This window comes from Ureibacillus manganicus DSM 26584 (assembly GCF_000772945.1).
Classification (GTDB): domain Bacteria; phylum Bacillota; class Bacilli; order Bacillales_A; family Planococcaceae; genus Ureibacillus; species Ureibacillus manganicus.
Window position 1 is genome coordinate 57672 of sequence record NZ_JPVN01000006.1, and the last position, 57671, is coordinate 115342.

Consider the following 57671-nt stretch of genomic DNA (forward strand, 5'->3'; position numbering starts at 1 on the left):
TCTTAAGCTCATAAATGGATTGTGATTATAATAATTTATGAAAAAGGTAGAAAAAATTGGGGTGGATAATTTGTTATTTGAAACGTTGTTTTCAAAGGTGTTCTTCATTTTGTCAATCCAGTTAATGGTGACGACCATTGCTTGTGTTGGATTAATCCAGTACATTCGCTATTTGTATAATGTGAAAAAAGTTGATTGGATTGGTGCTACGTACATCGGCAAGGGAAAAGTAGATTTACATATTGACTTTAGATACATTTCAAAGTACTTTTGGGCACTGCTTATAGTAAATTTTTTAGTGTTTATAATTCTATTATTCAATCAGCACAATTTTGGCTTGGCAATGATCTTATTTACAATTTGGTCAATATTAACAGGGGTTGAAGTGGCACTTGCATTAATTGCTGTGGATGAAAATTTAGGAACAAAAGTCCTTGCCATCACAGCTTCTATCACATTTTTGACTGCACTCATTGGATTGTATTCAGGCATTGATTTTTCATTTATGGGTAAATTTCTACTCATTGGTTTAATCATTTTAGTAGTTATTAACATTCTACGAATCTTTATAAAAATAAGTGGAACAAAACGAAAAATTATTGCATTTTTCGGGGTAGCTTTATTTACTTTATATTTAATATTTGATTTTAACCGAATTACAAGATCCGAGAATAACTGGTATGAGGCGATGAATATTGCCATAAACATATACTTGGATATTATTAATCTTTTCTTATATTTACTAGATTTGCTTTCGGCTTTTAGTAAATAACTTGTGATACTAGTGGGGCTATTCTTCCAAAGAAGAATAGTTCTTTTTATTAGCTAAAAATTAATTCTTTTTATTGTACACTTTTATGTGGAAAGAGACTCTTTATTTATGAAGACTTTGAAAGGGGGAGCGATGAATTCAAAAATTTTAATGGAAATATACAATAAACAAGTACTTTTTAGATATAAGAGCTTTTTAGAGTTATTGCAAATGAGTATTTCCTCTGATCATCAAAATACTTTCAACAAGATAAGGATATAAAGATAGGAAGAATTCTGTGTTATGGAACCTTTTACGAAAGAAATCAAGCCACAAGTGGTCATCATGGGTGTTAAAGACCTTTTTCAAAGGAAATCAAGCCACAATTGGTCATCATGGGTGTTAAAGACCTTTTTCAAAGGAAATCCAGCCTCAAAAGGTCATCATGGGTGTTATGAAGACCTTTTTCAAAGGAAATCCAGCCTCAAAAGGTCATCATGAGTGTTATGAAGACCTTTTACGAAAGAAATCCAGCCTCAAAAGGTCATCATGGGTGTTATGAAGACCTTTTTCAAAGGAAATCAAGCCTCAAAAGGTCATCATGGATGTTATGAAGACCTTTTTCAAAGGAAATCCAGCCTCAAAAGGTCATCATGGGTGTTATGAAGACCTTTTACGAAAGAAATCAGCCTCAAAAGGTCATCGTGGGTGTTATATTACGGTCAACTGACCAAGCTATAAGGGAATAACAAACAAAAAACACCCTCACTTCAAAAAGTGAGGGTGCTTTAAAGCCTTGCTATACAATATGTATGGCAAAGCCGCCTTGCCGTAGTTATTAATAAAAAGTTTTAAACCACCACTCCTCAAAGTGGGTGTTCGCAGAAGCTATCCTGTATATCGTCATTCACCGCAGTGTGACGCTCGCCATTCCAACTTCGATTAAAACTCCCTATTACAGCTCAAAGGTTAAAACTTAATATTTGTACGAACAACGCAGCTTTAATGTTATATTAAACGATTCTTTTTATATGTGCAAGTAAGTACCTCCAAAGAAAAAAGTCAAATATTTAATATTGGTAAGTAATATAAAACGAAAAAATTTTTAAATAAAAAAGCCTTCCTGAATCGGAAAACTTTCTCGGTTTAAGTGGTTTTATTCAACACTTCATTTGTTAAATCAACAATATTTATTTGTGTATCTTCTTGCATAACATCATTTAGAATTTCGGTGCGGAAGTACTGTACACTCACTGGTAAAGGCATAGCTAAAAGCTTTGTTAAGGCTTGTTGATACATAATGACAAATTCCTTATCAGTATTCCCTCGTTTTAGTTCTGCAAAAGACTCATAAAACTGATCAAGTTTGTCAGAGAATTCTAGAAGACGTCCTTCGATTGTGGAATCCTTTCCTTCCTTCATCCGCTCTAGGAAAATTTCCTGGAAGTCTGTTGGTATTTCTTCCATAATGAACTTCTCCATCATTTTTTCCTCTACATGGGCAATCATTTGCTTTAGCTCAACACTTGCATGCTTTACTGGCGTTTTAATATCGCCTATAAAGACTTCTGCAAAATCATGATTGATTGTTTTTTCATATAGTGACTTCCAATTAATCGTAGCACCATTCATTTCTTCAATTGTACCAAAAAACATTGCATACTGAGATACCTTCCATGAATGGGCGGCAACGTTATGTTCTTCGAATTTAAAGCGTCCTGGTGCTCGAAAAATTCGTTCCAAATCATTTAAACTTGTAAAAAACTTATGGATTCCGATGGTGATCACTCCTTTTATACAAATCGAAGCAAAATGCCTCTAACTGCATAATAATCTTTTTCGTTTTCTTATTGTATGCATTATACCGCTTTTAACAATTACTTAATACCTATTTAATAAAAATTTAAAAGACACTTATAGATACTGGACTAATTTCAACAAATTAGAAAAAATGTCATTGTATTATCAAAATTAAGCGCTTTCGTAATGATATAATTAATTAACATGAGTTATGAGGGATGTGTACGTATTGCTGTTAACGATTTTTATATATATTCATGTCGTAAGTGCAGTAGTATCGGTTGGTCCGCTTGTAGCATTATTACCAATCCTTAATAAAATGGAAAAACAGATGAAAGTCAACTTAGTGGTTTTGTACAAGCTTTTCAAATATCGATTACTGTTGTCAAACATGCAGGGCATGTATTAGTACTTTCTGGGGTAATTTTGATTGGGATAAGTGCATGGACTTGGACTACTTCTTGGATTGTCATGACGATTGCTCTAATGGTGGGCTCAATCGTCTTTTTAGCAAGAGCATTTAAGCCAACTTTAAAAACTTTTGGGACAACAGAATTTAATAAAGGTACGTTTATTGCCAAACTACGTAAATCTACAATTATTTATATTTTCTTGTTATTAATTATGCTTTGGTTAATGGTAGCAAAACCAATACTATGGTAAAGAAAAAGGGCTTTGACAAATTGGTCAAAGCTCTTTTCTCATCACACAGATACGTCAATTACCGTACCCTTATGTGGATGTGTGGCAGCTGGTTGCGTTGGCATGCTTTTAAGCAATTCAACAGTTCCTTGTGTGCCTAGATTTAGGGTTTTGTCAAGAATGCTCATTTGCAAAGTTTGTTGAAGTGATGCAACTTGAGCTGACATAAATGAACTTAATTCCATAGGAAACCCTCCTTTATATGTATATCGACATTTGAAGTGAAATGATTAATTTACCTAATATTAGGTAATGCTACAATTTTCGACAAATTATTGAATACTCTTTAGTTGGATAGGAGATACTTTCCTTGAAAAGGAGGGGTAATAATGAAAAGGAATATATTGTTATTAGGTCTTAGTATCGTTTTCTTAAGTGGATGCAATTTGTTTGGAGTTGGACAACAAGAAGCTACTATACCTGTAGTTGCACAAGAGGCTTTACACGCTGAAGCAAAAATGATGGACACTGAAGGAAATGAAGTGGGTGAAGTTAAATTTGCTGAGAGTGAGGATGGCGTACTCATTTCACTTAATCTAAAAAATGTGCCAGAAGGTCAGCATGGTATTCATATTCACACAGTAGGTAAATGTGAACAACCGACATTTGAATCTGCAGGTGCACATTTTAATCCTACGAACAAGAAACACGGAATTGATAACCCAGCAGGTCCACATGCAGGAGATTTACCAAATGTAAGTTCAGAAAATGGAGAAGTTGTTTCTGAATTTGTTGCAAAAAACATTACGTTGGAAAAAGGAATGGCAAATTCCTTATTTGACGAGGATGGAAGTTCAATCGTTTTACATGAAAAAGCAGATGACTATGTAACAGATCCTGCAGGTAATTCAGGTGCACGTATTGCGTGTGGTGTTATTACTATAGCTGAATAAGAATAAAAAAGTAATTCACATTGGCCAATAACAATGGGCGTATTGAATTACTTTTTTATTTTTATAATATAATGTTATATAACAATACCATCCATCCGATGGATTATTCTAATATAGTTTTTGGACATAATGGTATTTTTATACTCAAAGTGTTGAAAACAAAAGGTTGACGTGGAAACGGTAGTGATATTGAAAAGGTTTATTAATATATTGAAAATTTTAAATATTTCAGTATAACATAACAATACTTTTTTGAGTTGTATTTATGCTTAAAAATACACTTTTAATCTATTGACTGAAATATAAAAAGATTGACACAGTTCTATTTTAATAGTTAAATATATACTGTACTGTAACAAATTTCGCTAGGAGGGGTTTATGTGAAAAACAAGAAATATTGGTTACTTACAGTATTGAGCGTAATGCTAATCATGGTATTGGCTGCGTGTGGTGGGGAATCTGCTACTAAAGAAAATACTGAAAAAGAAAACACAAATGGTGAATCGACTTCAACAGATAATGGTTCAAAGTCATCTGATATTGAATTCCTAAGTTTAGCTACAGGTGGAACACAAGGAACTTATTATGCACTTGGTGGTACATTTGCTGATTTAATTACAGATGAAACTGGAATTAAAACAACTGCAGAAGTTTCTCAAGCATCTGCTGCCAATGTAAACGCTTTAAAAGCTGGGGATGCTGAAATTGTATTTATCCAAACGGATATTGCTTACTATGCAAAAAACGGTGAGTTAATGTTCGAAGGCGATGCAATGGAAAACCTTGTTGCAATCGGTGGTTTATATCCAGAAACAGTTCAATTAGTAACAACTGCAAACTCTGGAATCAAATCTTTTGAAGACCTTAAAGGTAAAAAAGTATCTGTAGGTGCTCCTGGTTCTGGTACTTACGCTAACGCTGAGCAATTACTAGAAATTCACGGATTATCAATTAAAGACGATATCCAAGCACAAAATTTAGACTTCGGTGAGTCTACTGATGGTTTACAAACTGGTCAAATCGATGCTGCATTCATCACGGCTGGATATCCAACAGCTGCTGTTGAGGCTTTAGGCGCTACTGCAGATGTGGTAATTGTTCCTGTAGCTGCTGATAAAGCAGAAGCATTAATTGCTAAATATCCATATTATGCTAAGGATACAATTCCAGCAGGTACGTATGGTTTAGAGTCTGATGTACCAGCAGTTTCAGTATTAGCTATGATTGCAACTACATCTGATCTTCCAGAAGATGTTGCTTATGGTATTACAAAAGCGATTTATGCTAATGCAGAAAAGATTAGCCATGCTAAAGGTGCGTTTATTAAAACAGAAACTGCTTTAGATGGTATTGGAATTCCTGTTCACCCAGGTGCACAAAAATTCTTTGATGAACAATAATTAATGAGATGAAGGGCTTGAAGACACAACTGCTTCTTCAAGCCCCTTTTTAATAATAACTTAATCCATCATAGGTACGTATTTACAACTTAGACTGTTCATCCAAGAACCTTGACAGTCGCTTAATATTAAAATTGAGGCGATGAAATGAAACGTGTATCCCTCCTTATTTCTACTATATTAGTTATTGGAATCGTTATCATTTTTTTATTTATTCCAATCTTTAAAGTTTTTTCATTTACTGAAACAAGAACGAATAATCCACAGTTATATTACATAAATGTTTCAAATGAGACCTCGTTTCAATTCCGTTTTACACACTCTATTCATAGAACAGATGTGTTAGAGAATTACAAAATTACCAATTCAAATAAACTGAAACTTGTCTCAATGGAATATGAGGATGTATCGATAGGGATGCCTGCTTATGCAGAAGAAGGCCAATCCATAACCTATGAAAATGGTAAATATAAACTATATTTTGAAGAAAAAATCATAGATAACTTCACACTTTATGTGGGAGATGTTGACTATGATTTATTTATTCTTTATGACGGTAAAGAATACAATCTTAAACAGTCTTTAAAACGAGGTAATTCTTACCTATTTGAAGTAACGACAGTTTCTTTATATGACAAGCTGAAAGGAGTGCTATTAGGATATGAAAGATAAGGAAAACCAGCTTGGAACGGATAATATTGAGACGTTAACAGAAGAACAACAACAGGCACTATTAGAAAAGTTTGATGCTGAATCAAACGTACGCCGAATAACTGGGGTAATGAAATGGGTAATATTCTTTGGATTATTATCATTTTCATTGTTCCAATTATACACTGCCATCTTTGGTCAATTTACAGCTGTAATCCAACGTTCAATTCACTTAGGATTTGGTTTAACGTTCATCTTTTTACTATTTCCAGCACGAAAAAAGGGTTCTAAAACTAAAATAGCATTTTATGATTATATTTTAGCAATATTAGCTGCAATTACTTCTATCTATTGGACGTTTAACTATGAGCGACTAATGACAAGTTTAGGGACTATTAATCAGACAGACTTTATCATAGGTTTAGTTGTAATTGTCTTAGTAATTGAAGCGGCGAGGCGTGCAGTTGGATTACCAATTGCAATAATTGCAGTACTATTCCTTTTGTATGCATTCTTTGGTAGACAAATGCCAGATTTTCTATCTCATAGAGGGCAATCGTTAGAAAGTATTGTTAATTTAATGTACTACTCAACTGACGGTATTTTAGGTACACCAATTAGCGTTTCGGCAACATATATCTTTGCATTTTTACTATTTGGAGCTTTCTTAGTTAAGACTGGTGTTGGTCAATATTTTAATGATTTGGCAGTTTCTGTAGCTGGTAAGCTAACTGGTGGACCTGCAAAAGTTGCTATTTTTTCTTCGGCATTGCAAGGAACAATATCGGGAAGTTCTGTTGCGAACGTAGTAACTTCGGGTTCTTACACAATTCCAATGATGAAAAAATTAGGATATAAAAAAGAATTTGCTGGTGGTGTTGAGGCCGCTGCTTCGACAGGCGGTCAATTAATGCCCCCAATTATGGGTGCAGCTGCCTTCTTAATGGTTGAATTTATCGGACGTGGAATTACTTATTGGGATATTGCAAAAGCTGCAATAATTCCAGCAATATTATACTTTACTGGTATTTGGATCATGACTCACTTTGAGGCGAAGCGTTTAGGACTTGAAGGTTTAAAAGATGAGGATATGCCAAACCGTAAAGAAGTATTTAAAAAGATTTATCTATTAACTCCAATTATTTTAATCATTGTTCTTATGGTTTCTGGAGTACCAGTTATTCATGCAGCGTTATATGGGATTTTATCATGTATAGTGGTAGGGATTATTAATAAAGATGTAAAATTTGGTCCAAAAGAATTTATTAATGCTTTAGTTGACGGTGCACGTACTGCATTAGGAGTTGTTGCAGCTACTGCATGTGCGGGTATTATTGTTGGGGTTGTTGTAAAAACAGGATTAGGCTTAAGTCTAGCGAATACATTAGTAGACTTAGCTGGTGGAAGTATCTTATTAACGTTAGTATTTGTAATGATTGCATCCCTTGTTTTAGGAATGGGTTCACCAACAACAGCTAACTACGTTATTACATCTACAATTGCAGCTCCTGCAATTATTACGTTATTAGCACCTGATGTATCTCAGGCGATGATTCCTATAACAGTTTTATTATCAGCACACTTCTTTGTATTCTACTTTGGTATTATTGCTGATATTACACCTCCAGTTGCCTTGGCAGCATTTGCTGCATCCGGTATTTCAGGAGGAGATCCAATTAAAACAGGTGTAAACTCTGCGAAACTTGCAATTGCAGCATTCATTATTCCATATATGGTTGTATTTTCTCCGGAATTGTTAATGATTGATGTCACATTATTGCAAGTTATTTGGGTACTGTTCACTGCGGTTATGGGTATGATGGCAATAGGTGCAGGGGTTATCGGTTTCTGGTATCGTAAAATTAACTGGATTGAACGTCTAATATTAATTGCATCTGGGCTTGCAATGATCTATCCAGAAAGAATTTCAGATGTTTCCGGATTAGTTGTATTTGGCTTACTGTTTGTTTTCCAATTAACGACTAAAGATAAAGGGAACAAACCGAATGGACAAAATGTAACTCCAGCAAACTAAATTGAATGAGATGAAGTATAAAGGCTGTCTAGAAAGTAAACTTTCTAGACAGCTTATTTAATTTTATTAGTTACTTGTTCTACTGACGTAAAGATTCTGTAAAATTGTCCGAAATTATTTGTTTTTATTGGGTTCATTTCTTAGACTAGTAGTAAATACAGTAATTTGGGAGGTCATGTTCATATGAAGAGTATTGCAGTAGATATGGATCAAGTAATCGCGGACTTTATAGGAAAGGCATATAAGTCAGCAAATGAGAGATTCAATTTAAATATGACAAGAGAAAAGTTTGAAGTGACTAAGTTGGACGTCGAGTACCCACATTTGGCTAAGGATTTCTTTTTAATGATTAACGAGCCAGATTTCTTCCGTGACTTTGAATTATTAGACCCAGATGCTGTTCCAGTGCTAAAAGAATTAAATGAGCATTATGAAATTTACATTGCAACAGCAGCAATGGATGTCCCTGGTTGCTTTAACGCAAAATATGAATGGCTATTAGAACACTTCCCATTTTTAGATCCTAATCATTTCATATTCTGTGGGGATAAAAAGGTTGTTAAAGCCGATTTTCTAATTGATGACAATGTCAGACAACTTCATTCTTTTACAGGTGAAGGAATTTTATATTCTCAAAAGTACAATGAACATTGTAATGATTTTAAGAGAGTGCGTAATTGGAAGGAAATTAAAGAACTATTTTTACCAGTGCAATCAAAATAATTATGTTTTCCATGCTTAATAGAAGGTGAAAGAATGGAACAAATTGAAGTGCGAGATTATTTAATTGAAAGTATTCGTAAAAATAAAGATAAAGAGAATGCTAAACTGCCAAGTGAAAATGCATTAGCAAAAGAATTTTCTATTCCTAGAAAAAGAGTGCGAGATGCCTACATTTACCTAGAACAAATGGGCCTAGTCAAATCAAAACAAGGGGTAGGTCATTTCATCAAGCCTAAGCGAAAGCTGCTTGATATTGTGTTAACTGGAGATGTTAGTTTTAGCGAAAAAATGAAAAAACAAACAGATGATTATCGTTCAGTTATAACACGTTTAGAACAAATCGATCGAAATGATTCCTTATATCAGAATATAGAATTTGAAGGTAGCGACATATTATATATTGTTGAAAGATTAAGATTTATAGAAGGTGAGCCAGCTGCTTTACATCGTTCCTATGTGAACGCAACAATTTTCCCAGATATAAAAAAAGAGCAAAATAAATTATCGTCTATTTATCAATTTTATAAGCTCAATGGTATTCGTGATTTTGAAAGTAAATTTACAAGATTATCAACTACTTTTCCAGGTAAATATGAAAGACTGATGCTAGAATGTGAAAATCTAGTTCCTCTCATACAAGTGGAATCCGATAATTGGGACAAAGATCGACGAATTCAATTAGAGTATACTGAAATTTTATATAGGAGCGACCGTTTTTCGTTCCAGCTAAATGGCTAAAAAGACTGTCCAGAAAACTAAACTTTTCTGGACAGTCTTTTTTTGCGTTAGGTAGTACAAATAAAAAACTAACTCGACCTATTTGGGTCGAGTTAGTTTTTCTAATTTATTTTTACATAATCTTCACATTCCCTTAATGGTGTTGAACTTGGCGACAAGATACATTTACGAAGAAGGGAGTGTTAATAATGAACCGTGCATTACGAACAAAACTATTAATTGAAATAGGGCATAAAGAAGCATTGGTTATGGCAAACGAAATTGTTGAGCGCTATGAAGTTCAAGAAATCCAACCACCTAGACAAGGCCTTACAATGATCAAATTAAGAGAATCTGCAAAAAATTCTTTGTTTTATATAGGAGAAGTACTAATAACTGAAACGAAAGTGAAAGTCGGAAACAGCTTTGGTACTGGGATTGTTATGGAAGAAAACGAAAATTTATCTAGAGCTCTGGCCATTATTGATGCGGCTTATAAGGAGAATCTACCAGAGACAGTGGCCTGGTTACAGTTGCTTAAAGACCTTGAACAAAAACTTCAATATGAAATGGAAAAAGTAAAATGCTCAATTGAGCGAACTAAAGTACATTTCGACACGATGAAAATTTAGGAGGGTTATATATGATTTTTCATAGCACTCAGCTAGCTTTTAGAGAAGTATTAGAAGCTTTATCTTTTCCAGGAAAGATCAATCTTGTAGATGAATGTCCATATGATATGTCTCCACTTATTTCACAAACAGGACTTGTCTGTATGACTTTATTAGATAGTGAAGTCACATTTCATGTTTCAGACGACAATAACGAAATTACAAAAACGTTACATGCTTATACTGGAAGTCATACGATAGAGGCAAGTAAAGCAGACTTTATCATACTTCCATTATCAAGCTCGATGGGTGTGATATTAAATAAGCTTGAGCAAGCAAATATTGGGGACTTAGTAAGACCTCATAAATCCGCAACGATTATTTTTGAGGTGGAAAGTTTACAATCTGGATTTAAATATGATCTCAAAGGACCGGGTATAAAGGGGACGAATTTTTTAAAGTGCACAGTTCAGCCGGAAATATTAAAGAAAAGAAATGAAATCAATAAAGAATATCCACTTGGAATCGACATGATTTTTATCGACCTGCAAGGGAATGTTGTGGGACTACCAAGAACAACGCAATTAACAGAGGTGATATAGATGGGTTACGTAGCAGTAACTGGTGGGAAGGAAGCAATCGAAGCATCCCTTCAGCATTTATCTTATGAACGAGTGAAACATGGCAAATGGATTGACGTAGAGACGATTAAAGCGACAATGCGCGGTTTTTTAGATCAAGTCATGTCCGAAAGTAGTTTATATAGTGAAAATTTAGCCGCATTAGCAATGAAGCAGAGCGAAGGAAATGTAGAAGAAGCTGTTTTTCTATTGCGTGCACACCGATCGACACTGCCAAGACTCTATTATTCTACTGTAACAGATCCTAGAGATATGTTTGTGCACCGTCGGATTTCTGCAAGTTTTAAAGATATTCCAGGTGGTCAAATACTAGGTACTTCCCATGATTATTTGCACCGGCTACTTGATTTTTCATTAGTTGATGAAACAGAGGAAGAAGTATTGCAAAAAAAGGCGGATTTTGAAGAAGTCGAAGTTCCAGAAGAAAGTTCCATCCCTTTAGAAAAGTTGCCAAAAGTCATGGATTATTTACGAGCAGAAGGGCTAATTAATGAATTCCCTGTAAACGATGAAGAACCAGACGATGTTACGAAACTGAGTTTAACATTCCCGAGTAGCCGAAGTGAGCGACTTCAAATTTTAACTCGTGGACAAACGGGTGGCGTAGTTTCACTTGGGTATGCCGGTTTGCGAGGATATGGTTCTTCACACCCGAATGTAGGGGAAGTTCGAGTTGGCCTGCAACCGATTCATGTTCAACTAGATGGAGACGATGAGGAATACTATATTGGCTCCATAAAGTTAACGGAGGTTGAGTCATTCATTCCTGCAAATGTCAGTGAAAATGGAAAAGAAGTGCTAGAGTTTGATATTGGTTATGGAGCATGTTTTGGACAAAACGAAACAAAAGCTATTGCGATGTCGATTTTAGATCATGCTCTTGAAAATCCAGAAAATACACCAATTCATGATGAAGAATTTGTATTACTTCATGTCGATACAATCGAATCAACAGGATTTATATCACATTTAAAACTTCCACACTATGTTACCTTCCAGTCTAAGTTAGAGCAAATGAGAAAAATAAAAAAAGAGAGTGAGGCACGCAAATGAGTAAATTCCCATTCGCATTTTTAGATGAACAATCCAAAAAGGAAATCAGACGTGCGGTGTTAAAGGGTGTCGCAATCCCTGGTTACCAGGTGCCATTTGCCTCTCGCGAAATACCAATTGGACGTGGTTGGGGTACAGGTGGTCTTCAGATTACTCTTGCATTAGTAGGGCAAAACGACGTATTAAAAGTAATTGACCAAGGATCAGATGAGTCTGTTAACGCTGAAAATATTAAGAAACTAGTTCAAAAGACAACAGGGATTGAAACAACCATTCATACAAGTGAAGCGACATTGATTCAATCGCGCCACAGAATCCCAGAAGTCCCATTAAGAAGTGATCAAATTATGATTCTTCAAGTTCCAGAGCCAGAGCCACTAAGACATGTTGAACGTAGTGAGTTCAAAACTAAACAAATGCATGCAGAAAAAGAATATAGCGGTGCTTATTTGCTATTGTTTGAGCAAATTATGCGTTATGGACAAACGTCAGAGGGGGCCGACTATCCTGTTTATGTTCATAATCGATATGTTATGAATCCAAGTCCAATTCCTCGTTTTGATAATCCTAAAATCCATCAAAGTGATGCTTTGGTGCTATTTGGAGCTGGTCGTGAGAAGAAGATTTATGCAGTACCTCCTTATACAAATGTCGAATCACTTGCCTTTGATGATTATCCGTTTGAGGTAGAAGCATTCGAAGGAAAAGCATGTAAAGCAACAGGACTAACAAATGTATTCTTGGATGAGTTTACAGATGAAGAAACTGGTGAAACGTACTATTTATGTAACGACACAAGCTATATGCAAGAGTACTTGGAACAGAAAAGAGGGATATAAATGCATGTAGAACAACCGATTTTACAAATAAGAAACTTATCTAAGCAATACGGGGAAGGCTGTACGAATTGTTTGCAACCAAATGCAAAATTAGAAAAGAATTTCTGCCCAGTTTGTAAAACAGTATTTGCCTGTAAAGATGTGTCGATTGATCTTTATCGTGGAGAAATCTTAGGAATTGTAGGTGAAAGTGGCAGCGGTAAATCGACATTAATGAAAAGCCTATATTTTGATGAAGAAGTAACTACCGGTGAAGGCTACTTAGAAGATTTCAATAATGGGTCACTTAATATATTTACGCAATCAGGACAACAAAAAAGATATATTCGTAACTCGCTACTCGGAATGGTTTACCAAAATCCAATGCTCGGGTTAAAGATGAGCTTTTCATCTATTAGTAATATTGCAGAAAAACAAATCGCAGCTGGGAACAGACACGTTGGGCATATGGTAAGTCGAAGTAATGAGCTACTAGACCAAGTGAATATCCCTTTGAAAAGAAGTAAAGAGCCACCGAAAAACTTCTCTGGTGGGATGCAGCAACGTGTACAAATAGCCAAGGCCTTATCTAGTAACCCACCAATATTATTACTAGATGAAGTGACAACAGGTTTAGATTTATCTGTTCAAGCCTCAGTCCTGGATCTAATTAAAACTATACAAAGAGAACTTCAAATTTCAATGATTGTTGTATCGCATGATTTAGCGGTTATCCGAATGTTAGCAGACCGCACGATTGTTATGTTAAATGGTCAAATTATCGAGCAAGGCTTAACCGACCAAATTTTAGAAGACCCGCAACATGCATATACTCAACAGCTTGTGTATTCGCTACTTTAACCGAAAGAGGGAAGCTTATATGTACATTTTGACAAATGGAATTATTGTAACTGAGCATGAAATGTTAATAAATCATGCTGTAGTAGTTGAGAATGATATTATTACAAAAATTATTCATGAAAATAGAGTGGAAGAATTTAAAGAGGGGAAAATAATCGACGCAAAAGGTGGATTTATTACTCCTGGATTTGTTGATATTCATTCTGACTATATAGAAACGATTTTGTCGCCTCGTCCAAGTTCAATCATGGATGTGAATCTTGGATTAAGAGAAAGTGAGCGTATTTTAGCAACTCATGGAATTACAACAATGTTTCATTCTCTTTCTTACTATGGAGATGACAAATTTTCACATAAAGCGATTCGTAATCCTGAGAATGTGCAAAAAATTGTAAATGCCATTCATGAATCACATGATTCAAAACATTTAATTCGCCATCGACTACACGCTCGATTTGAAATTGATTGTATCGATCAAATGCCTATAATCATTGAAAATATCAACGACAATAAAGTGCACCTACTTTCCTTTATGGACCATACTCCTGGCCAAGGTCAATATCGAAATCTAGAAACCTATAAGGGGATAATGCTAGGTTACCGTGATATGACGGAAGAAGAACTGGATGGAATTATTGAAGAACAAATGGATAAAGACAAAATCACTTTTAAAGATATCGAAAGAATAAGTAAGCTAGCCATTGAGCGAAACATTGCAGTTGCCTCTCATGATGACGATGAAATTGAAAAGTTAAAGCTTGTTCAATCATACGGAACAACAATTAGTGAATTTCCAATTACTCTTGCAGTTGCAAAAGCAGCAAAAGAGCTTAACCTTCATACTATCGCAGGGGCACCAAATATTCTATTAGGTGGTTCTCATACGGGTAATTTAAGCGCGGCAGAAGCAATTCGAGAAAGAGTAATAGACATTATTTGTAGCGATTACTATCCACCAGCTATGCTCCACGGCATCTTTGAGATGTATAAAAATTATAATGAGGATCTACATTATTTATTCCAATTAGTGACGATTAACCCTGCCCGTGCAGTTAATTTGGGAGATGAATTAGGGTCTATCGAAGAAGGTAAAAAGGCGGATCTCTTAGTCATTGAACAGATGGATGATGGATTCCCAATTATTACATCTACTATGGTAGATGGAAAACTAATTATGCAAACAAATTACCGTTAAAAGAGGGGGATTTCCTATGATTCAAGTTGAGAATTTGCAAAAGGAATTTAAGATCCACCATATAAATAAAACTTTACACGCCATAAATGATATTTCCTTTACAGTTGAGAAGGGGAACTTTTTGGGGATTGTCGGAAAAAGTGGTAGTGGAAAATCTACCATTCTTAAAAGTATTTATGGTACTTATAAACCGCAAAGTGGCGCAATCTACTATAATTCAGAATCCTTTGGGAAAATTAATTTAGTGTGTGCATCACCGCGTGAAATCCTATATTTACGTAAATATGAAATTGGCTATGTATCTCAGTTTTTATCTGTGATGCCCCGAACAACAGCACTTGAACTAGTCGAGCAATCCTTGCTTGAGACGGGTGTGAGTTTTGAGGAAGCACACGAGGAAGCTGTGAGCACTTTGAAACATTTTGATTTAGATGAGTCACTTTGGAATAACTATCCGAATTACTTTTCTGGTGGGGAAAAACTTCGTCTAAACATAGCGAGAGCTGTCGTAAAAAAGCCAAGATTATTACTTTTAGATGAACCAACAGCTAGTTTAGATAATACTTCAAAGGTGAAAGTACGCGAATCCATTGAAAAGTTAAAAAATCAAGGGACTACATTAATCGGTATTTTTCACGATTTAGAGTTTATGGAAGGATTATGTGATGAAGTTTTTACAATGCAAAAAGTGGTGGTGAATTCAATTGAAACTTGACCTCCATTTGCATAGCACTTTCTCTGATGGCGCGGATACATTAGAAGTTCTATTTGAAATGGCAAAGAAAAAGGGATTAACCCATATTAGTATCGTGGACCATGATACAACACGACATGTTCAACCGGCAAAACTACTGGCTGAAGAATACGACATAAGGTTCATCCCAGGAATTGAAATTTCTGCTTATGATTTTAAACGTAATCGTAAAGTGCATATCCTTGGCTATGATTTCCGAGACGAAACGCCCCACATTGATGCAATATGTACACAACTTTTAGACAGAAGACATCAGCATTCATTATGGCAATTAGAAAAAATCCAACAAGCAGGATTAAATCTTCAGCTAGAATCGGCTATGAGTTACGTTACTGATGGTGGAATTTTATATAAGCAACATATTATGAATGCTTTGACCGATGCACCATTCAATTCAGTTGTATACCAAACACTCTATCGCAATTTGTTTAAAGGTGATGGTGTTGCGAAAGGGGATATTACATATGTTGATGCCTTTAAAGCTGTAGAAGCAATTCGTGCTGATGGTGGATATGCTGTTCTTGCACATCCAGGGCAACTAGACTCCTTTGATATAGCTGAAGAATTAGTTCCAGTTGGTTTAGGCGGTATCGAAAAAATTCATCCAGATCACACGTTGGGACAAGTGAACCGAATTGTAAATATTGCAAATACTTATGAGCTATTTACAACCGGGGGCTCTGATTATCACGGTAGGTATGGCGCGGTTTCGGTAACAGATGAATATTCTTTACAAAATGTTAAGAATATCCCATTTATTAAATGAGTGTTAAACATTGTTAAGCTTATTCCAAACTACTTTTCTCCTATTTTTTTTGTGATTAAATAGTCTCGTAGGAGCTTTAAAAAAAATCTAAGTACTAAGAGGGAGAATTATTAACATGAACAAAAAGTTATTAACACTGCTTTTCATAAGTGTTTTAGCAGTACTTGCTCTAGTAGGTTGTGGTGCACAGGAAAATGGCAACACATCTAACAACACAGATTCGAAATCTGGATCTGCTAACGAAGGAAAAAAAGCTGATACATCAAAAATTACGGTAGTTTGGTATCCAAACGAATCAGGTAATGAATTAAAAGGATCACGTGATGCTCTAGGTGCATTAATTAAAGATGCAACTGGTCGTGAAGTAGAACATAAATTAACAACTGACTATGCAATCGCAATTGAAACAATTGCAAACGGAAATGCACATGTTGCTTTCATGGGTGCTCAAGGATATATCGAAGCAAATAACAAAAGTAAAGACGTACAAGCATTAGTAGTACCTTCTGGTAAATCTGGTACATTAGATGACGCAGTTTACTATAGCTGGTTAGCAGTTCCTAAAGACAAAGCAGAAGAATATAAAACAAACGGTGAGTTTGACGTAGATAAAATTGCTGGAAAAAGATTTTCATTCGTTTCAGCTTCATCAACTTCAGGTTTTAAAGTACCTTCAACATCAATCATTAGTCACTTTGGTGCACAAGAAGAGTACAAAGATTTAACTGCAGAAGATCTAGCAGAACCAAATGCATTATTCCCAGAAGTATTATTTGGTGACTCTCACCAAGGTTCAGCTGTAAACATGTTAATGGAGCGTTCTGATGTATCTGCTTTCTGTGATACTTGTGTAAACAATTATGTTGAAGTAGTTGAAGGTAAGGCAAATACAGTTGGTGCTGTTTACCGTGTGAAAGATGATGCAGAAGCTCCATTCAATAACTTAGTAGGAAAAGAGTTTGTTTTAATTTCAGTAACACCAGTATTAAATGCGCCATTCGTAGTAAATGAATCAGTACTAACAGCAGATGAAATCGCTGCTATTGAAAAGGCATTTACTTCAGATGAAACAGCTAATAATGAAGAAGTCTTCGTTCCAAAAGGTTCTGACACAAAAGGTTTATTTAGTAAATCAGATGGTGGAAATGAGAGATTTGTAAGTGTTGAAGACGAATGGTTCGATCCAATTCGTGACCTTTCAAAATAATAAGTAAAAAAAGAGAGCTTATATTTAGATAAGTTCTCTTTTTTTAAAATATAGATCGTGTGGCCATTTAAAGTTTTCAAGTAGTGATTATTAGGGTTGCAATTAATGAGAGCCTAAATAAAGGAGTTTTGACAATGCCGACAATTCTAGCTGAAAAAACTGAGGTTTATGAAAAAAAGGGTAAGAATAAAAAAGAGTTTCAAAATAGCAAAACAATACTAAAAATTAAAGACTTATATAAAAGCTATAACATTAAAACACCTGTCCTTTCAATGATCGAAATGGAGTTAAAGCAAGGTGAGTTTGTTTCTATTATCGGCCCATCTGGTGCTGGAAAATCTACTTTGCTTCGCTGTATTAACCGAATGATTGAACCATCCGAAGGTAGTATTGTGTTCGATGAAACTGAAATAACATCATTAAGTAAAAAAGCATTGCGTGGCGAACGAGCTAAAATCGGTATGGTATTCCAACACTATAATTTAGTCTCTCGCTTAACTGTATTTGAGAATGTTTTACACGGTCGTTTTGGTTATAAATCAACGCTAAAAGGAATATTAAGCATTTTTACGGAAGAAGAAAAACAGTTAGCCCTTGAAATTCTAGATAAGTTAGGTATGAAGGAATTTGCTTACAAGCGTTGTGATCAGCTTAGTGGCGGTCAAAAACAACGTGTCGGGATTGCTCGTGCATTAGTTCAACAGCCAAAACTACTACTTTGTGATGAGCCAATTGCTTCACTCGATCCGAACTCATCAAAGGTTATCATGGATCATTTAAAAGAAATTTGCGAAACAATGGGAATTACAGTTCTTGTTAACTTGCACCAAGTTGATGTTGCAGTGAAATATTCAGATCGTATTATTGGGCTAAATAAGGGTCGTGTTGTTTTTGAAGGACTTCCAAAGGAATTATCAAACTATGCAATTCAGGATATTTATGGCTCTGAATTGGAAGACTTGATTGTCGAATAGGAGGGGCAAGAATTGAATGCACAATTTGATGTAATTAAGAAAAAGAGAATTCAAATGACTATCATTTTACTAGTCATGCTCCTAATCGTATTTGGTGCTAAAGTTTTAACTGATTTTAGCTTCATGGAAGGATTAGCATCTATTCCTGGTACGGTTTTTTGGATGTTTACAAATTTAATACCAACAGCAGAAGCGATGGAGAATTTCCCGAAAGTGATGGAGCGTTTGTGGGAAACAATCATACTTTCCATTTTAGCAACGACCACTGCGGGAATTTTTGCTTTATTCTTTGCTTTATTTGGATCAAAAACAACGAAAATTAATGGATTACTTGCATTACTATCTAGGGTGATTGCATCAGTCTTCCGTAATATTCCTGTCGTAGCATGGGCATTGGTGCTTGTTATTTCTTTTGGGCATAATGTTGTAACTGGTTATTTCGCTCTTTTCTTTACAACTTTTGGATTTTTAGTACGTGCATTTATGGAAACGATTGATGAAGCAAGTACGGATTCCGTTGAAGCATTAAATGCAACTGGGGCAACTTATTTCCAAATGGTATTTAGAGGGGTAATTCCTGATACATTGCCGCAAATGTTAAGTTGGGTATTTTTCATGATTGATACAAATATTCGTAGTGCTACTTTAGTAGGGTTATTAACTGGAACGGGTATTGGTTATATTTTTGATTTGTATTATAAGCGTCTAGATTACCCAACGGTTGGACTAATTACACTTAGTATTATTGTTGTGGTCATTGTGATTGAACTTATTTCAAATAAGGTAAGGAGGATGATTTTATAATGCAAATTTCAGAAATAGCTTCTTCCACGACTAGTAGCATAAAAGTGCGAAATGGGAAGATACAGATTAAAACCTTTAATCGTTCGAATTTTGTACTTCAGCTAACACTAGCCTTTTTAATCATTTTTACAGTAGTGGCACCATTCTTTTTAGATTATAAGTCCATTGATTTACAAACAGCGATTTTCTATACAGTAGATAATTTAAAAATGATGTTTTTACAACCTGCTCTAAATCAAATTACAATTGGTACGGCGTTAATCCAAATATTAATCACATTAGCATTAGCGTTTTTATCAACAGTTATTGGTGCTGTAATTTCCTTTTTCTTAGCAATCGCTTGTGCGAAAAACTTAGCTCCAACTTGGCTTTCAAATACTATCATTACATTTAATTCTTTCATTCGCGCAGTCCCTACAGTGCTTTGGGTGTTGATCTTTGCAATTGTTGCTGGACTTGGGAGTGTAGCTGCAATTCTTGGTATGACCCTTCATACTATTGCTTATTTATCAAAAGCTTACTCAGAGTCATTTGAAGAAATTGATGGAGGCATGATTGAAGCATTGCGTGCTACTGGGGCGAAATGGTGGCACATTATTGTTCATGTTGTCCTACCGCAAACTTCTTCTTACATGATTTCATGGACATTCTTACGATTTGAAACAAATTATGGAGTTGCCATAGCAATGGGTGCAGCAGCTGCAGCTGGTGGTATTGGTTTCGAATTATTTATGTCTTCTAGTTTCTACTACGATTTACATGAAGTAGGTGCAATAACTTACTTCGCATTAATCATTGCATTAATTTTAGAGGTAATTTCAGTCCAAATAAAAAATCGCTTAATTGGTTCAAGATAAGTAACTAAATATTAAGTATTAAGGGTTCTTTTATTGTTATTGACAATAAAAGAACCCTTTTTTTAGGCAAATTTCAATATGGGAATTTGCCGTTATCTATACACCCAACTTTATAGGCATAAGCAGTTAATAAGTTTATAATTAATATGTATAATAGAATAAGCAAAAATAATATTCGAGGTGCTAAATATGGGTCAAGTGCAAACTCACGAGGATGTCATCTTTGGTTGGTTCGATCATTTTCATGCAAATCCAGAAGTAAGCTGGAAAGAAGTAGAAACAACTAAAAAAATTGCTTCAATTTTAAGTGAAATGAATATACCTTATAAAACGTTTTCCAATATCACTGGATTGGTTGCTGAAATCGGCCAAGGTGAAGAAGTCATTGCTGTTCGTGCAGATATTGACGCATTATGGCAAGAAGTTGATGGAGTAATGAAGGCAAATCACTCATGCGGACATGATGCTAATATTTCGATGGTGTTAGGTGCATTATTAAAGTTAAAAGACGAAAAATTGAAAAAGAGAATCCGTTTTATTTTCCAACCGGCCGAAGAAACTGGTGGTGGGGCGATTGAAATGGTGAAAAATGGCGTAATCGACGATGTAACTCATCTGTTTGGCGTACATTTAAGACCTTTAGAAGAACTTCCGTATGGAAAAGTTACACCTGCTATACACCATGGTGCAGCGTTGTTTTTATCGGGATTTATTCATGGTGCAGATGCACACGGAGCAAGACCCCACCAAGGGAGAAATGCGATTGATATCGCTTTTGCAATTCAACAAATGCTAAAAAATATTTATATTGATCCATTTGAAATTTATAGTGCAAAATTAACGAAAATTGTTGCAGACGGTGGAAGTATGAATATTATTCCGGGGAATGCAACATTTTCGATAGATGTTAGGGCGCAAAAAAATGCTGTATTAGATGTTCTTCATGAACGAATTGAAGAGGGATTAAAGCAAATTCGCGAAATGTATAAGACAGATGTTCAATGGACTTGGTATGATAAAACACCAGGCGCTGAAGTATCTGAAAATGCTAAAGATATTGCATTGGAAGCTATAAAAGCGGAAATGGGCGAACAGTATCTTGAAAAGCCGATTATGACTCCTGGTAGCGACGATTTCCATTACTACACTGTTCTCAGACCAAATTTAAAAGCAGCAATGCTCGGTATTGGTGCCGATTTAACTCCAGGTCTTCACCATCCGAAAATGACTTTTAAAAGAGAGGCATTAATCGTAGGGGTAAACGCTTTAACTGCTACACTTCGAAAAGCAGCAAATCAATAAAACGAAACTTTTAATCAGTGGGGTATCCAATGAACAGGAAATGGGCAGCATTTTTTGAATTTCCCCACTGATTAATACTAGTACCCGAGATAAATAAGTCACCTTAGACAATGAGAAGGAAGTAATTAATAATGAAGATTAAGCAAATTGAAGTTTTTTCAGTTCATCTACCTTTAATTAAACCATTTATAATTAGCTATGCTAATTACCCACATATTTCATCGATTATAGTAAAACTTACGACAGAATGTGGTCTAGTTGGATGGGGAGAAAGTGTCCCAGACGAACATATTACTGGGGAAACGCCTGAGTCAACTTACGCTATGATAAAAAATACTTTTGCGCCGGTAATGATTGGGCAAAACCCAATGGAATTTGAAAAAATTCACGACTTATTGGATAAGGTTGTTAAACGTGCGCCAGCAGCAAAAGCTGCGATTGATATTGCGTGCTTTGATGTGACTGGAAAGAAATTGGGTGTTCCAGTATATCGATTACTTGGTGGACGCTACCATGAAAAATTCCCTGTAACTCATGTATTAAGTATTGGAAAACCAGAAGACATGGCAGATGAAGCTGAAGAAAAATTAAAAGAAGGCTACACTTCCTTTAAAATGAAGGTTGGTGTAAATGTTATGGACGACGTGAAGCGGATTAAAGCTGTACGAGCTCGTGTAGGTGAAGAAATAGCGATTCGCGTAGACGTCAACCAAGGTTGGGAAAATAGCGCGAATACGTTAAAGGCTTTGCGTCAATTAGAAGATTTAGGACTAGACTGGTTAGAACAACCTGTAGACCAAAACGACATCGATGGTATGGTGGAGATTAAATCAAAAACATCCATTCCTCAAATGATCGACGAAGGTCTAAAAGATATGAACGACATGCGTGAAATTATTGCCAAACGCGCAGCAGATAAAGTCAACATTAAGCTAATGAAATGTGGCGGTATTTACCCTGCGATGAAGTTAGCAAATATGGCTGAAATGGCAGGAATTGAATGCCAGGTAGGTTCAATGGTTGAATCATCGATTGGCTCAGCTGCTGGTTTCCATGTCGCATTCTCGAAAAAAATTATAAAAAGTGTCGAATTAACGGGCCCAGTTAAGTTCTCGAAAGATATTGGAGATTTAAAGCAAGACTACATCATTCCGTTTATTCAATTAAACGAACGTCCTGGACTAGGTGTTTCTATTGATGAATCAATACTTGCTGAACTAACACAAAAATCAGACGTCATTGAGTAGGTGAGTATTTTGCAAAATATTATTTATAAAGGCTTTCTAGCTAATAATCCATTTGAAGTAAAACAGTTGGGGACAAGCGATTTACATGAAATACTTTCATTACAGGAAGTTGTAATGGAAGCTTTGCCAGACAAAGATATTTTACAGCCGTTATCAGAAGAAGAATTCTTGTATATTTTAAATGGGAATGGTTTGCTTATCGGCGCATATGTTGACAAGCAGCTAATAGCATTTCGTGCTGTCGTTGTTCCAAAAATTGACGAACATCATTTAGGATATGATCTTGGCTTTGTCGAAGAACATGATCTAAAGCGTATTATGTATCAGGAAATTTCAAATGTGCATCCTTTGTATCGTGGACATGGCTTACAAAAAACTTTAGCAAAGGTTATTATGAGCCAAATTGATACATCGAAGTATGACTATATTTGTTCAACAGTTATGCCATACAATATTGCAAGTTTGAAGGATAAATTTGTACAAGGTTTCTATATAGTCGCTATAAAGCATATCTATGGTGGAAAACTACGATATGTATTTGCATTAGGCTTAAAAAATGAAACTCAGTATGAGAACGAAACGATTGCAATTTCGATGGGTGATATAGAAGGTCAAGAAGATTTGATCAAGCAAGGCTACGTAGGAGTTTCCATGAAACAAGTCGATGAAGATTGGTTTGTTCACTTTAAAAAACTAAAAACAATGTAAGTAAGGCGATACCTTCCAAAAGAGGGTATCGTTTTTTTCTTTGAAGTGAGTATGTGTACGCATGTTTTTTCATAAACCACAAATCCTAAGTCTACTTAAAATTACATATAAGGGCGGTGATACAATGATGGAATTTAAAGAATTTGGAAATATAAGAAATCCTAAAATTTTATTAATTCACGGAATGGCTACAACTTGGGATACTTGTTATAAGGCTACAATCAATGAATTGAAAGAAGACTTCTATGTTATTGTACCTGTTTTAGATGGACACAATCCGGAGGAACAATCAGAATTTTGCTCTATTCATGAAGCAGCAAGTAAAATTGAACAATATGTTTTAGAACGACATAATGGAAAATTGCATGCCGCAAGTGGTTTTTCAATGGGCGGGACGATTCTTATCCAAATTTTAGCGAATCAAATCTTGCATATTCATCGTGTTGTATTAGATGCTGCCTATTGTGCTCCACTCGGTATTTTTTCAAAGCTATGTACAAAGTTTTTATCTACCCAAATTGCAAAGGTGAAAGAAAATAAACCATTCCATTTTGCGTTAAGAAAAGTAATGGAGATCGGGAGATTTGACGAAGATGCTTTAAGAAAAGCATTTTATTCGAGCATTTCTTATAATACAATTTTGAACTGTTTTAGTCAGTTATTTGAATATAGAATTCCTAAAAATTTATGCTCGATAAAAGCAGATGTCACCTATTGGTATGGAAGCAATGAGACATATGCTGCAAAATCAGCTAGAAACTTAAAAAAGGCTTTACCAAATTTAGAAATTCGATCTTTTGAACGATATGGTCATGGTGAACTAATCACAAAATATCCAAAACAATGCGTGGCGGAGTTGAAACGAATTATTTTATAAATGGAAAAAATCGCTATTTACACAATGTGAATAGCGATTTTTTTTATAGCGCGAGAAGACCCTTTACTTCACCGGACAAAACTCACATGCTATTAGACCGGGGATATCTTTTGAAAAACAGCAACTTTTACGAACAGGTTTTCCAACAAGATCTACAGGGCTTTTGCCACCAGTATATTGGTAGAACCATGATTTGTTTGAAAAACTTGCCCACACTTTTGTATCCTCTAAAATTTCTAAATCCTCAAACGCCCGGTCTGCAAGTAGTGGATTTTGAAGTAATTCAGAATAATTCCAAAGCATATAGCCAAAAATATTTTCCCACAAAGTAAGGGGAGAGATGGTAGTCGTTTTTCGAAGTTGATTAATAATTTGATGAATTTGAAAAAGTAAGCTTGATATTACTCGTTCTCTTTCATTGTCTTCTACGTATCGAAAGTCTGTTGCAGTGATAAATGTACCGAGTGTATTAACGCCATATTCATGCACAAGACTGTACCGAACATCACGTTTATTTCCATCCCATATTTCATCGTAAGCTGCGAGCATATAAAACTGCATGGCCATAAACATTCCATAACGTCTTCCAAAATGAGAAACAGCCGCCGCCTCGGTTCCAGCTTGTGTGATTCCCATCATTAAGTTTCTAAAATCTTTTATAAAAAAATCTTTATGTAAATTTTCGAGTGTAAAAAGTGGTTTATCGGGATTTTCTGTAAAAATACTGTATGAATTTAGCATTCGTAATTGATCGTATGTTAATGCTGGCATACTCACCAATCCTTTCAGTAATACTATATCATTTTTAACTTCATTCAGCAGAAGTTTTCGACTTCCGTAAGAGGTGATCTAAATACGAAAAAATTACCGTTCTGTATATTGAAAGTTAAGCTGAATGAAGTAGCCTCCGGCGGATGCCACAGATTTTTAAAGGTATTTATCGAGTGTGCTCGATAAAATCTGGGCGCACGTGTTTTCAGCTGTGACGAAAGCTTGCGGCAGTCACAAATTCGCCAAGGCGAATTTGATAATATAAGTAAATTTAGTATACAAACTTAAAGGAGTGTAATAAACTATATAAAACAGATGAGAAAGGTGGGTATTATCGTGGCGCAAGTACAATCAATACCACGTCCTTTAGTAAGAGTGAATCAGTGGACTATTTTACTTTCCGTACTATTAACATGGATTACAGGGCAAGTATGGATTTTATTGATTCCTTTAATTGCAAATTTATCAGGCGTACTATTTAATTTTAATCCAATTATAAAGATGGCAAGAGTATTTATTATAAAAGAGGGAAAAAGTTATATCCCTGAAGATGTAGTACAACAAAAATTTAATGCATGTATCGCGTTATTTTGCTTATCAGGCGGTTTTATTAGCCTTAGTATAGGTTGGGCACTTGTTGGTTTCGTATTTACAATATTGGTTGCTGTAGCATCTTTTATTGCAATTTTAGGATTTTGTATTGGTTGCTTTATCTTTTTTCAATTTAAACAATATCAATATAGAAGAACGTTAAAACAAACATAAAAAGGACTTCACATTGAAGTCCTTTTTTGATGGCCAAAAGAATTAATCTACGACTGAACATCTACATAAATATGCTCTACCGGGATGTTTGTGTTTTTGGAAACAATTTGTTTAATCGCTAAATGGATATCATTTACGAAATTTTGTGTAGATTTAATACGTATCATTGTGTAAATTTCTTCCTCATTCACACACCACAACTTAATATCTTCAACTTCAACTTCGTTGTTATTCTGAATGACCTTTTTTATATTTTCAACAGAATATCCTTTTGGTGTACCTTCCATCAGAATATTAAATGCTTCTTTTGTTATTTTAATTCCGCCACGAATAATGATAATGGAAGTAATTATACTTCCGACGGGATCTAACCAGTTCAAACCATAAAACATAATAGCCAGCGAGACAATAACAGCGCTTAAACTTGTAATTAAGTCAGCAAAAACATGTAAAATTGCACTTCTCATATTTAAGTTGGACTGACCTTTCGAAAGAACAAACCCAACAATCGCATTGATGATTAACCCGATTAGTCCAACTACTAACATTTGAGTTGGGTTAATTTCAATGGGTGTAATCATTCGATTAATGGCTTCAAAAATAATGTAAAGAGGAACCAACACGAGAGTCAATCCATTAATAAATGCAGCAATTGGTTCAAAGCGTTTATATCCAAACGTTCTTTTATTTGTTGAAGCTCGAGTTGCAACGACAGCAGCAATTAAAGAAAGGATTAATGAAATTGCATCTGAGCTCATATGAATTCCATCTCCGATAATCATTAATGATCCAGAAATGAAACCGTAAATAATTTCTAATAGAGCGAAGAAAAGTGTTAAAGAAGCAGCTATAATTAATAGTTTTTTATTATTATTGGGTGTACTCGAAGTATTCGTACTCATGGAATCAGCTCCAATTTAGAATTGTTATAAACATATCATACACCTTATTTATAATAATTACAATGAATAATTGAGAATATTTATTTCTAATTGAGAATGATAATTGTAATCATTAGGCTTAATTAAAGGTTTATTGTCTAATTGAGAATGATTTCTATTTAGAATAATTTTAAATATAAAAAGGACGTAATTGATGTTGGGGAAATTTTTTTTATAAGTAGATTAATAGTTACTATTTTAGGAGATACTAATTTTAAATTAGTAACATAGTTAAGGAGCTAAGATGAATGAGAACAAAATTGATAGAGAGATTTTCGGTTTTCAGTAAGTATCAAGAGGGATCTGTTCAGTTATTTCTAGTTTATAACGAAGGTAATATTTTGGTGAGTAAGCTTAAAAAATCTGCGCAAGATGAACAAGAAGCAAAATTACTACACCAAGCTTATTATTCCATAATGATTGAAAGGGAAATGGCAATCTATGCTTTGACTTATCATTTAGCGAAAGTATTTAGTATCGAGCATAAAGGGAAAGACGTAAATGAGGTTGTTAAAATGATTATTCAAAAGGTAAAAGAATATGAAAAAGTAAAGAGTGTAGGAAGCTAAATTCAGCTTGAAATAATATGTGAGGTTATTAATCTTGGCAAGGGACTTATGAAGAATCTATGAAAAGATATACTCTATCGAAAAATAAAAAGCACTAATGGATTCAAGTAAACTAGCGAATTTATTAGTGCTCTTTTAGGTTTATTTTAAATTGGTAACTTCTTGTTGGTGTAAGCTACATGATAACTGTGCAAAAGCATCCCTATGACAATAATTGCAATACCTATTAACGAAATTGTCTCAGGAAGCGGGATGCTAAGTAATATCATTTCACCGATAATTGCAAATAAAACTTCAGTGGATTGTGTTGCTTCTACAGCAGCTAGCTTTCCTTGATTTCCTCGAACACGGTCAGTTGCTATGAAAAATAGTACTGTAGCGATCACTCCAGAACTAAGTGCCACAATTAATGATTGGATTGTTTGACTCATTGAAGGAAGACCAACAGTAAATAGGGCGATAATGGCAAGTACAATCCATGCAGGAAGAGATGCAATAGTCATCCCTAATACCCGTTGATATGAATCGAGCCTTCCGTCAACAACCTCCATCATCTTTCTGTTTCCAAGAGGGTAAGCAAAAGCGGCAATAAACACAGGCACTATTCCTAAAATTAATACTTCAAAGGATACAGATTGAGCTTGAGGCACTTGAATTAGTACAATTCCGAACAAGATAATGCAAGATATTAAAAGGGATACGATAGGAATCTTATGACGAATCGTCTGATCGCCTAGCTTTAAAACAAATAATGGAGCAAGTAAAACACCTGCAACAATCGTCAGCTGCCACGTCCCAGAAATGAGCCAGCCTGGACCAAAAGATGCCGCGAAGGTTAGTGGTGCATAGAACAATACGAAACCTACGAAACTCCAAAGCAACCATTTGGAAGGTTGAGTTTTCATTTCATGGGCAAGTGGCTTCCAACCCTTTCGGAAATGAACTAATAGGATTAAGAAGGGGAGCATAAAGAAGTATCGCAGTGATGCACTCCATAACCAGCTACCGCCTTCAAGATCCATCGAACGATTCAGGATAAATGTAACTGCAAAAAATAGTGCAGCAAAAATACCAAGAGCAATTTCTCTCAATCTCGTAACCTACTTTCTAAAAACAGTTATGATAGAGTAATGCTTTTAATTGTAGTCTAAATATTCTGAATTTAAAACTAAAAAGTGAAGCGAAGTAGGCTCAGAGGCTTACTCCGCTAAAAAATGTTAGTTTTGCGCTTCAAATAATTGAACGATTTCTAGTATTACTTTTGTAGCTTGTTCCATTGTTTCTGCAGATACATATTCATACTTACCATGCATGTTCTCTCCACCTGCGAAAATATTTGGTGTAGGTAATCCCATGTATGATAACTGAGAGCCATCTGTCCCACCACGTACCGGTTCAATTACTGGAGTAATGTTTAGGTTTTCCAATGCTTTTTTCGCAATATCAACGATTTCTTTTACTTCTAAGATTTTTTCACCCATATTGTAATATTGATCTTCGATTTCAACTGTAATAGCATCTTCGCCATACGCTTCTTTAATTTTTTTCTCAACAGCTAACATATGAGCTTTTTTAGCTTCGAATTTTTCGCGATCATGGTCACGAATAATATAGGATAGTTTTGCTTCTTCAATATGACCATTGAAATTCATCAGATGAATAAAGCCTTCATAACCCTCCGTTTTTTCTGGCACTTCGTTTTCAGGCATTTCATTTTGGAATTTGATAGCTAATGTAATTGCATTTACCATTTTGTCTTTTGCTGAACCTGGGTGAACGCTTGTCCCACGTGTTGTAACTTTAGCGCCTGCAGCGTTAAAGCTTTCGTATTGTAATTCACCAAGTGGGCCGCCATCCAAAGTGTAAGCAAAGTCCGCTCCAAATTTCTCAACGTCGAATTTATGAGGTCCACGTCCGATTTCTTCGTCTGGTGTGAAAGCCACACGAATCTTCCCGTGTTTAACTTCTGGGTGTTCTATTAAATATTCCATCGCAGTTACGATCTCAGCGATACCAGCTTTATCGTCAGCGCCTAAAAGTGTGTTGCCGTCAGTTGTAATTAATGTTTGGCCGACGTAATTGTTTAAATTAGGGAAGTAGCTTGGAGACATAACTAGCCCGTTTGGTAATTGAATGTCACCACCGTCGTAATTATCAATTCTTTGAGGATTTACGTTTGTGCCAGAAAAGTCTGGTGATGTATCTACATGAGCTAAAAATCCAAGTGTGGGTATTTCTTTATCTGTATTTGCTGGTAGTGTTGCAAAAAGGTAGCCATTCTCATCTAATGTAATTTCAGTTAATCCAATTGTTTCAAGTTCATCCTTCAAAAGGTTTAATAAGTCAAACTGTTTTTCAGTTGATGGAGTTGTTGTGCTTTCAGGGTTCGATGTTGTATCAACTTTTGCATAACGTATTAAACGTTCGATTACTTTTTCTTTCATTAGTAATTCCTCCTTGATATGGAAATTAGAATATATCTATTGTACACCTTTACTTTTAAATGCAGAATAATTAACTATACTTAATGCAATAAAAATTTGCGCACCATAATACGTAGACATAATTAGTTGGTGTGAGAATTCAACAGGAATGACAAATTTGTTTATGGCAAGAACTGAATCTGAAATGATAAATAAAAAAGCTCCTATTATTGCAAACTTTGAATTTGTTCGAAAAGAAGTCCAACCCATAGTTAAAATAACAGCAATATAACAGAAAACGGCTATGGCTAACACGTAATTGCCTGTTTGAATGATTGCACTAAGTATGAAAAATGCCATTACTAATCCGAAAATAATAAGTAGGATTTTGGCGGCAGATGGAGTTTTTTGTTCATTTGTTGATAGGAATGCCCTAATATAAAATAAGTGTCCTATTAAAAAGCTAGTTAAACCTATAATGAACCATTGTAAAGTGTAGTCTCCAATCGCACAGAAGATTAATCCGATCAAAACAATGAGTTTATAAAATTTTGTATTTGACGCATTGGACAATAATGCAATTAATAAAACAAGTATCATTGGAATTAACTTAAATACCATTTTTAAAGGTTCATCAATATAAGCGATGAAGAAAACATAATATAAACTACTAATGATAAATAATACAATCATACTATTTCGCACTGTCAATACCTCCGATTTTTGAAAAGGTAAATAATAGTATCTATGAAATTGAAGATTATTCTATTCAGTGTTTTCGATATAAAAAGAACTAGACACCAAATTTATGGTTAATCTAGTTCTTATGTGAAGTAATATAGTGAAGCATTTTTTGCTTTCGCTGTTTAATATGTTCTATTTTAAAAGCATTTAATTGAAGAAACTTCTCTTTAAGTTGTTCCAAAGAGGCAATTTCGCACCTGAATAGTTCATTTTGTTCATGACCAAAGATATATTCTAAGTGGAAAATTTGAAGCATTGCCACTTCTGGACTTTCTAAGTTGTATACAAACTTTACATTCCACACGGAAGTATAAGAAATGAATTGATTGATATATTCCGTTACTAGTCGATAGCGCTGTTTATCAATTTTACTTTCTATGCTCTTATGAATTTTAGCCAATTCTCCATTAATCTCAGCAATAGAACGATAAAAATGACGGACATGTTTAAGTTGAAGCTGCTCTATAGACTTCATAACAAATTTTTGTGTATTCATAATTATGCTTCCCTTCAATTGCAAGATCCTTCCCTTTATTGTAATCAAAAATCCATTATTCTTTCGGACCATTTTACAAAATAGTACATTTGAAGGACTCGCTTCAAACTTAGTAAACAAGTTTGAAAAGGTGAAGCAAATTTGTTTATTTCCAGTTAAATCCTTTAGTTGCTAAGAATTCTTTAATGTGGGGTCTACGTTGCTCAACTAAGAAATCTGCCATTTGTTTTGTCCAGTTAGCCATCTTTTGATTTGAGCTACGGCTTGCATAATAATCTTCCATAATAGAATCGTATTGATCTAGAATAACATCGTATTTTTCAACATTATAAGAGTTTTCATGGAGAACAGCATCTAATGGAAGTCTTGGTTTCGTTTCGTTACGTTTTGTAGGAGTTCCAATAGTCATTGCAAATAGTGGGAATACGTATTCTGGCAAGTTAAATAATTCGCTGATTTCTGCTGGGTTATTACGTGCACCACCAATATAACAAATTCCATATCCAAGAGACTCGGCTGCTATTACAAAGTTCTGAGCAAAAATAGCAACGTCTGCTGTCCCAACAAGTACGTTTTCTGCTGAATCTACAACAATATCTACGCCTTGTTTTTTTCCAGCTACTTGAAGACGTTTATAATCTACACAAAATAGAAACGAAGCTCCAGCTGTTGAGAATTGGAATTCATTTTTTGATAGTTCACCAAGCTTCTTTTTCTTTTCTTCATCTGTTACCCAAATAACACTATATGCTTGTACGAAATGTGAGCTAGCAGCCATTTGAGCAGTTTTAATAATTTCTGATACAGTTTCTTTTGAAATTTGTTCACCTGTATATTTACGAACAGATGAATGGCTTTGTAAAAGCTTTGTTACCTCGTTCATATTTTTCTCCCCTTAATTGCTACTTTTAAATGAAAAACCTTAAGGAAACATTGCTCCTTAAGGTAATAGTAGTATATTTTACTTTAAATGACAAAATAATGTATTAACATTTTGGCCTTCCCATGCATGGATTATTTGATTAAAATTTAAAATTATCAAACTATTTTAAAAATATAGTTGACATAGTAACTTACTATGATTTATAGTTAATTCAACGATGGAACATGAATCAAAATACTCTTATCTAGAGAGGCGGAGGGACTAGGCCCTGCGATGCCCAGCAACCGGCGTGATTTTACGCAAAGGTGCTAATTCCTACAGATTCATCGGGATCTGAAAGATAAGGGGAGGAAAAATTGCTCATTTGCAACCCTCTTCTTAACGAAGAGGGTTTTTTGTGGTTAATAACTGCACATTTAGTGAAAGACCGCATAATTTTTTCCATAAGCCTCCTCGAAACTACCGATTATCCATCGAAAACAAATTAGGAGGAAGAAACATGTCAGAATTACGTCCGGAAACATTATTATTACACGGTGGTCAAAAACCAGACCCAGTAACAGGAGCAATTGCAGTACCAGTATACCGTACAACTGCATATGCTTTTGAAAACACTGAACATGCTCGTTCATTATTCGCATTACAAACACCAGGAAATATTTATTCTCGTATTATGAATCCAACTGTTGATGTTTTTGAAAAACGTGTTGCATTACTTGAAGGTGGTACAGCTGCAGTTGCAGTATCATCAGGAATGGCAGCTATCGCATTCTCAATTTTAAATATTGCAGGAGCTGGCGATGAAATCGTAGCGGCTGGTTCATTATATGGAGGAACATACAATTTATTTGCTAACACATTACCTCGATATGGTATTAAAACAGTATTCGTTGATGAAAGAGATCCTGAAAACTTCCGTGCTGCAATTACAGATAATACAAAAGCAATCTTTGCTGAAACAATCGGAAATCCAAGCTTAAATGTACTAGATATTGAAGCAGTTGCAGCCGTAGCTCATGAAAATGGACTACCTCTTATTCTCGATAACACGTTCCCGTCACCATACGGTTCAAACCCTATTGAATTTGGCGCTGATGTAGTTATTCATTCAGCAACTAAATGGATTGGTGGACATGGAACAACAATTGGTGGAATTGTAGTAGATGCAGGTAAATTTGACTGGACACAAGGTCGTTTCCCTGGATTCACTGAGCCAGACGAAACTTACCACGGCTTACGTTATGGAATTGACACTGCTGCTGCAGCATTTGCAACGAAATTCCGAGTTCAACTATTACGTGACTTCGGTCCAACATTAAGTGCTGATGCAGCATTTAACTTCTTACAAGGTTTAGAAACGCTTCATTTGCGTTATACAAAACACGGAGAAAATACATTAAAAGTAGCTGAATACCTGGAGAACCACCCATCTGTGGAGTATGTAAACTATCCAGGAAAAGAAGATTTCCCTACACATGATCTTGCTAAGAAATATTTGAAAAACGGTTTTGGTTCAATTCTAACATTTGGCATTAAAGGCGGTCGCGAAACGGGCAGTAAAGTAATTGATAATGTTCAATTATTCTCCCATGTTGCAAACGTAGGAGATGCAAAATCATTAATTATTCACCCAGCATCAACAACTCACCAACAACTATCTGCTGAAGAATTAAAAGTTGCGGGTGTGAGTGAAGAACTTATTCGTTTATCTGTTGGTTTAGAATCAGTGGAAGATATTATTGCAGATTTAGACCAAGCGCTGACAAAAGCGGTTGCTTTAGAGAGTGTAACAAATGCATAAAAACTTTGGTTGTTAATAAAATGTTCTCAATAAGTAAATAATAAGCATGTTTCAATCATCATTTCGTTTGGGTAATAGCTTATTACAAATTTATTGAAAGCCATTCATTGGGCTACAACTTTTTATCCCAAAAGCTTCTAAATTATAGTTTTCAATAGTGTTCCCCACTTTGAATATAGCTTTAACGCTTACAGTAGCGGCCAATTCCCCTTGGCTGCTACATTTTTTATTTATACTAGGAGATAGTAAATTGTTCGATGTATGATTAGTGAAGGTTTAGTGACCTTCTTAGAAAAACAAATGTCCATCTTGGGAAGATTGTTCTTGAGTTCCACAACGTTATAAGATAAAATTTTTATATTGAACTTTTCAAATATTTCGGAAATAAGATTCTACATAAAAGATGGAGGCGGAATAATAATGGCGACTATAAAGGCGGCCATCTTAGGGTTTGGCACAGTAGGTCAAGGAATTTACCATATTTTAAATGAAAAACGTGAAGAACTAAAAAGTAAATTAGGTTTAGAATTAGAAGTAGCAAAAATACTAGTACGTGATACTTCAAAAGAACGAGTGCCAGGAACAGCGCATTTATTAACAGATAACATTGACGATGTTCTATCAGTTAAAGGGCTACAGGTGGTGTTTGAAGCAATCGTTAACGAAGAACCAGCATTTACATATTTAAAACGCGCAGTGGAGCATAGATGCCATGTTGTGACAGCTAATAAGGTGATGTTCGCAAAGCGTGGGCTTGAGTTGCAGGAGCTTGCAAAAAAGAATGGCGTATTTGTAGGATATGAAGCAACGACAGCTGGGGCAGTACCAGTTATAAAAACAATGAAAAATATATTACTAGTAAATGATGTAAGCCGTATCCAAGGTATTTTAAATGGTACATCAAACTATATTTTAACAAAAATGCGTGCAGAAGGATGGTCATTTGATGAGGCATTAGCTGAAGCCCAAAGACTAGGTTATGCTGAAGCGGATCCTTACAATGATATTTCAGGTCAGGACGCATTTAAGAAACTAATGATTCTTTCAGCATTAGCATTTGGAGAACAACCAAACTGGTCAGATGTAGAAGTAATAGGGATTGATGGGATTTCCTTAGAACAAGTGAAGGAAGCGATTGATCAAGGCCTTCGTTATCGTCATGTTGCAGAAGTGGAAAAATACCCAGATGGTACAATTACAGCAAAAGTTGGCCCGATGTTAGTCGATAAAGAACATCCACTGTATCCAATTGATGATGTGTTCAACGCAGTAACAATGGAAACGAATTATATTGGTACGCTAACTCTTGTTGGTCCTGGGGCAGGTATGTACCCAACTGCAAGTGTAATGGTAGAAGATTACGCAGAAATAATTGGTAAACGCGCTGGGTTCGTTGTGTCGATTTAAAAACTTCTTGAAGCGATTTTTTCGTTTCAAGAAGTTTTTGGTTGGTAAGGAATATTGTTCTGTAGGCGGGATTACTTGCAGATCTTAATGATGTGGCTCCTGATCTGATCACCCTTATTAATTTCCTAAATTCTAATCTTCATCTTTGACATCCGGATCTTCAGGAAGCGGAGTGTTACGCCAAATTTCGATTTCTTCCTTTATTCGTTCTAATTGTTCGTGATACATGTCAAATTGAGTGCTATTTATGAGAAATTGCTCACCGTCATGAACAGCTTTAATGCGGCCTTCATAAATGTAACGTTGTACTTGATCTTCAGGCATGGATAGATCCCTCGCTGTTTCAGCAATAGTTTTATACATCAATGAGGACCTCCTTTTTCGATTATTATAATGGTTTATTTCTTCTATCACTAGCATATATTTAAGAGATTGCTTACTTTATATATTCTTGTTCATGTAGTAGCGCGGAAATAGAAAAATTCACTATTTTTAGGGGATGAGTTTGTTGACTTTATTACCATACATTTTAGTACTATTTGCAGCAATGTTATGGGGAACTGTCGGAACAACGCAAACGTTTTTAGAAGAAGGGGTATCCTCTATTGCGGTAGCAGCTACTCGTTCTCTCGTAGGTGGAGGAATATTATTAATTGCCGCAATCGCAATGCGTAAGGTGAATTTTAAAAAGTGGTCGTGGAAATGGACCATTCTTGCAGCATTAACGATTGCACTTTTCCAATGTTTCTTTTTTACATCTGTTCGTTTTACAGGAGTTGCAGTGGGAACGGTTGTTACAATCGGAAGCTCTCCCGTTTTTTCAGGTATCATTGAATGGATTTTTTGGAAAAGAAAGCCGAGTAAAGTTTGGGGAATTGCAACCTTATTAGCTATTGTAGGTTGTATTCTATTATTTGTCTTTAAAGGTGAAGCGACGGTAGATCCAATGGGCATTGGGCTTGCTTTAAGCGCTGGGGTTATGTTCGCTCTTTATACAAATTGTAGTAAGCAGTTAACTGAAAAAGAAGAAACCCTTCCAGCAGTGGCAATGACTTTTACACTATGCGCGTTGATGTTACTGCCGTTTTCACAACAAGGTGTAACGTGGGTGCTAGAAGGCGGGAACTTGTTGCCGATGTTATTTATGGCGCTCGCTGCGACGAGCTTAGCATACATCTTCTATTTGGCAGGGCTAGAGAAAATCAGCTCATCATCAGCAGTTACTCTATCATTGGCCGAGCCCTTGACCGCTTCCTTACTAGGCGTCTTTTTAGTTGGCGAAATCTTGAGCCCAACATCGTGGATCGGTGTAGCCATGCTATTAGGGGGGATTATCGTTTTAACACTAGGAGGAAGGAAAAAGGTTGAGAAAAGTGAAGATCTTGCAGGTGATTTGAAGGATGTAGGGTGAGGTGGGGGGGAGACATGCTCTGGTTGGGGCGTGTTTTTTTTTGTTGTTGTTTAAGGACTTTGATGGATTAAGACCGTTTGAGCTGAGAGTTGGTTCGGAAAAGGTCATCATAGTGTTGATGAAGACCTTTTGAATCCGAAAATCAATCGGAAAAGGTCATGATAGAGGTGATGAAGACCTTTTGAATCCGAAAATCAATTAAAAAAGGTCATCATAGTGTTGATGAAGACCTTTTGAATCCGAAAATCAATCAGAAAAGGTCATCATAGAAGTGATGACGACCTTTTGAGCCTAAAATTCATTCAGAAAAGGTCATCATAGTGCTGGTGAAGACCTTTTGAATCTAAAAATCAATGAGAAAAGGTCATCATAGTGTTAATGAAGACCTTTTGAATCCGAAAATCAATCGGAAAGAGTCATCATAGTGTTAATGACGACCTTTTGAATCGGAAAATCAATGAGAAAAGGTCATCATAGTGTTGATGAAGACCTTTTGAATCGGAAAATTAATGAGAAAAGGTCATCATAGAGGTAATGAAGACCTTTTGAATCGGAAAATCAATGAGAAAAGGTCATCATAGTGTTGATGAAGACCTTTTGAATCGGAAAATCAATGAGAAAAAGTCATCAAAGTGCTGATGAAGACCTTTTGAATCCGAAAATCGATCGGAACAGGTCCTCATAGAGATTATGAAGCCTTTTTAAGCTAGATGATCGCCAAAAAAGCCTTCATAAGTAATGAAGGCCAATTTAGTGAGTTCAATATCAACCCGTAGCTAAATTAAATTCTAAAATTAAAGATAATATGTCCATTGATTGCAACCAACAATCTTAAAGTTGTCAATTAACACCTTACGTATTCTCCTCTTTGATGGAATTACCTGACACCAGTCATAGATAACATTTGTAGTAAGTTTCTCATTTCTAAATAATGTCATAAACTCATTAATATTACGCAAAATGGCAGATGAAGCAAGCTCTACATAACCACACTTAGTACATTTAATATTATGACCGGTAACAGAGACCGAAAACGATTTACAAATCTCACAAGAAATCCCTTTCCTAACTTGATCAAACTCATAACTTGGTAAATTAGAATATTTATTTTCCTTAATATTTAAGAGATGTAATGAAACCAACTTTTCCGCAAGCGCTTGATGTTTATTAGTTAATTTTGATGTTGTGCTAGATTCAAGTTTTTGTAAATAACTCTTAAGTTGAGTAGGTAATAGAAAAGGGCAATTCAGAGGTGCTTGATACAAGGTGAATTCGGGGTTAATGAAAACGATTATTCCCTCTACAGGGAGATTAATACCAAGGCTAAAAATTAATTGTTTTAATAGCGTTTCAGATCTACGGAGCTGGTTTAACGGATTTGTAATTTCAGTTTTAGGGAATTTATATAGTTTGTCTGCCTCGTAAATATGATCGCCTTCATAATTCTTAATTTCATAGAAGAAAATTTTGTTCGAGGAAATAATGAGAGTATCAATTTGGAAAGTTGTCTTATTGTGCCTCAATAGTAGATCATTCAAAACGAGTAAATCCGTTTCGAGTTTTCCTGTTAGTGAATCAAACATTATCCCTCCTTCAAATCCCTTTTTAAGATTAAGATAATAACTCTTCTCAGTTTCAGGCAATGCCATTCGTTTATCTAAGTACTCCAACACTAGTAATTCTTCAGGTTTCGACCGTGATTTGTAAAGCATAAATTCCTCCTAATTGACTTTAATTTATATATCCATTCTATCAATTCCCCTCTAGAAATTTAATATGACGAGCCAAACTTGTTATTTGGCACGAGCCCTTAGTGTGAAAACTTATTAATGAACATAGTAGCAAAGAAAAAAGGGAACAGACTCTCTGCTCCCCTGAGTATGTATGCCAAAATTTTGACGTCGTCTACTTATGTTTACTTTATTAATTCTTCTAATTTTTTATAAAGGACATCCAAGCCTTTTTCGCTTAGAACTAGTTTCCCATCTAGTAAACTGTGATTCTGGTTGGATACTTCGCCAGTAACAATACAAGTCATGGTAGGTTGGTATTTTTGAAGCACAATCAAGTTATCCTGTACAAATAGTTCTACAGGATCTTTTTCATCTATACCAAGATTACGTCTTAGCTCCATTGGAATGACAACACGCCCCAATTCATCCACTTTTCTAACAACTCCAGTTGATTTCATGAGATTACCTCCATCCAAAATTAATAATGTTATAACTTAAACTTAAGTCATTTTTTCTTATTGTTCAATACTTCTGTTTGACAAATTATTGAAAATTGGAAGGCCTCTGGAAACTGATCTCGATATCTAAGTACATGTAAATCTCTTTATATCACCCAATAAATAATGTAACATTTAATGGAAATCGCAATATAAACAGCACCAAAGCAAAATGTATATTTAACTAATAACATCTAAATCTTAAGAAATTCTTCAGAATTACCCTAAGTGAGTTTTAAGATTCTATGGTTAATATAAGATTATAAGAAAAAGTAGTGAGGTGAGACGGATGGAGAAGTTAACTGTGCTTGTTACTGATGATGATAAGGATATTCGTGATGGAATTGAAATTTATTTAAAAAATGAAGGGTATCATGTCCTAAAAGCAAGTGATGGTGTCGAAGCGCTGAATCTTTTAAAGGAAAATGAAGTCCATTTAATCATCCTTGACATTATGATGCCTAACATGGATGGGATCACGGCAACATTCAAAATACGAGCTGAACGCAATATCCCAATTATTATGCTTAGTGCAAAAGTAGAGGATACAGATAAAATTCATGGTTTATCTGTTGGGGCAGACGACTATATTACAAAACCATTCCATCCACTTGAATTAATCGCACGAGTCAAATCACAATTAAGACGATATGTTCAGCTTGGTACTTACAATGGACAAACTTCATCTACAGTCGATGTCAATGGATTATCACTTGATGCGGAAGCAAAAGAAGTTAAGCTCAACGGCGAACGAGTCAAACTAACACCGATTGAGTATAAAATTACGGAATTACTCTTAAAAAATGCAGGTCGAGTATATTCAATTAATGAAATCTATGAACTTGTTTGGAATGAAGAAGCTTATAATGCGGAAAATGTAGTGGCTGTCCATATTCGAAAAATTCGAGAGAAAATTGAAGCAGATCCTAAAAACCCAAGATACTTAAAGGTTGTGTGGGGAATTGGTTACAAAATTGAAAAGTAAGGTAGAGGATTTCGCTACTGGAACGTTTGTAATTGCCGCTATTATAGGTTTAATTTTTATCATTATTTATACATTTCACTTCGTATCTGAGCGTTTTATAGACACGATGAAAATGTTAGCTAGATTATTTTGAGGAGGAACATTATGAAAACTAAAGGGAAATTACTCCTCACACTTTTTCTTATAACGTGGGTGGCATTTGCCTTCACATCTTTTACAAATAAAGGCCAACAGTATATAGGTAAATCTTATTTTGATTCAAACGAATTTAAAAACACCGTTGAACAATATAAAGAACAACTAGGTCGACTAATTCTACTTCCGATTGATGCTGAAAAAGAAATTGAGAACATAACAGTTACAAAATCTGAAATTGACTCTTATCGAAATTATTATGGTACATTATCGGAACAAATTGAGAGTATACAAAACCAGTACAATGACCGAATAGCTGAAGCTGAAGCAGGTGGAAATGTTCAATTCAAAGAAGGATTAATAAAAGAACGGGATAATAAAATTGCTGATATTGAACAAAACTTTGCTAGTGATGAATATGTAGAAGAAAAAATTGTTAACCAAAAAGCGCAAGCAATTCGTTCATTTGTAAATGAGCAACAACGTCAGGCAAAAGATTTTCTAAATGGGTATCAATACTTTACCTATAGTTTTAAAAATGTTGATACTGGAGAAGTAATTGAAGCAAAAAAATACAATCAAAAGGATGCAACTGTTTATTCTGAAAAGTTCGGGAAACCAACACCATATTTCAACGTTGATAATACTATAAACATTAGTTCATATGATGGCTCAGTGCTCGAGGAGTTTTCTAATTATACTGTTCAAGGTGAGGGTGCTCAATTTGAAGGTTCAATAAGTATCCCAAAATCTTTAATGGCAGCATCCCATATGCAAGGTGAATATTCTAATTTTACTTTTGCTAAAATGACGTTTTATTTAATTTGGGTTACTGGGATTATAGCGCTTATTGCTCTATTTACCTTTGCAAAACCTACTTCGAGTCAATTTAGAAGCGTAGAGACTTTAGAGACAAGCTTTTCAAAGTGGCCAATTGACCTTAGAGCCATCTTTGTTCTCATATTGGCAAATATTTCGTTAAGTTTTATGGGTGCCATTGAAAACATGCTACAACATAATATGTATTACTATGTGAATTACTGGATGTCGTTTAATGTAAAGCTGATTACTTACGGAATCTTTGTGTTTATAACTTCATCAGTCACAATACTTGGGGTAGTTTGGTTATGGAAAACGGTCAGGGATGTAGAAGGCCTAAAAATTCAATTAAAGAATGCATATTTCTATCGAATGGCAGAAGGGGCTAAGGATTTATTATTAGATCGCTCCATAGCATTCCAAAGTATATTTGTATTAGGAGTTGCGTTTTTTGCAGGTATTGGTATCACAGGTGTAGCTTTATTTGGTGGGGAGTTAGTACTTATTTACTTAGTATTGTTTTTCTTTATTGCACTACCAGCTGTTCTCTCATTCCTAAATCGAATGGGCTATTTAAATCGGATTGTAAAGCAAACGGAAGATATGGCAGAAGGTCGCTTAACAACAGATATTAAAGTGAAGGGTAAGTCACCTCTTGCACAACATGCAAAAAACTTAAATCGTTTACGTGAAGGTGTTAAAAAATCAATGATCGAACAAGCAAAGAGTGAACGTCTAAAAACAGAACTCATTACGAATGTAAGTCATGACCTTAGAACGCCATTAACATCCATTATCACGTATACAGATTTATTGAAAAATCCTGATATAACTGAGGATGAAAGAAAGCGATATATCGATGTACTCGATAAAAAATCGGCTCGTCTAAAAACATTGATTGAAGACTTATTTGAAGTATCAAAAATGGCAAGTGGCAACATTGAACTTTCAAAACAACGAGTTGATTTAACGCAATTGTTTAAACAAGCAATTGGAGAACATGATGAGTCATTTAAAGAAATTGGTTTGGATTTGAAGGTAAGCACACCCGAACAACAATTATATGCCTATGTCGATGGCCAAAAAATATGGCGAGTGTTGGATAATTTAGTCGTAAATGCACTGAAATATTCATTAAAAGGCTCAAGAGTCTATTTAACATTAAAACAAAATGGAAGAGACGCTGAATTTACTGTTAAAAACATATCGAGCTATGAATTAGGTGATCATGTCGAGGAATTAACAGAGAGATTTAAACGTGCGGATGCATCACGCCATACAGATGGCTCAGGATTAGGCCTGGCAATTGCACAGTCCATCGTTGATTTGCATAATGGTCGTATGAGTATAGAAGTTGATGGGGATTTATTTAAGGTTACTGTAACAATACCTGCTGATTATTAGAATGGAGACACCGACTGTAAATGTTGGTGTCATTCTTTTGTTTATGTATATTTTATGAAAATGAAAATGAATATTTGCCATGTCCATGGTATACTTGAAAACGTATATTTGTCGTTGTAATTCGTTTGTACAAGTGATGTTTACAGCAAGAAATACATATTGTAATAGTGAAATGAAAGTTAAACCAAAGCATAACAAATAATATTAATATAGGAGAAATTCATTTATATGGAACTATTTGATTTAATAAAAGCCGTCATTCTTGGATTTGTTGAAGGGATGACTGAATTTGCACCTGTTTCATCTACAGGGCATCTGATTATTGTTGATGACATGTGGTTAAAAACCATGGAGTTTTTAGGAAGTGGGTCGGCAAATACATTTAAAATTGTCATTCAGCTTGGCTCGATTTTAGCAGTTGTCGTTGTGATGTGGAAGCGAATGCTGAGTTTAGTTGGTTTATATAAGATTCCTGGACAAACTAGTTCAAGAAAATTTAATCTTGGGCATGTATTGATTGGGATTATTCCTGCTGGTATTTTTGGTGTATTATTTGAAGATTTTATTGATGAAAACTTATTTACAACTGAGACTGTTATCATTGGTCTAATTATCGGAGCATTTTGGATGATCGTTGCAGATAAGTTTGGACCAAGAAGACCGAAAATCAAATCTTTAGACGATTTATCCTATGGAACAGCATTTAAGGTTGGGATCATTCAATGTTTATCATTATGGCCAGGGTTCTCTCGCTCAGGTGCGACGATTTCTGGAGGGGTAATGCTTGGGCTAGACCATAGAACGGCTTCTGACTTCACTTTTATTATGGCAGTGCCAATTATGGCAGGGGCTAGTGGATTATCGTTATTTAAAAACTGGGATCAAATTAACGTAGAACATTTCTGGTTCTATGTAGTAGGTTTTGTTAGTGCGTTTATCTTCGCATTAGTTGCGATTAAGTTCTTCTTAAAGTTAATTTCAAAAGTAAAATTAGTTCCATTTGCGATTTATCGTCTTGTTTTAGCGGCAGTATTAATTGTCGTATTATACTTATAATCTTATAAAACAGCTGTCTTGAAGCATGAAATTTCAAGACAGCTGTTTTTTATTTTAGAGGGTAATTGCACGCACTGCTTATTATAGGATAATAGACATTGATTTTTTCCATAATATATTATTTTTATTGACTTCTAAATAAAAAGTAACAGAATATACAAAAATTGAAAGTTCAGTAATACTTGAATATTGTAAAATAGAACTAAAGGAATATTATAACAATCTGAAATTTGGAAGGGGGCTTGACTATGTTATTCAGAACGAAAAGCAATAGAAATCAAAATTCACGTTCTATTTTCAATGAGAAATTTCAGGATATTGGAATTGAATTAACAAATCCTGAAATGTTACTACAATTAAAAATTATTGAATTAACAGAAGAAGATTTACAAGTAGCTCGAGCGCTAAAACCTCATATTGAAAATCGCGTCGTAGAAATCGTAGATGCTTTTTATGAAAGAGTTGAAAGTGTACCAGAGTTTAAAAACATGATTAAACAATACAGTTCATCGGAACGTCTCCATCAAACATTAAAAAAACATGTCATTGAAATGTTTGAAGGAAGAATTGATGATAAGTATTTAGAGAATCGTAGTCGAATTTCCATGATGCATGTAAAAATTGGTCTAACAACAAAATGGTATTTAGCTAGTTTCGAGAAGCTTGCTGTTGAAATTTATAATGTAATACTTGACCTAAACTTGAGCCGTGATGACATAAGAAAGGCAATCCATGCAGTTAATAAAATTATTAACTTTGAACAACAAATTGTTTTAGAGAAATACGAAAGCGTTGCAGATGAAATCGCCTTCAATAAACAAGAAAAGATTAGATTAGATGTAAAGGAAACTGTTGGTGGAATATCAAAGGATTTAGATAGACAGTCTCAACAAACAAATGAAGCAGTTATGGAACTCATTGCAAGTACGAAAAATGTTAATGAGTTATTACAACGTAGTATTGAAGATGCTCAAAAAACAAAGGATGCTTCCAGTGAAGGTTTTAAACAAATCTCTCTTTTAAGCGAACAAACGAAAGAAATACATAATAAAACCATCGATATGACTCACAATGTAGAGGCGTTAAATCAATCTTCTTCTGAGATTCAAGCAGTTGTTGAAATTGTAAAAAATATTGCAGGACAAACGAATTTATTGGCTTTAAACTCTGCAATTGAGGCTGCTAGAGCTGGCGAACATGGCAAGGGATTTGCTGTAGTTGCTAACGAGGTAAGAAAACTGGCTGATCAAACGAAACAGTCTGTTGAACAAATTGCGAATTTAATATTCTTATCAAGTGGAGTTACAGGTAAAGTAATTGATTCTATTGACCAAATTCAACAACTAATTGGAACTGGTTTAGATCAAAATGAAAAATCTCTAGAATCATTTGAAAAAATTTCACAAACAGTTGATTCGACGATTACAGACTTTGAAAATGTAGGAATTCAGATAGAAGAGTTATCAAGCATTGTTGAAAAAATCGGTGAATCTTCAGAAAACCTTGAAGTTGCAGCATCAAGACTAGAAAACACAATAGAAAAATTTTAAGTATGTTAAGATTTGATTTAAAGCGGTCTCAGGGGGGAGGCGGCTTTTTTATTTTTATAGTATTATTCAGAAGAATACTAGTTTTGCTTTTGAATGCATTTTCAATAGCATACATATACTTAATATAAAATAAGATAAAGAACGAACTAAAAAATGTATTATCGCAATCATCTTCCTATAAAACTCTATTTAAAATGTTAAACTTACTAGTTAAGATACTAAACTTCAAAACCCAAAATCTACTCCATTACATACCACAATTAAAACCAATAGTTCCCATTCGAGTTCTTCCCAGAAGAATTATTACTTTTCAAGAAATAATAATTCTGTAATATTTATTTTAGAAAAAAGAGGATTTAAGTAGAAAATGTCGAATATTAAAAGAATATTATTGAAGTTTTAATCAATTCAAGGAGGGTGTCATGGAACTGAAAAACTTTATCGGTGGTAAATGGATTGAATCAGATACACTTCGAAAGGTGCCTATAATTAATCCAGCTAATGAGGAGATTTTAGGTGAGGTACCGCTATCAACAAATAGTGAAGTAGAGTTAGCTGTTTCAGCTGCTAAGGATGCACAGAAAAGGTGGGCACTCATTCCGGCACCGAAACGTGCGGATTATTTATATGAAATTGGTTATAAGTTAAAAGAAAAAAAAGAATATCTTGCCCAAGTGCTAACAAAAGAAATGGGAAAAGTAATTGAAGAAGCTCGTGGAGAAGTGCAAGAAGGGATCGATATGGCATTTTATATGGCTGGTGAAGGAAGAAGGTTGTTTGGGGAAACAACTCCTTCTGAATTAGCAGATAAGTTTGCTATGAGTGTGAGAAGTCCAATCGGTGTTGTAGGCTTAATCACTCCTTGGAATTTTCCAATTGCAATCGCTACATGGAAGTCATTCCCTGCGCTTGTTGCTGGGAACACTTTTGTTTGGAAGCCTTCTATTGAAACACCAATGATGGCGTATGAGCTAGGGAAAATTTTTGAAGAAGTTGGCTTACCTGATGGGGTTGCGAACATAGTCTTCGGAGCAGGTACAGATGTAGGGACAGCACTTATTGAACATCCAGATGTAAAAGTGATTTCTTTCACCGGTTCAAATGCTACGGGTAGTAAAGTTGCTGAGCTTGGTGGTAAGCATTTGAAAAAGGTATCTCTTGAAATGGGTGGGAAAAACGCGGTCATCGTAATGGACGATGCAGATTTAAAGCTTGCTACTGAAGCGATTATCTGGAGTGCATTTGGTACTGCAGGACAACGTTGTACAGCATGCAGTCGAGTGATTGTCCATAAAGATGTGAAGAATGAACTGGAAGAACAATTACTTGAAGGTATTAGCAAGTTAACGATTGGGGATGGCCTAGATCCTACAGTAAAAGTTGGACCAGTTATTAATCGAGCTGCTTTAGAAAAAATTAGTCATTATGTCCAAATTGGTAAGCAAGAGGGTGCTAGGTTACTAGTTGGGGGTAGTGCACTATCCAATCCACCTTTTGATCAAGGGTATTACTTTGAACCAACAATCTTTACAGATGTGAAAAATGAAATGACGATTGCACAAGAAGAAATATTCGGCCCAGTTGTTAGCGTTATAGAGGTAAATAGTTTAGAAGAAGCAATAGAGGTTAACAACAGTGTGAAGTTCGGCTTATCAAGTTCTATATTCTCTCAAGATGTAAATAAAATATTTAAAGCTCAAAGGGATTTAGATACGGGGATTGTTTACATCAATGCAGGTACTACGGGTGCAGAAATACATTTACCATTTGGCGGAACGAAAGGAACTGGTAATGGCCATAGGGATTCCGGCCAAGCAGCGCTAGACGTTTATACAGAGTGGAAGAGTATTTATATTGATTACAGTGGGAAGCTGCAAAGAGCTCAAATAGATACGGAATAAACTACTTTAAAAGGGGATGTGTGTATGAAGGTTGTAGTATTAGGCGCTGGTTTGATGGGGAAAGAAGTAGCGCGAGATTTAGTAGCAAATGATAAAGTTGAAAAAGTGTTTTTAGCTGATATCGATGTATCAGTTGTACAAAATTTTGTACAACAACTAAATTCAGAGAAATTAGAAGCTGTACAACTAAATGCAAATAATGACGATGAATTGCGTGCATGCATGGCAAAAGGGGAAGTATGTGTAAACGCATTATTCTATGAATTTAATGAAAAAGTAGCAAAGACTGCTATAGAAGTAGGAGTACATTCTGTTGATCTTGGCGGACATATCGGAGAAGTTACAGATCACATACTAGACCTTCATGAAGAAGCAAAAGCCAAAAATGTAACAATCATCCCTGATTTAGGTGTAGCTCCAGGAATGATTAATATTTTAGCAGGGTATGGAGCTTCAAAACTAGATAAAGTTGAGTCTATCAAACTTTATGTAGGTGGTATTCCTACAAAACCAGTAGCACCATTAAACTATACAAGAGTTTTCTCGTTAGAAGGAGTTCTAGATCATTACACAGAGTCATCAAAAATCATTATTGATGGTCAATTAACTGAAGTGGAATCACTTTCAGGTGTTGAACAAGTTTATTTTGACCAATTCGGTGTAATGGAAGCTTTTTATACTTCTGGAGGGACTTCAACACTTATTAAAACGTTCCCAAATGTTAAGACATTGGAATACAAAACAATTCGTTACAAAGGCCATGCTGAAAAATTCAAGTTACTAAGAGATTTAGGATTTATCGATAAGGAAAATAAAGTACAGGTAAACAATAACGAAGTTAAAGTTCGTGATGTTGTTCGAGAAGCATTAAAGAAAAAGCTAGATCAGGGCGACCAGCAAGATGCACTACTTTTACGTGGTATTGTTTCGGGTGAGAAAAAAGGGGAACAAGTTACTTACGAATACGAAACAATTATTATTCGCAATCAAGATGACTATATGACAGCAATGGCTCGTGCGACAGCTTGTACAATTGCAGTTGTAGCTGTAATGGTAGGTTCAGGTGTAATCTCTGACCGAGGTGTATTTACACCTGAAACGATTGTTCCTGGTAAGGAATATATCGAGAAAATGGCCAAACGTGGAGTGAAAATTAAAGAAACGAAACACCGTTCAGCAATCGTGAAATGGTAAGGTGATGGGGATGAACTTCGACTTTTCAGAAGAACAACAATTACTAAGAAAAACAGTACGACAATTTGTTGATAACGAGATTATGCCTCATATTGCAAAATGGGATACTGAAGGTGGATTTGATCCAAACCTTTGGAAAAGACTTGCGGAACTAGGGTTAATGGGGGTTTGCATTCCTGAAAAGTACGGCGGCGCTGGAATGGATTACAATAGTTTAGCAATAGTTTGTGAAGAATTGGAGAGGGGCGATACAGCTTTCCGTACAGCTGTATCTGTTCATACAGGATTGAATAGTATGACACTTCTACAATGGGGGACTGAGGAACAAAAGAGAAAATATTTAATTCCTCAAGCAAAGGGAGAAAAAATAGGAGCGTTCGGTTTAACGGAACCAGGTGCAGGGTCGGATGTAGCTGCAATGGATTCGTTTGCAAGACGTGAAGGGGATTCCTATATATTAAACGGTCAAAAAACATGGATTTCATTATGTGATCTTGCAGACCACTTTATTGTTTTTGCCTATACTGATAAAACAAAAAAACATCATGGGATTACTGCATTTATCGTAGAGAGAACTATGCCAGGCTTCTCCTCAAAAGCGATTAAAGGGAAATACGGAATTCGTGCTGGGAATACAGGAGAGTTGTTCTTTGATGATTTGCGTATTCCAGTAGAAAACCGTTTAGGAGAAGAAGGAGAAGGCTTCAAAATAGCTATGTCGGCTCTTGATAATGGTCGTTTTACTGTAGCTGCAGGCGCGGTCGGGTTAATTTCGGCTTGTATAGAGGCGAGTGTGAAGTATTGTCATGAGCGTAAAACGTTTGGAAAACCGATTGGTGAACATCAATTAGTAGGTCAGATGATTGCTAATATGGAAGCGGGTTATCAAATGAGTCGTTTACTTGTATATCGTGTAGGCGAGTTGAAAAACAAAGGGGTTCGAAATACAAGGGAAACATCATTAGCTAAATGGCAAGCTTGTGATTTTGCCAATAAAGCTGCGGATGATGCGTTGCAAATTCATGGAGCTTACGGTTATTCCGATGAATATCCAGTGGCAAGATACCTACGCAATTCTAAAGCACCTGTAATCTACGAAGGAACTCGTGAGATTCATACAATAATGCAAGCCGACTATGTGTTAGGTCGCAGGGAAGATAAACCATTAAGTAAAATGCTTCCAAAATGGCCATCTGAAGAATAGTTTAAATTGAAAGGATGTGAAGATTCTTAGGAGTCTTCACGTTTTTTGTTTTGGTAAATCCGGAAACGCAAATAAAGTTCAACAATCCGCAAATAATTTAGCAAAACGTAAATAAAGTCCTGAAATATGCAAATAACCCATCCGAAAACGCAAATAAATTCATGAATATCGCTAATAAAATAAGAAAACCGCAAATGACCAAGCCCGAACCTCCTACTGAATATTCATAAAAATGGCAAATTTAATAACAGAATTTTGTAACTATTTTTAACTTCAAAGGTCTAATTGTTAAAGATACGACAACAAAAGGAGTGACAAAATGAAAAAGAGATTCTATGTAGGGGGTTTAATTCTCATCATAGCGGCAATTGTAGTTGGTGCTGTACTTATGCTTGGGAAGAAGGTTGAAGTAGAAGCAACATCAAAGGTTATGGTCAATCATCCTTACCTCATTCATTTTTCTCATGGTCTAAATGATGCGAGTATTGAAAAGAAACAAGTATATATAACAAATAGTGCTGGAGATAAAGTTGATGTTACGATGAAACTTCTAAATAACAATCAAACTCTAGCAATTTTAAATGCCAAATCAGGCAAATATACAGCACACATTGAGAAAAATGCGTTCAAGGATATTTTATCGAACTCAGAAAAGCAAGAGATTACTTTTGAAGTAGTTGACGAAATCAAACACATTGCGTCGAAAGAAGACTTGCAAAACTTCTTCTTAACTGCAGTTAAGAAGGAAAGACGCTATTTTACTGGTGGAGAAGCAGAAACAACAGCTGTATCTGAAAGTGCTGATATGTCAATGGCTGAAGCTAAAAGTGATAATGCTTCAGGTGGAGGATTAGACCACTCTACAACAAATAATCAAGTAGAGGGTATTGAAGAAGGAGATATTGTTGTTACGGATGGGGAGTTTATTTACTCAACTTATGATAATAACATTATTATTACTGATGCACGTGATCCTAAAAATATAAAACAAGTAAGTAAAATAGCATTAGATCAGTACAGCTATCCAATGCAAATAATGGTACATGATGAGATGTTAATTGTTATAAAGGACCAGTGGATTGAGTCGAAAGAGTCAAAATGGCCATATATGGATGGAACTAGTTTAACGACAGCTGCTTTTTATAATATTGAAGACCCAACCAATCCAACATTCATCCGTGAAGTAGGTCAGGATGGATATATGAGTGGGGTTCGGAAATATAATGACATTCTATATATCGTAACAAACAAAACACCAAATTATTGGATTTTATATGATACACCAGTGGAAGATGTTGAACTAAGACCTTACACATATGATAGTGAAGAAGATGAAAAGATTGCGCCTATGGAAATCGACCAGTTAACAATTTTACCAGGTGCTACAGAGCCAAATTACACAATCATTTCCGCGATCGATTTAAATAATTTCGAAAACAAAAAAGTAGAGACAAAAGGCTTCCTTGGTGGCAGTTCAAATCTTTACATGTCTTACAATGCAATTTACTTAACAGCTAATAACTACGAAATGCCAACAACATTGGAGATAGAGGTCGACGGGGATGCAGAAAGTAAAAAAATTAGTGAAGATGCAGCTCAAACTTCGATTGCACGAGACATGATTATCGCTCCAATTTCTACAAATACGGATATTTATAAATTCTCAATTGATGGAACGAATATTGCTTTTGCCGCTTCAACATCAATAGAAGGTACAGTTTTAAATCAATTCTCAATGGATGAATATGATGGACATTTCCGAATTGCAGTGACAGAAGGTCATTCTTGGGGTGCAGAGCCTACTTCTAAAAACCATCTTTATATATTTAATGATAGGCTAGAGAAAGTAGGAGAAGTAACTGACTTAGCAAAAGGTGAGCGGATCTATTCTGCACGGTTTATGGGGGATAAGGCGTATATAGTTACATTTAAAGAGGTGGATCCACTCTTTGTAATTGATTTAACGAACCCAAATGCACCTAAAGTTTTAGGAGAACTAAAAATACCTGGCTTCAGTAATTACTTGCATCCGTTAGATGAAAATCACTTAATTGGAATCGGATATGATACAAAAACGATGGTTGATAGTTACTCAAAACAGCCATTTACTGTAACTGGTGGTATTAAAATATCCTTGTTTGATATTACAGACTTCTCTAATCCGAAAGAACAGGATAACGTAATCATTGGTGGCCGTGGTACTTACTCGGAAGTACAATACAATCATAAAGTGTTATTTAGAAATTCAGAATATAGTTATTTTGGCTTCCCGATTTCTATATATAAAGAAAAAGGTGAATACGATATTCAATATCAAGGTTCTGGAGCAGTAGTATATGAAATTACAGCAGAGAATGGAATTCAACTTAAAGGTGACTTAGTTACTCCACCTGCACCTGGAGAAGAATATGAAAGCTGGGAATCTATGATTCAACGTATGGTATATATTGATGACACACTTTATACAGTTTCCCGTAATGGAATTAAGAGCTACGATTTACAGACATTTAATAGTTTAGGTAGTGTGAGGCTACAATAAAATAATAAAAAAATGATTGGCAAACCTAAAAGTTTGCCAATCATTTTTTAAATAGGTTGAGTTTTCTGACATAAAAAGCTAAAATTTGTCATTTGCATTGCGGAAAAAGGTAATGTTAATTTTGTACTATTTCACTTACTGTTACAAATTCATAGCCTTGATCGTGCAAGTATTTTAAAACACTGTCTAGCCCATCTGCAGTCGATTGGTGAATGTCGTGCATTAGGATTATTGCGTTATTATGCATATTCTTCTTAACCATTGGTAAGAGAGTAGTAGAGTCTCGATATTTCCAGTCCATTGTATCAATTGTCCACATAATTACTGGTAAGTCGATTACACTAACAACTTGGTTATTTTTTGCTCCATAAGGAGGTCGGAACACCGTTGGATATTCCCCCAATACATTTTTTATGGCATTATTTGTAGAATTTATTTGTTCTACTACTTGTTTAGAAGATAGTTCAGTTAGTTTAGCGTGGTTCCAAGAGTGATTTCCAATCTCATGGCCACGTTCCAATGTTTCAATAACGATGTCAGAGTATTTTTCAACACGATTACCAACAACGAAAAATGTCGCTTTTGCATCGTATTTTTCAAGCGTATTTAATATTTGCGTTGTAATAGTTGGGTGAGGTCCATCATCAAAAGTAAGAGCCACTTTTTTATCAGAACTATTATTCTTTGTTGGTGGAGGACTTGTAATCACTGAATCATTTTTTATTCCCGTTTGGAACTCTTTTGAAAGTAACGGATAGATTGATGACAAGGAAATGGAGGCAGTTGGTATACCAATACTACTATTACCTATTTCCCCTTTATTAAAATAGAAAACTAGTGCATCATTTTTAATAGAAAAACGTTGGAAGTAATTCCATTTTGCCACAGTGACATTCGTTAATGTTTCTTTATTAATATGCTTTTGATAGGATTGATTGTTTAATATAGACGCGCGAACTTTTTCTGATAAAGCTGTCAAATGATTAATATCATCTTTTAGAATTTGTTGTAAATCGACAATTTCTCCCGTTTCAATATTAAAGAAAAGGGTATAGATTGTTGTATCGTAAGTATTACTCTTTACCGCAACATTTTTAGTGAACACTAGTGAAAGATAGTGATCCTGGTGTGGAAATAATTCTACTGATATCTTTAAATTGTTTACTAGATTTGTAGATGGATCATTCTTATTCACTGTATCTTTTAAACGTATAATATTTTCGTACTGATTTTTTGAGTCAGATATGTATTTGTTTATTTGTATGTTTAGCGATTCGAAGTTTGTTTTAATATATTGTATTGAATAGGGTTTTGTTGGATCTTTTAAGTTTTCATTTACAATACGAATTCCGTCGAAATTTGTATTGACTATTTCTTGTGTTACGGAAGAAGAAATATCCGGGATATCTAATCCAGCAGTACCTGACTTTAGATCTGTTGGGTTGCTTGCAGATACATTTTGAATCTGATAATCATTATTCATAGTAGTGAAAATGATTATTAACACGGTAAGAGTGGCAATCGTGGTGATTAGGATAATATCAAGTAATCGACCGCCATATTTGCGATCATTGTTATTCATATGAAATCCTTACCCCTTTCAAAAAAATAGTCAATTATGTAAAAATTACTTGAATGATAATCATTTGTATTGAGATTTCTTTTTTTGTTCGATACTATGAGCAAGGAGAAAAAGGAGAATCACTATTATGACTAATAATGAAATCGATTATGAAATGGCCCTAGATTGCCTCTTGCTTGCAGGTCGAATTATGATTGAGAGTGGAGCTGAGACATATCGAGTAGAAGACACAATGATACGAATGGCCCGTTCTCTTGAAATAGAAGATGCGCAAAGCTATGTAACTCCGACAGGAATTATCCTATCTTTGGGGAGAAGACAAAAAACAAAAATAACTACTATATCAAACCGTATTACAGATCTTCACAAAATAGCACTAGTAAACAAAGTTTCTCGTAAACTAACTAATACTAATAAAATAATAACACTAGAACAAGCTTACCACGAGCTAATAAAGATACAAAAAACGAATTATTTTTTACCAATTCCTATGCAAATTTTAGCGGCTGCTTTGGCAAGTAGTACATTATCTATTCTATTCGGTGGATTGTGGTCTGATGTACCCGCAACTTTTGTCGCTGGTGCTGTTGGATTTATTGTAGTGATGGTATTACACGATCTGACAAAAGTTAAGTTTTTCTCTGAATTTATAGGAGCTATCTTCATAGGATTAGTCGCACATTTTGCTGTAAAGTTTCACCTTGGAACAGAAATCGACAAAATAATTATCGGTGGTGTCATGCCGCTAGTTCCAGGATTACTAATGGCTAATGCAATCCGAGATTTAATGGCAGGGCACTTTACTTCTGGAATCTCAAGGGGTGCTGAAGCCTTTTTAACAGCCTTTGCTATTGGTTCAGGTATTGCACTTGTTGTTGCTATTTAAGGAGGCTGTAAATTGGAATATTTAATACACTTTATATTGAGTTTTATTGCAACTGCTTGTTTTGGTGTGATTTTTAATGCATCGGTTAAGGCGATTCCAATTTGTGGATTAGTAGGTTCAGTTGGCTGGACTGTATATTATACGTTTATGCAAGTGAATGTGACAGAAGTTCATGCTACTTTTTTAGCATCCTTTGTAATTGCAGTTGTTGCGCAATTTTTTGCAAGATGGTTTAAAACGCCTATGATTGTGTTTTACGTATCTGGAATTATACCGCTTGTCCCAGGTAGTATTGCTTATAATACTATGCGAAGTATTGTTGAATTAGACTATACAAGAGGCATTGAATTTGGAATGAGAGCATTTATGATTGCTGGTGCTATCGCAATGGGACTTGTCTTTGCGGAGGTCATTATACAATTAATCTATCGTACATTAAACAAAGGCAAAACTTCCATGGAATCGTTTGCTAAGTTAAAACGTCCAAGAATAAAATAATTAAATAATAGGCTACTGATTTAGAAGTGGATCTCCCACTTTATCAGTAGCCTATTTTAATTTAAGAAACAATATTCTCGATTTCTTTTACGTTAACAGGTTTGCTAATTAAGTAACCTTGAATAAGATCACAACCATAGTTTTTCAAAACTTCTCTTTGTTCTTCTGTTTCAACACCTTCAGCTAATACGGTGATATTCATAGATTTACCAAACTGTACAATCCCGTTGACTAATTTTTGATTTTTCTCTGACATCATTAGTGAGTGAATGAAAGTGTGGTCAATTTTTAATATTTCAATCGGTAATAACTGCATATATCGGAATGAAGCATATCCTGTTCCGAAGTCATCTAAAATAAAGACAATTCCTTCGTTTTCTAACAATCTCATTTGCTTTATAATATTAGCTTCGGCCTCAGCTTCTAATGCAAATTTTTCTGTAATTTCAATCTGGATTAAATGAGCGGGACAACCTGTTTTAGAAAGTGTATTCAGTATCGTTTTTGCCATGTTTTTATCACGGAATTCGTGAACTGAAAGGTTAATACTTATTTTTAGGTCGAGTCCCTTTTTAAACCATTCCACAGCCTGTTTGCATGCTTTTTCAATAACAAAGGAGCCAATATTATTAATTAGTCCTGTTTCTTCAGCAATTGGTATTAACTCATCTGGAGAAACTACTCCGATTTCTTCGTCTTCCCAACGTACTAATGCTTCAACACCTATAATTTTCCCCTTTGAAAGGTCGAATTGTGGTTGGTATAAAACTTCTAAATGCTTCTGATCCAATGCAAGGAGCAATCGCTTTTCAATCATTGACTTACGATGTAGTGCTTTGTGCGATGTAGCAGAAAGTGATGATATATTGTTGCCACCAGCTTCACGAACAGTTTGAATTGTTTTTATTGAGGCTTTCATTAGTTCTGTAAAGTTTGACTGGTCTTTTGGCGAGTGTGTAATACTTCCGCTAATTGAAATTGGTACAGCCACATTTCCAATATAAATCGGATTTTGTTTTAGATAGTGTAAAAATCCTTGAATAAACCATTCACTTAGCGGTGTTAGAATAACGAACTCGTTGGAATTAATCCTCGCCATTGAACTGTCTTGGAAGTAAATTTTCATACGTTTAACAAATTCTGTTATGAAGTTATTTTCAATTTGTATATTATGTATTTCTTTAAGAGTATAAAATTTATCAATACTCAAATATACAAAGGAAAAGCTTAAACCATTTTCTATATTTTCATTTACGACTTGTTCTAAACGATAGTGATTCATTAATCCTGTTTCAGGATCAACATATGCAATTTTCTCAAGGCTATCTTTTAATAACTTCTCCTCGGTGATATCGTGTTCAATTAAATTATATAGAAAACGATTTTCTGTAGAAGAATACGTAGGAATTGCAATCAGATGAACCCAATAGGATTGTCCATCCTTTGTTATTTTTTCAACCTCACCATGCCAAACGTTCCCAGAAGTAATTGTCTTCCAAATTTTCTCTGCCGCTTCTTCACCTTCTTCGGTTTCAGGGAAGAGTTGCCAAAACGTTTTCCCAATAACCCTTTTTGGAGTCCAGTGGCTCGTTTTAAGGAATTTTTGGTTGCAATTAATAATAAAGCCTTCATCATCAATTGCAACAAACATATATGTTGAGGTAAGCCCTTTTTTAAGATCAATTAACTCCTGTGTGGATGTGTTTACTTTTCTCAATTCGTCATTTAAAAAGCATACAACTAGCGTACATAATTCCCCATCATAGCTTGAAGGAATAGTAATAATAGATGATTCTAGTAGATTTTCATCCTTTGTGAGTAGCTGAATATTCTCGAATTGATATTTATCTTGATGATCTGATAAAAGATTCAATAATTGCTCTGGTATAGTTGATAATAGGGTAGTTTTAATGTTATCAGTATCTTTAAATTCGTTAAAGGAGTGTTGAAATACATCCTCACATAATTGATTCCATAATAAGAGTTTATGTTGTTTGTTCATAACAAAAGAAGGAAAAGGAGAATTCAAAATTATCTGATCGTCGATACGATAATTGGTTTTTACAAGTTCCATTCTATTTTATCTCCCTTTTAAAGAATAATTTACTATTATTATAAAATTAAATCGTTATTTAGTCATTATTATAATAATGGATTATTTATGACAAATAGATAATTTGTGACTTTTTAACTATAACGAGCGTGAAAAGATTCAAAATTTAATAAGATTATAAGAATTTTTAATTTGCGATATGTCTGAAAATTGCATCACGCTCTCACAAGGTGGTAAAGGTTAACTGCAATGTAAATCAAATGTGTGAATGTTTAGAAAAATTGTTCTATACTAGTAGAATAAAATTTATATAGATATTTCGTAAGAACATAAGGGGGTTCTTACTGGGGTTTAGGGGGTAGACATGAAGACAGTATTTTCTTACGTTAAACCTTATTGGTTATCTGCATTAATTGCTTTTATATTAATGCTCATTGAATTAATGATTGAACTGGTTCAGCCGTTAATTATTGCGAAAATTATTGATGAAGGAATTGTTGTCAATGATTTTAGTTCAATTCAGTTTTGGGGGATTGTGTTAGTTATTTTAGCTATTGTGGCACTCCTCTCTGGAATCATTAACTCGTATTTTGCAGCACATGTTGCACATAGTTTTGGTTTCGATTTAAGAAATGCTTTGTTTAGTAGAATCCAAGCATTTACTATGGCTACTTATTTGAAGTTTCCAACTTCCGGGTTAATCACAAGACTAACAAATGATGTCACTCAAGTACAAAACGTCTTATTTATGAGTTTACGAATTTTAGTGAGGGCACCTCTTGCAGCATTTTTAAGTTTAGTAATGGCCTTTATCATCAACCCTAAAATTGCTCTGTTTTTATTTATTGGAGCGCCAATTGTTGTTGGGTTTTTGTATTTTATGGTGAAAAAGGGGATTACTTATTTTGCTCAAGTACAATGGCGACTTGACCGAGTTAACCGAGTGTTACAGGAATGTTTACAAGCTATTCGATTAGTGAAGGCATATATGCGTAACCAATATGAATCTAGTAGATTTCAACAAGTAGCAGATTCTCTAAGACTCGATACAACTAAGGCACTTCGTATTATGGAACT

The 57671-nt window shown here is 34.9% G+C and carries 55 protein-coding genes, 1 other RNA gene and 1 riboswitch (1 of these 57 only partly in view); of the genes, 41 read left to right on the forward strand and 15 right to left on the reverse strand.

Annotated features, from left to right (window positions below; translation table 11 throughout):
• The first annotated feature begins 37 nt into the window (after window positions 1–37).
• Window positions 38–772, forward strand: coding sequence for a Bax inhibitor-1/YccA family protein (locus CD29_RS19585; RefSeq protein ID WP_081976163.1), 735 nt, complete (start codon window positions 38–40; stop codon window positions 770–772).
• A 793-nt stretch (window positions 773–1565) separates the two neighbouring features.
• Here CD29_RS19585 and ssrS read toward each other — a convergent pair.
• A non-coding RNA gene (gene ssrS, locus CD29_RS19945) (6S RNA) lies at window positions 1566–1757 on the reverse strand.
• Window positions 1758–1897: 140 nt separating this feature from the next.
• Complete coding sequence (locus tag CD29_RS06190) at window positions 1898–2539, reverse strand: YfbR-like 5'-deoxynucleotidase (RefSeq protein ID WP_197061740.1); 642 nt, start codon at window positions 2537–2539, stop codon at window positions 1898–1900.
• Between the two features lie 438 nt (window positions 2540–2977).
• Here CD29_RS06190 and CD29_RS20855 point away from each other — a divergent pair, with 438 nt between their 5' ends.
• A complete protein-coding gene (locus tag CD29_RS20855; protein ID WP_328286476.1) occupies window positions 2978–3214 on the forward strand; it encodes a hypothetical protein in 237 nt (78 codons plus the stop codon).
• A gap of 41 nt (window positions 3215–3255) precedes the next feature.
• Here the strand turns inward: CD29_RS20855 and CD29_RS06200 are convergent, their stop codons facing one another.
• Window positions 3256–3438 carry a YjfB family protein gene (locus CD29_RS06200; protein WP_036184268.1) on the reverse strand — a complete coding sequence of 61 codons (183 nt, stop codon included), beginning with the start codon at window positions 3436–3438 and terminating at the stop codon, window positions 3256–3258.
• 144 nt (window positions 3439–3582) lie between these two features.
• Here CD29_RS06200 and CD29_RS06205 point away from each other — a divergent pair, with 144 nt between their 5' ends.
• The 22 genes from CD29_RS06205 to CD29_RS06310 all read left to right on the forward strand — a co-directional run bounded on the left by CD29_RS06205 (window position 3583) and on the right by CD29_RS06310 (window position 24347).
• Complete coding sequence (locus CD29_RS06205; RefSeq protein ID WP_036184275.1) at window positions 3583–4146, forward strand: superoxide dismutase family protein; 564 nt, start codon at window positions 3583–3585, stop codon at window positions 4144–4146.
• A gap of 380 nt (window positions 4147–4526) precedes the next feature.
• Window positions 4527–5546, forward strand: a complete 1020-nt coding sequence (locus CD29_RS06210; RefSeq protein ID WP_036184276.1) for a TAXI family TRAP transporter solute-binding subunit — start codon at window positions 4527–4529, stop codon at window positions 5544–5546.
• A 147-nt stretch (window positions 5547–5693) separates the two neighbouring features.
• Entirely contained in the window at window positions 5694–6218 is a 525-nt protein-coding gene (locus CD29_RS06215) for a DUF1850 domain-containing protein (RefSeq protein WP_036184277.1), read from the forward strand.
• A complete protein-coding gene (locus CD29_RS06220; RefSeq protein WP_036184278.1) occupies window positions 6208–8232 on the forward strand; it encodes a TRAP transporter permease in 2025 nt (674 codons plus the stop codon). Before CD29_RS06215 ends, CD29_RS06220 begins: the two co-directional genes overlap by 11 nt.
• A gap of 183 nt (window positions 8233–8415) precedes the next feature.
• Entirely contained in the window at window positions 8416–8955 is a 540-nt protein-coding gene (locus tag CD29_RS06225) for a 5' nucleotidase, NT5C type (RefSeq protein WP_036184279.1), read from the forward strand.
• Between the two features lie 33 nt (window positions 8956–8988).
• On the forward strand, window positions 8989–9693 hold the full coding sequence (locus CD29_RS06230) for a GntR family transcriptional regulator (RefSeq protein ID WP_036184280.1): 705 nt from the start codon (window positions 8989–8991) through the stop codon (window positions 9691–9693).
• Between the two features lie 188 nt (window positions 9694–9881).
• The gene (gene phnG, locus CD29_RS06235; protein WP_036184281.1) at window positions 9882–10304 is read left to right on the forward strand and encodes a phosphonate C-P lyase system protein PhnG; all 423 of its coding nucleotides are present in this window, start codon (window positions 9882–9884) and stop codon (window positions 10302–10304) included.
• A gap of 11 nt (window positions 10305–10315) precedes the next feature.
• The gene (phnH, locus tag CD29_RS06240) at window positions 10316–10885 is read left to right on the forward strand and encodes a phosphonate C-P lyase system protein PhnH (RefSeq protein ID WP_036184282.1); all 570 of its coding nucleotides are present in this window, start codon (window positions 10316–10318) and stop codon (window positions 10883–10885) included.
• Window positions 10886–11977 (forward strand): carbon-phosphorus lyase complex subunit PhnI, encoded by a 1092-nt coding sequence (locus CD29_RS06245; protein ID WP_036184283.1) that lies wholly within the window; start codon window positions 10886–10888, stop codon window positions 11975–11977.
• Window positions 11974–12816 carry an alpha-D-ribose 1-methylphosphonate 5-phosphate C-P-lyase PhnJ gene (locus CD29_RS06250; RefSeq protein ID WP_036184284.1) on the forward strand — a complete coding sequence of 281 codons (843 nt, stop codon included), beginning with the start codon at window positions 11974–11976 and terminating at the stop codon, window positions 12814–12816. The genes CD29_RS06245 and CD29_RS06250 overlap by 4 nt, the downstream gene beginning before the upstream one ends.
• Window positions 12817–13656: an ATP-binding cassette domain-containing protein gene (locus CD29_RS06255; RefSeq protein WP_036184287.1), complete on the forward strand. Its 840-nt coding sequence runs from the start codon at window positions 12817–12819 to the stop codon at window positions 13654–13656.
• 19 nt (window positions 13657–13675) lie between these two features.
• Complete coding sequence (gene phnM, locus CD29_RS06260; RefSeq protein WP_036184289.1) at window positions 13676–14851, forward strand: phosphonate metabolism protein PhnM; 1176 nt, start codon at window positions 13676–13678, stop codon at window positions 14849–14851.
• Window positions 14852–14867: 16 nt separating this feature from the next.
• Entirely contained in the window at window positions 14868–15566 is a 699-nt protein-coding gene (gene phnL / locus CD29_RS06265; protein ID WP_036184290.1) for a phosphonate C-P lyase system protein PhnL, read from the forward strand.
• The gene (locus tag CD29_RS06270) at window positions 15556–16371 is read left to right on the forward strand and encodes a PHP domain-containing protein (RefSeq protein ID WP_036184291.1); all 816 of its coding nucleotides are present in this window, start codon (window positions 15556–15558) and stop codon (window positions 16369–16371) included. The genes phnL and CD29_RS06270 overlap by 11 nt, the downstream gene beginning before the upstream one ends.
• Window positions 16372–16486: 115 nt before the next feature.
• Entirely contained in the window at window positions 16487–17578 is a 1092-nt protein-coding gene (locus CD29_RS06275; RefSeq protein ID WP_036184293.1) for a PhnD/SsuA/transferrin family substrate-binding protein, read from the forward strand.
• A gap of 134 nt (window positions 17579–17712) precedes the next feature.
• Window positions 17713–18552, forward strand: a complete 840-nt coding sequence (gene phnC, locus CD29_RS06280; protein WP_081976164.1) for a phosphonate ABC transporter ATP-binding protein — start codon at window positions 17713–17715, stop codon at window positions 18550–18552.
• A gap of 12 nt (window positions 18553–18564) precedes the next feature.
• Complete coding sequence (locus tag CD29_RS06285) at window positions 18565–19356, forward strand: ABC transporter permease subunit (protein ID WP_036184295.1); 792 nt, start codon at window positions 18565–18567, stop codon at window positions 19354–19356.
• The gene (locus CD29_RS06290) at window positions 19356–20213 is read left to right on the forward strand and encodes a PhnE/PtxC family ABC transporter permease (protein WP_036184297.1); all 858 of its coding nucleotides are present in this window, start codon (window positions 19356–19358) and stop codon (window positions 20211–20213) included. The genes CD29_RS06285 and CD29_RS06290 overlap by 1 nt, the downstream gene beginning before the upstream one ends.
• A gap of 189 nt (window positions 20214–20402) precedes the next feature.
• The gene (locus tag CD29_RS06295) at window positions 20403–21515 is read left to right on the forward strand and encodes an amidohydrolase (RefSeq protein WP_036184298.1); all 1113 of its coding nucleotides are present in this window, start codon (window positions 20403–20405) and stop codon (window positions 21513–21515) included.
• 131 nt (window positions 21516–21646) lie between these two features.
• Complete coding sequence (locus tag CD29_RS06300) at window positions 21647–22762, forward strand: mandelate racemase/muconate lactonizing enzyme family protein (protein WP_036184300.1); 1116 nt, start codon at window positions 21647–21649, stop codon at window positions 22760–22762.
• A gap of 9 nt (window positions 22763–22771) precedes the next feature.
• A complete protein-coding gene (locus CD29_RS06305) occupies window positions 22772–23470 on the forward strand; it encodes a GNAT family N-acetyltransferase (RefSeq protein WP_235801788.1) in 699 nt (232 codons plus the stop codon).
• 124 nt (window positions 23471–23594) lie between these two features.
• The gene (locus CD29_RS06310) at window positions 23595–24347 is read left to right on the forward strand and encodes an alpha/beta fold hydrolase (protein WP_036184302.1); all 753 of its coding nucleotides are present in this window, start codon (window positions 23595–23597) and stop codon (window positions 24345–24347) included.
• A 63-nt stretch (window positions 24348–24410) separates the two neighbouring features.
• On the opposite strand, the gene CD29_RS06315 is transcribed toward CD29_RS06310, so the two are convergent.
• Window positions 24411–25118, reverse strand: a complete 708-nt coding sequence (locus tag CD29_RS06315) for a Fe-S oxidoreductase (protein WP_036184304.1) — start codon at window positions 25116–25118, stop codon at window positions 24411–24413.
• 336 nt (window positions 25119–25454) lie between these two features.
• Here CD29_RS06315 and CD29_RS06320 point away from each other — a divergent pair, with 336 nt between their 5' ends.
• Window positions 25455–25883: a DUF4395 domain-containing protein gene (locus CD29_RS06320; protein ID WP_036184306.1), complete on the forward strand. Its 429-nt coding sequence runs from the start codon at window positions 25455–25457 to the stop codon at window positions 25881–25883.
• A 47-nt stretch (window positions 25884–25930) separates the two neighbouring features.
• On the opposite strand, the gene CD29_RS06325 is transcribed toward CD29_RS06320, so the two are convergent.
• Window positions 25931–26785 (reverse strand): cation diffusion facilitator family transporter, encoded by an 855-nt coding sequence (locus CD29_RS06325; protein WP_036184307.1) that lies wholly within the window; start codon window positions 26783–26785, stop codon window positions 25931–25933.
• Between the two features lie 287 nt (window positions 26786–27072).
• Here CD29_RS06325 and CD29_RS06330 point away from each other — a divergent pair, with 287 nt between their 5' ends.
• Window positions 27073–27393 (forward strand): hypothetical protein, encoded by a 321-nt coding sequence (locus CD29_RS06330; RefSeq protein WP_036184308.1) that lies wholly within the window; start codon window positions 27073–27075, stop codon window positions 27391–27393.
• A 146-nt stretch (window positions 27394–27539) separates the two neighbouring features.
• Here the strand turns inward: CD29_RS06330 and CD29_RS06335 are convergent, their stop codons facing one another.
• From CD29_RS06335 to nfsA, 5 genes are all read right to left on the reverse strand, one after another.
• Entirely contained in the window at window positions 27540–28484 is a 945-nt protein-coding gene (locus CD29_RS06335) for a DMT family transporter (RefSeq protein WP_036184309.1), read from the reverse strand.
• Between the two features lie 126 nt (window positions 28485–28610).
• Window positions 28611–29837, reverse strand: a complete 1227-nt coding sequence (gene pepT / locus CD29_RS06340; RefSeq protein ID WP_036184310.1) for a peptidase T — start codon at window positions 29835–29837, stop codon at window positions 28611–28613.
• 36 nt (window positions 29838–29873) lie between these two features.
• Window positions 29874–30521, reverse strand: coding sequence for a lysoplasmalogenase (locus CD29_RS06345; protein ID WP_235801789.1), 648 nt, complete (start codon window positions 30519–30521; stop codon window positions 29874–29876).
• A gap of 112 nt (window positions 30522–30633) precedes the next feature.
• Window positions 30634–31056, reverse strand: coding sequence for a hypothetical protein (locus tag CD29_RS06350; protein WP_036184311.1), 423 nt, complete (start codon window positions 31054–31056; stop codon window positions 30634–30636).
• Window positions 31057–31201: 145 nt separating this feature from the next.
• Window positions 31202–31939 carry an oxygen-insensitive NADPH nitroreductase gene (gene nfsA, locus CD29_RS06355; RefSeq protein WP_036184312.1) on the reverse strand — a complete coding sequence of 246 codons (738 nt, stop codon included), beginning with the start codon at window positions 31937–31939 and terminating at the stop codon, window positions 31202–31204.
• Between the two features lie 237 nt (window positions 31940–32176).
• Window positions 32177–32286, forward strand: a riboswitch (SAM riboswitch).
• A 152-nt stretch (window positions 32287–32438) separates the two neighbouring features.
• On the opposite strand from nfsA, the gene CD29_RS06360 reads away from it, so the two are divergent.
• Together CD29_RS06360 and CD29_RS06365 are read left to right on the forward strand one after the other, a co-directional pair.
• A complete protein-coding gene (locus CD29_RS06360) occupies window positions 32439–33740 on the forward strand; it encodes an O-acetylhomoserine aminocarboxypropyltransferase/cysteine synthase family protein (protein ID WP_036184313.1) in 1302 nt (433 codons plus the stop codon).
• A 420-nt stretch (window positions 33741–34160) separates the two neighbouring features.
• Window positions 34161–35147, forward strand: coding sequence for a homoserine dehydrogenase (locus CD29_RS06365; protein ID WP_036184315.1), 987 nt, complete (start codon window positions 34161–34163; stop codon window positions 35145–35147).
• A 132-nt stretch (window positions 35148–35279) separates the two neighbouring features.
• Here the strand turns inward: CD29_RS06365 and CD29_RS06370 are convergent, their stop codons facing one another.
• Window positions 35280–35510: an excisionase family DNA-binding protein gene (locus CD29_RS06370; RefSeq protein WP_036184317.1), complete on the reverse strand. Its 231-nt coding sequence runs from the start codon at window positions 35508–35510 to the stop codon at window positions 35280–35282.
• 136 nt (window positions 35511–35646) lie between these two features.
• On the opposite strand from CD29_RS06370, the gene CD29_RS06375 reads away from it, so the two are divergent.
• Window positions 35647–36558 carry a DMT family transporter gene (locus CD29_RS06375; protein ID WP_197061742.1) on the forward strand — a complete coding sequence of 304 codons (912 nt, stop codon included), beginning with the start codon at window positions 35647–35649 and terminating at the stop codon, window positions 36556–36558.
• 794 nt (window positions 36559–37352) lie between these two features.
• On the opposite strand, the gene CD29_RS06380 is transcribed toward CD29_RS06375, so the two are convergent.
• Window positions 37353–38270, reverse strand: coding sequence for a nuclease-related domain-containing protein (locus CD29_RS06380; RefSeq protein WP_036184323.1), 918 nt, complete (start codon window positions 38268–38270; stop codon window positions 37353–37355).
• 203 nt (window positions 38271–38473) lie between these two features.
• Window positions 38474–38749, reverse strand: coding sequence for an AbrB/MazE/SpoVT family DNA-binding domain-containing protein (locus CD29_RS06385; protein WP_036184327.1), 276 nt, complete (start codon window positions 38747–38749; stop codon window positions 38474–38476).
• 328 nt (window positions 38750–39077) lie between these two features.
• On the opposite strand from CD29_RS06385, the gene CD29_RS06390 reads away from it, so the two are divergent.
• From CD29_RS06390 to CD29_RS06425, 9 genes are all read left to right on the forward strand, one after another.
• Entirely contained in the window at window positions 39078–39773 is a 696-nt protein-coding gene (locus tag CD29_RS06390) for a response regulator transcription factor (protein ID WP_036184329.1), read from the forward strand.
• Window positions 39763–39906 carry a hypothetical protein gene (locus CD29_RS20175; RefSeq protein WP_169716160.1) on the forward strand — a complete coding sequence of 48 codons (144 nt, stop codon included), beginning with the start codon at window positions 39763–39765 and terminating at the stop codon, window positions 39904–39906. Before CD29_RS06390 ends, CD29_RS20175 begins: the two co-directional genes overlap by 11 nt.
• Before the next feature lie 11 nt (window positions 39907–39917).
• Entirely contained in the window at window positions 39918–42131 is a 2214-nt protein-coding gene (locus tag CD29_RS06395; RefSeq protein WP_036184331.1) for an MFS domain-containing histidine kinase, read from the forward strand.
• A gap of 228 nt (window positions 42132–42359) precedes the next feature.
• On the forward strand, window positions 42360–43187 hold the full coding sequence (locus CD29_RS06400) for an undecaprenyl-diphosphate phosphatase (RefSeq protein ID WP_036184332.1): 828 nt from the start codon (window positions 42360–42362) through the stop codon (window positions 43185–43187).
• A 248-nt stretch (window positions 43188–43435) separates the two neighbouring features.
• Window positions 43436–44737, forward strand: a complete 1302-nt coding sequence (locus CD29_RS06405) for a globin-coupled sensor protein (RefSeq protein WP_036184334.1) — start codon at window positions 43436–43438, stop codon at window positions 44735–44737.
• Window positions 44738–45159: 422 nt separating this feature from the next.
• Window positions 45160–46638, forward strand: a complete 1479-nt coding sequence (locus tag CD29_RS06410) for an aldehyde dehydrogenase family protein (protein ID WP_036184335.1) — start codon at window positions 45160–45162, stop codon at window positions 46636–46638.
• Between the two features lie 24 nt (window positions 46639–46662).
• Window positions 46663–47832 (forward strand): saccharopine dehydrogenase family protein, encoded by a 1170-nt coding sequence (locus tag CD29_RS06415; RefSeq protein ID WP_036184337.1) that lies wholly within the window; start codon window positions 46663–46665, stop codon window positions 47830–47832.
• Window positions 47833–47842: 10 nt separating this feature from the next.
• Window positions 47843–49036, forward strand: a complete 1194-nt coding sequence (locus tag CD29_RS06420) for an acyl-CoA dehydrogenase family protein (protein WP_036184339.1) — start codon at window positions 47843–47845, stop codon at window positions 49034–49036.
• Window positions 49037–49355: 319 nt separating this feature from the next.
• Window positions 49356–51575: a beta-propeller domain-containing protein gene (locus tag CD29_RS06425; protein ID WP_036184341.1), complete on the forward strand. Its 2220-nt coding sequence runs from the start codon at window positions 49356–49358 to the stop codon at window positions 51573–51575.
• 115 nt (window positions 51576–51690) lie between these two features.
• On the opposite strand, the gene CD29_RS20635 is transcribed toward CD29_RS06425, so the two are convergent.
• Entirely contained in the window at window positions 51691–53157 is a 1467-nt protein-coding gene (locus CD29_RS20635) for a polysaccharide deacetylase family protein (RefSeq protein WP_036184343.1), read from the reverse strand.
• A gap of 127 nt (window positions 53158–53284) precedes the next feature.
• Here CD29_RS20635 and CD29_RS06435 point away from each other — a divergent pair, with 127 nt between their 5' ends.
• Both CD29_RS06435 and CD29_RS06440 read left to right on the forward strand, forming a co-directional pair.
• Window positions 53285–54043 carry a threonine/serine exporter family protein gene (locus CD29_RS06435; protein WP_036184344.1) on the forward strand — a complete coding sequence of 253 codons (759 nt, stop codon included), beginning with the start codon at window positions 53285–53287 and terminating at the stop codon, window positions 54041–54043.
• A gap of 12 nt (window positions 54044–54055) precedes the next feature.
• On the forward strand, window positions 54056–54541 hold the full coding sequence (locus CD29_RS06440; protein WP_036184361.1) for a threonine/serine exporter family protein: 486 nt from the start codon (window positions 54056–54058) through the stop codon (window positions 54539–54541).
• Between the two features lie 61 nt (window positions 54542–54602).
• On the opposite strand, the gene CD29_RS06445 is transcribed toward CD29_RS06440, so the two are convergent.
• On the reverse strand, window positions 54603–56615 hold the full coding sequence (locus tag CD29_RS06445) for a bifunctional diguanylate cyclase/phosphodiesterase (RefSeq protein ID WP_052124024.1): 2013 nt from the start codon (window positions 56613–56615) through the stop codon (window positions 54603–54605).
• Between the two features lie 343 nt (window positions 56616–56958).
• On the opposite strand from CD29_RS06445, the gene CD29_RS06450 reads away from it, so the two are divergent.
• Window positions 56959–57671 carry the 5' end (the start) of an ABC transporter ATP-binding protein gene (locus CD29_RS06450; RefSeq protein WP_036184364.1) on the forward strand. It continues 1030 nt past the right edge of the window, so only the first 713 of its 1743 coding nucleotides appear in the window; it begins with the start codon at window positions 56959–56961; its stop codon lies off the right edge, out of view.

Coding starts and splice junctions, on each gene's coding strand:
- CD29_RS06350 (WP_036184311.1), bottom strand. CDS start 31,056: ATGAATACACAAAAATTTGTTATGAAGTCTATAGAGCAGCTTCAACTT.
- phnG (WP_036184281.1), top strand. CDS start 9,882: ATGAACCGTGCATTACGAACAAAACTATTAATTGAAATAGGGCATAAA.
- CD29_RS06415 (WP_036184337.1), top strand. CDS start 46,663: ATGAAGGTTGTAGTATTAGGCGCTGGTTTGATGGGGAAAGAAGTAGCG.
- CD29_RS06425 (WP_036184341.1), top strand. CDS start 49,356: ATGAAAAAGAGATTCTATGTAGGGGGTTTAATTCTCATCATAGCGGCA.
- CD29_RS06245 (WP_036184283.1), top strand. CDS start 10,886: ATGGGTTACGTAGCAGTAACTGGTGGGAAGGAAGCAATCGAAGCATCC.
- CD29_RS06310 (WP_036184302.1), top strand. CDS start 23,595: ATGATGGAATTTAAAGAATTTGGAAATATAAGAAATCCTAAAATTTTA.
- nfsA (WP_036184312.1), bottom strand. CDS start 31,939: ATGAACGAGGTAACAAAGCTTTTACAAAGCCATTCATCTGTTCGTAAA.
- phnC (WP_081976164.1), top strand. CDS start 17,713: ATGCCGACAATTCTAGCTGAAAAAACTGAGGTTTATGAAAAAAAGGGT.
- CD29_RS06225 (WP_036184279.1), top strand. CDS start 8,416: ATGAAGAGTATTGCAGTAGATATGGATCAAGTAATCGCGGACTTTATA.
- CD29_RS06435 (WP_036184344.1), top strand. CDS start 53,285: ATGACTAATAATGAAATCGATTATGAAATGGCCCTAGATTGCCTCTTG.
- CD29_RS06365 (WP_036184315.1), top strand. CDS start 34,161: ATGGCGACTATAAAGGCGGCCATCTTAGGGTTTGGCACAGTAGGTCAA.
- CD29_RS20635 (WP_036184343.1), bottom strand. CDS start 53,157: ATGAATAACAATGATCGCAAATATGGCGGTCGATTACTTGATATTATC.
- CD29_RS06290 (WP_036184297.1), top strand. CDS start 19,356: ATGCAAATTTCAGAAATAGCTTCTTCCACGACTAGTAGCATAAAAGTG.
- CD29_RS06375 (WP_197061742.1), top strand. CDS start 35,647: ATGAGTTTGTTGACTTTATTACCATACATTTTAGTACTATTTGCAGCA.
- CD29_RS06410 (WP_036184335.1), top strand. CDS start 45,160: ATGGAACTGAAAAACTTTATCGGTGGTAAATGGATTGAATCAGATACA.
- CD29_RS06395 (WP_036184331.1), top strand. CDS start 39,918: ATGAAAACTAAAGGGAAATTACTCCTCACACTTTTTCTTATAACGTGG.
- CD29_RS19585 (WP_081976163.1), top strand. CDS start 38: ATGAAAAAGGTAGAAAAAATTGGGGTGGATAATTTGTTATTTGAAACG.
- CD29_RS06325 (WP_036184307.1), bottom strand. CDS start 26,785: ATGAGTACGAATACTTCGAGTACACCCAATAATAATAAAAAACTATTA.
- pepT (WP_036184310.1), bottom strand. CDS start 29,837: ATGAAAGAAAAAGTAATCGAACGTTTAATACGTTATGCAAAAGTTGAT.
- CD29_RS06390 (WP_036184329.1), top strand. CDS start 39,078: ATGGAGAAGTTAACTGTGCTTGTTACTGATGATGATAAGGATATTCGT.
- CD29_RS06370 (WP_036184317.1), bottom strand. CDS start 35,510: ATGTATAAAACTATTGCTGAAACAGCGAGGGATCTATCCATGCCTGAA.
- CD29_RS06400 (WP_036184332.1), top strand. CDS start 42,360: ATGGAACTATTTGATTTAATAAAAGCCGTCATTCTTGGATTTGTTGAA.
- CD29_RS06385 (WP_036184327.1), bottom strand. CDS start 38,749: ATGAAATCAACTGGAGTTGTTAGAAAAGTGGATGAATTGGGGCGTGTT.
- CD29_RS06420 (WP_036184339.1), top strand. CDS start 47,843: ATGAACTTCGACTTTTCAGAAGAACAACAATTACTAAGAAAAACAGTA.
- CD29_RS06275 (WP_036184293.1), top strand. CDS start 16,487: ATGAACAAAAAGTTATTAACACTGCTTTTCATAAGTGTTTTAGCAGTA.
- CD29_RS06255 (WP_036184287.1), top strand. CDS start 12,817: ATGCATGTAGAACAACCGATTTTACAAATAAGAAACTTATCTAAGCAA.
- CD29_RS06220 (WP_036184278.1), top strand. CDS start 6,208: ATGAAAGATAAGGAAAACCAGCTTGGAACGGATAATATTGAGACGTTA.
- CD29_RS06200 (WP_036184268.1), bottom strand. CDS start 3,438: ATGGAATTAAGTTCATTTATGTCAGCTCAAGTTGCATCACTTCAACAA.
- CD29_RS06405 (WP_036184334.1), top strand. CDS start 43,436: ATGTTATTCAGAACGAAAAGCAATAGAAATCAAAATTCACGTTCTATT.
- phnM (WP_036184289.1), top strand. CDS start 13,676: ATGTACATTTTGACAAATGGAATTATTGTAACTGAGCATGAAATGTTA.
- CD29_RS06295 (WP_036184298.1), top strand. CDS start 20,403: ATGGGTCAAGTGCAAACTCACGAGGATGTCATCTTTGGTTGGTTCGAT.
- CD29_RS06250 (WP_036184284.1), top strand. CDS start 11,974: ATGAGTAAATTCCCATTCGCATTTTTAGATGAACAATCCAAAAAGGAA.
- CD29_RS06445 (WP_052124024.1), bottom strand. CDS start 56,615: ATGGAACTTGTAAAAACCAATTATCGTATCGACGATCAGATAATTTTG.
- phnH (WP_036184282.1), top strand. CDS start 10,316: ATGATTTTTCATAGCACTCAGCTAGCTTTTAGAGAAGTATTAGAAGCT.
- CD29_RS06300 (WP_036184300.1), top strand. CDS start 21,647: ATGAAGATTAAGCAAATTGAAGTTTTTTCAGTTCATCTACCTTTAATT.
- CD29_RS06205 (WP_036184275.1), top strand. CDS start 3,583: ATGAAAAGGAATATATTGTTATTAGGTCTTAGTATCGTTTTCTTAAGT.
- CD29_RS06215 (WP_036184277.1), top strand. CDS start 5,694: ATGAAACGTGTATCCCTCCTTATTTCTACTATATTAGTTATTGGAATC.
- phnL (WP_036184290.1), top strand. CDS start 14,868: ATGATTCAAGTTGAGAATTTGCAAAAGGAATTTAAGATCCACCATATA.
- CD29_RS06315 (WP_036184304.1), bottom strand. CDS start 25,118: ATGCCAGCATTAACATACGATCAATTACGAATGCTAAATTCATACAGT.
- CD29_RS06330 (WP_036184308.1), top strand. CDS start 27,073: ATGAGAACAAAATTGATAGAGAGATTTTCGGTTTTCAGTAAGTATCAA.
- CD29_RS06360 (WP_036184313.1), top strand. CDS start 32,439: ATGTCAGAATTACGTCCGGAAACATTATTATTACACGGTGGTCAAAAA.
- CD29_RS06230 (WP_036184280.1), top strand. CDS start 8,989: ATGGAACAAATTGAAGTGCGAGATTATTTAATTGAAAGTATTCGTAAA.
- CD29_RS06380 (WP_036184323.1), bottom strand. CDS start 38,270: ATGCTTTACAAATCACGGTCGAAACCTGAAGAATTACTAGTGTTGGAG.